The 57,671-nt window shown below is 68.4% G+C and carries 38 protein-coding genes and 7 tRNA genes (2 of these 45 only partly in view); 20 read left to right on the top strand and 25 right to left on the bottom strand.

Going from position 1 to position 57,671, the window contains the following annotated elements; all coding sequences use genetic code 11:
- The 3 genes from HMPREF9710_RS12320 to HMPREF9710_RS12310 all read right to left on the bottom strand — a co-directional run.
- Positions 1-406: the 5' end (the start) of a DUF349 domain-containing protein gene (locus tag HMPREF9710_RS12320; protein WP_005666785.1), read on the bottom strand. 2,276 nt of this gene lie to the left of the window's left edge; the window shows 406 of its 2,682 coding nt (coding positions 1-406); its start codon is at positions 404-406; its stop codon lies off the left edge, out of view.
- A 79-nt stretch (positions 407-485) separates the two neighbouring features.
- Positions 486-1,082, bottom strand: coding sequence for a hypothetical protein (locus HMPREF9710_RS12315; protein WP_005666783.1), 597 nt, complete (start codon positions 1,080-1,082; stop codon positions 486-488).
- A gap of 200 nt (positions 1,083-1,282) precedes the next feature.
- On the bottom strand, positions 1,283-2,515 hold the full coding sequence (locus tag HMPREF9710_RS12310) for a winged helix-turn-helix domain-containing protein (RefSeq protein WP_005666781.1): 1,233 nt from the start codon (positions 2,513-2,515) through the stop codon (positions 1,283-1,285).
- Between the two features lie 120 nt (positions 2,516-2,635).
- Here HMPREF9710_RS12310 and HMPREF9710_RS12305 point away from each other — a divergent pair, with 120 nt between their 5' ends.
- Complete coding sequence (locus HMPREF9710_RS12305) at positions 2,636-3,907, top strand: exonuclease SbcCD subunit D C-terminal domain-containing protein (protein ID WP_005666779.1); 1,272 nt, start codon at positions 2,636-2,638, stop codon at positions 3,905-3,907.
- Positions 3,904-7,653, top strand: a complete 3,750-nt coding sequence (locus HMPREF9710_RS12300; protein WP_005666778.1) for an AAA family ATPase — start codon at positions 3,904-3,906, stop codon at positions 7,651-7,653. Before HMPREF9710_RS12305 ends, HMPREF9710_RS12300 begins: the two co-directional genes overlap by 4 nt.
- Positions 7,654-7,666: 13 nt before the next feature.
- On the opposite strand, the gene HMPREF9710_RS12295 is transcribed toward HMPREF9710_RS12300, so the two are convergent.
- From HMPREF9710_RS12295 to HMPREF9710_RS12275, 5 genes are all read right to left on the bottom strand, one after another.
- Complete coding sequence (locus HMPREF9710_RS12295) at positions 7,667-9,457, bottom strand: IlvD/Edd family dehydratase (protein ID WP_005666776.1); 1,791 nt, start codon at positions 9,455-9,457, stop codon at positions 7,667-7,669.
- Between the two features lie 19 nt (positions 9,458-9,476).
- A complete protein-coding gene (locus tag HMPREF9710_RS12290; RefSeq protein ID WP_005666774.1) occupies positions 9,477-10,349 on the bottom strand; it encodes an SMP-30/gluconolactonase/LRE family protein in 873 nt (290 codons plus the stop codon).
- Positions 10,346-11,137 carry a D-xylose 1-dehydrogenase gene (gene xylB / locus HMPREF9710_RS12285; RefSeq protein WP_005666772.1) on the bottom strand — a complete coding sequence of 264 codons (792 nt, stop codon included), beginning with the start codon at positions 11,135-11,137 and terminating at the stop codon, positions 10,346-10,348. The genes HMPREF9710_RS12290 and xylB overlap by 4 nt, the downstream gene beginning before the upstream one ends.
- 23 nt (positions 11,138-11,160) lie before the next feature.
- Positions 11,161-12,345, bottom strand: coding sequence for a fumarylacetoacetate hydrolase family protein (locus HMPREF9710_RS12280; RefSeq protein WP_005666770.1), 1,185 nt, complete (start codon positions 12,343-12,345; stop codon positions 11,161-11,163).
- 161 nt (positions 12,346-12,506) lie between these two features.
- The gene (locus HMPREF9710_RS12275; protein ID WP_005666768.1) at positions 12,507-15,587 is read right to left on the bottom strand and encodes a TonB-dependent receptor; all 3,081 of its coding nucleotides are present in this window, start codon (positions 15,585-15,587) and stop codon (positions 12,507-12,509) included.
- 581 nt (positions 15,588-16,168) lie between these two features.
- On the opposite strand from HMPREF9710_RS12275, the gene HMPREF9710_RS12270 reads away from it, so the two are divergent.
- From HMPREF9710_RS12270 to HMPREF9710_RS12255, 4 genes are read left to right on the top strand one after another with little or no spacing between them, the layout of a single operon-like run.
- Positions 16,169-18,358: an alpha-glucuronidase family glycosyl hydrolase gene (locus tag HMPREF9710_RS12270; protein ID WP_005666764.1), complete on the top strand. Its 2,190-nt coding sequence runs from the start codon at positions 16,169-16,171 to the stop codon at positions 18,356-18,358.
- Between the two features lie 36 nt (positions 18,359-18,394).
- Positions 18,395-19,765, top strand: coding sequence for an enolase C-terminal domain-like protein (locus tag HMPREF9710_RS12265; RefSeq protein ID WP_005666762.1), 1,371 nt, complete (start codon positions 18,395-18,397; stop codon positions 19,763-19,765).
- Positions 19,762-21,066, top strand: a complete 1,305-nt coding sequence (locus HMPREF9710_RS12260; protein ID WP_005666760.1) for an MFS transporter — start codon at positions 19,762-19,764, stop codon at positions 21,064-21,066. The genes HMPREF9710_RS12265 and HMPREF9710_RS12260 overlap by 4 nt, the downstream gene beginning before the upstream one ends.
- The gene (locus HMPREF9710_RS12255) at positions 21,063-22,691 is read left to right on the top strand and encodes a glycoside hydrolase family 43 protein (protein ID WP_005666758.1); all 1,629 of its coding nucleotides are present in this window, start codon (positions 21,063-21,065) and stop codon (positions 22,689-22,691) included. The genes HMPREF9710_RS12260 and HMPREF9710_RS12255 overlap by 4 nt, the downstream gene beginning before the upstream one ends.
- Here the strand turns inward: HMPREF9710_RS12255 and HMPREF9710_RS12250 are convergent.
- On the bottom strand, positions 22,673-23,950 hold the full coding sequence (locus tag HMPREF9710_RS12250; RefSeq protein ID WP_005666755.1) for an SGNH/GDSL hydrolase family protein: 1,278 nt from the start codon (positions 23,948-23,950) through the stop codon (positions 22,673-22,675). The two genes, HMPREF9710_RS12255 and HMPREF9710_RS12250, sit on opposite strands and share 19 nt — an antisense overlap.
- A gap of 97 nt (positions 23,951-24,047) precedes the next feature.
- Positions 24,048-25,145, bottom strand: a complete 1,098-nt coding sequence (locus tag HMPREF9710_RS12245) for a LacI family DNA-binding transcriptional regulator (RefSeq protein ID WP_005666753.1) — start codon at positions 25,143-25,145, stop codon at positions 24,048-24,050.
- A gap of 288 nt (positions 25,146-25,433) precedes the next feature.
- On the opposite strand from HMPREF9710_RS12245, the gene HMPREF9710_RS12240 reads away from it, so the two are divergent.
- The 3 genes from HMPREF9710_RS12240 to HMPREF9710_RS12230 are packed head-to-tail and all read left to right on the top strand — an operon-like array spanning position 25,434 to position 29,165.
- A complete protein-coding gene (locus HMPREF9710_RS12240) occupies positions 25,434-26,921 on the top strand; it encodes an MFS transporter (protein ID WP_005666750.1) in 1,488 nt (495 codons plus the stop codon).
- A 31-nt stretch (positions 26,922-26,952) separates the two neighbouring features.
- Entirely contained in the window at positions 26,953-27,972 is a 1,020-nt protein-coding gene (locus HMPREF9710_RS12235) for a glycoside hydrolase family 43 protein (RefSeq protein WP_005666748.1), read from the top strand.
- A 38-nt stretch (positions 27,973-28,010) separates the two neighbouring features.
- A complete protein-coding gene (locus HMPREF9710_RS12230) occupies positions 28,011-29,165 on the top strand; it encodes an endo-1,4-beta-xylanase (RefSeq protein ID WP_005666746.1) in 1,155 nt (384 codons plus the stop codon).
- Positions 29,166-29,240: 75 nt separating this feature from the next.
- Here HMPREF9710_RS12230 and HMPREF9710_RS12225 read toward each other — a convergent pair whose 3' ends face one another.
- Positions 29,241-32,120 carry a glycosyl hydrolase 115 family protein gene (locus HMPREF9710_RS12225; protein WP_005666744.1) on the bottom strand — a complete coding sequence of 960 codons (2,880 nt, stop codon included), beginning with the start codon at positions 32,118-32,120 and terminating at the stop codon, positions 29,241-29,243.
- A gap of 189 nt (positions 32,121-32,309) precedes the next feature.
- Here HMPREF9710_RS12225 and HMPREF9710_RS12220 point away from each other — a divergent pair, with 189 nt between their 5' ends.
- The 7 genes from HMPREF9710_RS12220 to HMPREF9710_RS12190 all read left to right on the top strand — a co-directional run bounded on the left by HMPREF9710_RS12220 (position 32,310) and on the right by HMPREF9710_RS12190 (position 37,433).
- On the top strand, positions 32,310-32,519 hold the full coding sequence (locus tag HMPREF9710_RS12220) for a hypothetical protein (RefSeq protein ID WP_005666742.1): 210 nt from the start codon (positions 32,310-32,312) through the stop codon (positions 32,517-32,519).
- A 1-nt stretch (position 32,520) separates the two neighbouring features.
- Positions 32,521-33,660 carry a methyltransferase gene (locus tag HMPREF9710_RS12215; RefSeq protein ID WP_005666740.1) on the top strand — a complete coding sequence of 380 codons (1,140 nt, stop codon included), beginning with the start codon at positions 32,521-32,523 and terminating at the stop codon, positions 33,658-33,660.
- 68 nt (positions 33,661-33,728) lie between these two features.
- Positions 33,729-33,805 (top strand) — tRNA-Met (locus HMPREF9710_RS12210).
- Positions 33,806-33,877: 72 nt separating this feature from the next.
- A complete protein-coding gene (locus HMPREF9710_RS12205) occupies positions 33,878-34,135 on the top strand; it encodes a hypothetical protein (RefSeq protein ID WP_005666738.1) in 258 nt (85 codons plus the stop codon).
- 28 nt (positions 34,136-34,163) lie between these two features.
- Positions 34,164-35,573: an ATP-dependent RNA helicase DbpA gene (gene dbpA, locus HMPREF9710_RS12200; RefSeq protein WP_005666736.1), complete on the top strand. Its 1,410-nt coding sequence runs from the start codon at positions 34,164-34,166 to the stop codon at positions 35,571-35,573.
- Positions 35,574-35,706: 133 nt separating this feature from the next.
- Complete coding sequence (locus HMPREF9710_RS12195; RefSeq protein ID WP_005666734.1) at positions 35,707-36,945, top strand: serine/threonine-protein kinase; 1,239 nt, start codon at positions 35,707-35,709, stop codon at positions 36,943-36,945.
- The gene (locus tag HMPREF9710_RS12190; RefSeq protein WP_005666733.1) at positions 36,942-37,433 is read left to right on the top strand and encodes a TssQ family T6SS-associated lipoprotein; all 492 of its coding nucleotides are present in this window, start codon (positions 36,942-36,944) and stop codon (positions 37,431-37,433) included. The genes HMPREF9710_RS12195 and HMPREF9710_RS12190 overlap by 4 nt, the downstream gene beginning before the upstream one ends.
- Before the next feature lie 3 nt (positions 37,434-37,436).
- On the opposite strand, the gene HMPREF9710_RS12185 is transcribed toward HMPREF9710_RS12190, so the two are convergent.
- Positions 37,437-39,035 (bottom strand): amidase, encoded by a 1,599-nt coding sequence (locus HMPREF9710_RS12185; RefSeq protein WP_005666731.1) that lies wholly within the window; start codon positions 39,033-39,035, stop codon positions 37,437-37,439.
- A 172-nt stretch (positions 39,036-39,207) separates the two neighbouring features.
- Between HMPREF9710_RS12185 and ilvD the strand changes: the two genes are divergently transcribed.
- Positions 39,208-41,070 (top strand): dihydroxy-acid dehydratase, encoded by a 1,863-nt coding sequence (gene ilvD, locus HMPREF9710_RS12180; protein WP_005666729.1) that lies wholly within the window; start codon positions 39,208-39,210, stop codon positions 41,068-41,070.
- Positions 41,071-41,155: 85 nt separating this feature from the next.
- Here the strand turns inward: ilvD and HMPREF9710_RS12175 are convergent, their stop codons facing one another.
- Together HMPREF9710_RS12175 and earP are read right to left on the bottom strand one after the other, a co-directional pair.
- The gene (locus tag HMPREF9710_RS12175; protein WP_005666727.1) at positions 41,156-41,731 is read right to left on the bottom strand and encodes an elongation factor P; all 576 of its coding nucleotides are present in this window, start codon (positions 41,729-41,731) and stop codon (positions 41,156-41,158) included.
- A 107-nt stretch (positions 41,732-41,838) separates the two neighbouring features.
- Positions 41,839-43,014 carry an elongation factor P maturation arginine rhamnosyltransferase EarP gene (gene earP, locus HMPREF9710_RS12170; RefSeq protein ID WP_005666726.1) on the bottom strand — a complete coding sequence of 392 codons (1,176 nt, stop codon included), beginning with the start codon at positions 43,012-43,014 and terminating at the stop codon, positions 41,839-41,841.
- Positions 43,015-43,376: 362 nt separating this feature from the next.
- Between earP and HMPREF9710_RS27875 the strand changes: the two genes are divergently transcribed.
- The 3 genes from HMPREF9710_RS27875 (at position 43,377) to HMPREF9710_RS12155 (ending at position 46,570) form a co-directional block, all read left to right on the top strand.
- On the top strand, positions 43,377-44,288 hold the full coding sequence (locus tag HMPREF9710_RS27875) for a hypothetical protein (protein ID WP_005666725.1): 912 nt from the start codon (positions 43,377-43,379) through the stop codon (positions 44,286-44,288).
- A 110-nt stretch (positions 44,289-44,398) separates the two neighbouring features.
- Positions 44,399-44,653 carry a hypothetical protein gene (locus HMPREF9710_RS12160; protein ID WP_005666724.1) on the top strand — a complete coding sequence of 85 codons (255 nt, stop codon included), beginning with the start codon at positions 44,399-44,401 and terminating at the stop codon, positions 44,651-44,653.
- 24 nt (positions 44,654-44,677) lie between these two features.
- Positions 44,678-46,570 (top strand): S8 family serine peptidase, encoded by a 1,893-nt coding sequence (locus HMPREF9710_RS12155; RefSeq protein ID WP_005666722.1) that lies wholly within the window; start codon positions 44,678-44,680, stop codon positions 46,568-46,570.
- 122 nt (positions 46,571-46,692) lie between these two features.
- On the opposite strand, the gene HMPREF9710_RS12150 is transcribed toward HMPREF9710_RS12155, so the two are convergent.
- The 11 genes from HMPREF9710_RS12150 to apbC form a co-directional block, all read right to left on the bottom strand.
- Positions 46,693-46,768: transfer RNA gene (locus HMPREF9710_RS12150), tRNA-Glu, on the bottom strand.
- A 121-nt stretch (positions 46,769-46,889) separates the two neighbouring features.
- Positions 46,890-46,965, bottom strand: a tRNA-Glu gene (locus HMPREF9710_RS12145).
- Positions 46,966-47,041: 76 nt separating this feature from the next.
- A tRNA-Glu gene (locus tag HMPREF9710_RS12140) sits at positions 47,042-47,117 on the bottom strand.
- Positions 47,118-47,157: 40 nt separating this feature from the next.
- Positions 47,158-47,233 (bottom strand) — tRNA-Ala (locus HMPREF9710_RS12135).
- A gap of 87 nt (positions 47,234-47,320) precedes the next feature.
- Positions 47,321-47,396, bottom strand: a tRNA-Glu gene (locus HMPREF9710_RS12130).
- A gap of 56 nt (positions 47,397-47,452) precedes the next feature.
- Positions 47,453-47,528 (bottom strand) — tRNA-Ala (locus HMPREF9710_RS12125).
- 234 nt (positions 47,529-47,762) lie between these two features.
- Positions 47,763-49,154 (bottom strand): glutamate--tRNA ligase, encoded by a 1,392-nt coding sequence (gene gltX / locus HMPREF9710_RS12120; protein ID WP_005666720.1) that lies wholly within the window; start codon positions 49,152-49,154, stop codon positions 47,763-47,765.
- A 63-nt stretch (positions 49,155-49,217) separates the two neighbouring features.
- Positions 49,218-52,859 (bottom strand): AMP-binding protein, encoded by a 3,642-nt coding sequence (locus tag HMPREF9710_RS12115; RefSeq protein ID WP_005666718.1) that lies wholly within the window; start codon positions 52,857-52,859, stop codon positions 49,218-49,220.
- Positions 52,852-54,225 carry an aminotransferase class I/II-fold pyridoxal phosphate-dependent enzyme gene (locus tag HMPREF9710_RS12110; protein ID WP_005666716.1) on the bottom strand — a complete coding sequence of 458 codons (1,374 nt, stop codon included), beginning with the start codon at positions 54,223-54,225 and terminating at the stop codon, positions 52,852-52,854. The genes HMPREF9710_RS12115 and HMPREF9710_RS12110 overlap by 8 nt, the downstream gene beginning before the upstream one ends.
- Positions 54,215-56,803: a bifunctional diguanylate cyclase/phosphodiesterase gene (locus HMPREF9710_RS26575; RefSeq protein ID WP_005666713.1), complete on the bottom strand. Its 2,589-nt coding sequence runs from the start codon at positions 56,801-56,803 to the stop codon at positions 54,215-54,217. The genes HMPREF9710_RS12110 and HMPREF9710_RS26575 overlap by 11 nt, the downstream gene beginning before the upstream one ends.
- A 223-nt stretch (positions 56,804-57,026) precedes the next feature.
- Positions 57,027-57,671, bottom strand: partial view of an iron-sulfur cluster carrier protein ApbC gene (gene apbC, locus HMPREF9710_RS12100; RefSeq protein WP_005666710.1) — the 3' portion only. It continues 444 nt past the right edge of the window; only the last 645 of its 1,089 coding nucleotides appear in the window; its start codon lies off the right edge, out of view — the gene reads right to left on this strand; the stop codon is at positions 57,027-57,029.

The raw sequence follows: 57,671 nt of genomic DNA, 5'->3' as shown, positions 1-57,671 counted from the left end.
CGTGGTGGCGGATCGCGTCCAGCCTGCCCTGCACCAGCTTGGCGACGCGGCGGTCGACGTTGCGCATCGCCGCATGCACGCGCTCGAGGTGCTCGCGCCCGTGGACCAGTTCGGCCGCGGCGAGACGCAGTTCGGAGAATTCGGATTGGAGGATGAAATCGACGGCGGCCGCTTCGTCGGCGCCCAGCCCCTTGAGCCGTTCGGCCTGGCGCGCGCGGGCATCGGCGAGCGCCGCACGTGCAGCCTGCGCATCAGGGGCCGGCGCGGACGGCGCGCTGCCCGACTTGCCGGCGCCGGCCTTGGCGCCGGCCGTCGCGGAAGCCTTCGCCGCGGCAGGCCTGGCCTCCGGCTTGTCGCCGGACGTGGCCGATTTCCCGCCCTGCCGCTTGAATAGGAATTCGAACATGATGAAATCGCACTTCCAAAACTCCCATCATAGCAAAGAACCCCGGTATCGTTCGGCATGTCCGGCCCGGCGACGCTTCTCAGTTTACCAGCGGCAAGGCGTGCTTTTGCCTCGGAGAAAGCTCAGATGGCGGCAAGGCCCGCATCACGCCGATGTCGGCGCCGCGCCCGTCGCCACGGCTTTCACCCCGGCTTTCGCTCTGGTGCGCATCGTGCGCCAGCATCTGGTTGGCGATGGCGAACCAGACCTCGCCCGGGATCGTGGTGCGCGCCATCGGCAGCAGTTCGCGCTCTTCGCGCTCGAGCCGTTCGAGCAGCAGCTGGCAGCAGCGTTCGAGCGCCGCCAGGCAGCCGGGATCGCCGAGGACAGCGGCGGCCTGCGCCGCCTGGCGCGCGTCGAGCGCCTGCCGGCTCAACCCATCCAGCTCGGCCACCAGGCGGGCGGCGTCCTCGCCGCAGCGGCGCAGCGCCGGCAGCACGAACTTGTCGAGCTTGCGCCAGTGACAGGCATCGCAGACCTGGCGCAGCGCATCGCACGCCTGTTGGTACTGGCGCATCGCGGGCGGTTCGCCCCACCAGGCGCAAGGTCGCCAGCGTTCGAGCAACGCCTGCACCTCGATCCGCGCGCGGGCCTGCTCGACGGACAAGGCGACCAGCGTATAGGTTGATGTCAGCATGGTGTCTCCTCTCAATTTGCTCCTCCGGCGCGCGTGGAAAATCCACGCCTGGGGCGGTCGGGGATGCTTTATAGGGGTAGCCGGCAGTGGTTTGCGTTCCTGGCTTGTCATGCGCCGGCCGACAGGAACTTCGTAGTGTAGAGAGAAGAAGGTCAGTAGGTTTGACATTGCTCAAACCCGATTTCACAATGCGAGCGAGGTCAGTCGGGGTGAATTTCCTCTACAACATGCCCTTCCAACATGTTACCGAAAGCGGCCGGGTCGCTGCCTGCCACCGCGATCCGTGGGCAGCCGTGCCAGCCGGCGCAGCGGGCCACGGCCCCGGCGACGTCGCGCGCCAGGCCGGCGCTCGGGCGCACGCCGGGCTCCAGCGCCACGCTGCGCAGTTCGAACACGCCCTGCTTGCGGTGCGCCTTGGCGTCGATGCGGCCGACCAGGGCGCCGCGGCGCAGGATCGGCAGGGTGAAATAGCCGTAGCGGCGCTTGGCCGCCGGGGTGTAGCACTCGAGCCGGTAGTCGAAGCCGAACAGCTCGAGCGCGCGGCGGCGGTCCCACACCACCGGGTCGAACGGCGACAGCAAGGTGGTCAGGCTCGAGGCCAACGCGCCGTCCGCCGCCTGGCGCGCCAGCCCCAGGTGCTCGGGGTGGATGTAGACCGGGTCGCGCCAGCCCTCGACCCGGGCCGCGACCAGCAAGCCCTCGTGGGCCAGCCGCGCCGGATCGACGTGCGGCCGGCGCGTGCGGTGGTAGTCCGGGATCCACGCCGCCCGCGCCAGGCCGAGCGCGTGCACGGTGCGCAGCGCGAATTCGCGCCGCACCGTGTCCAGCGCCGGCATCCGGTCGTCGTGCCAGGTCGGATGGACGCGCTCGGCCAGGTCGTACACGCGCTGGAAGTTGTGGCGGCGCGCGATCATCAGGGCGCCGGCCGTGAACAGGACCTCGAGCGAGCGCTTCTCGGGCTTCCACTCCCACCAGCCGCCCGACTTGCCGTCCTGGCGCGCGAAGTCGGCGGCCCGCACCGGCCCGCCGGCGCGGATATGCTCGACCAGCCGCGCCACCTCGTCGGCGCGCTCGCGCATCCAGCGCGCCGAATACTTCCAGCCCATCGCCTCCGGATCCAGCATGCGGTGCCGGTACAGGCCATAGTCCTCGATCGGCAGGAAGCAGGCTTCGTGGGCCCAGTATTCGAACAGGTGACCTTCGGCCAGCAGCTCGTCGAGCCAGGCCGGATCGTAGTCGCCCAGCCGGCTCCACAGCACCAGGTAGGGACTGCGCGCGACCACGCTGATGGTGTCGATCTGCAGCATGCGCATGCGCCGGATCGCGGCCAGCACGTCGTCCTTGCCGGCGCGGCGGCGGCGCGCCGTCGCCAGTCCCTGGGCCGCCAGGTGCAGTGCGCGCGCGGCGCCGATCGACAAGGTCAGTTCGCTCATCCAACCATTCTGACCGTTTGGGCAACATTGCGTCAACCGTCCCGGCATTCTCCAGCAGACGAGCGCTCGGCTGCGTTATAGTAGGCGCCGATTTGTCGATCCACCTTTCTCGAGTCTCTCATGCGGCTGCTGCACACCTCCGACTGGCACCTCGGCCAGACCCTGCACAATCACGACCGGACCTACGAACACCAGTGCTTCCTCGACTGGCTCGCCGACACGCTGGTGCAAGAGCGCATCGACGTGCTCCTGATCGCGGGCGACATCTTCGACACCGCCAATCCGTCCTCGAGCGCCCAGCGCCAGCTGTACCGCTTCCTGCAGCAGGCGCGCGCCCGCGTGCCGCACCTGCAGGTGGTGGTCATCGCCGGCAACCACGATTCGCCGGGCCGGCTGGAGGCGCCGACGCCGCTGCTCGAAGCCCATGGCACGATCGTGGTCGGCAACGTCCTGCGCCGCGGCGACGGCGAGATCGACCTGGAGCGCCTGCTGGTGCCGCTGCGCGACCGCGACGGCCAGACCGCGGCCTGGTGCCTGGCCGTGCCCTTCCTGCGTCCCGGCGACCTGCCGCGCCTGCGCGCGGCCGAAGGCGTCGACCCGGCCGAGGCCGCGCCAAACGACCCCTATCTGCACGGCGCCGCCCTGCTCTACCGCCAGGCGCATGCGCTGGCGCGCGAACGGGCCGCCGCGGGCCAGGCCATCGTCGCCATGGGCCACTGCCATATGGCGAAAAGCCAGCCGTCCGAAGACTCCGAGCGCCGCATCGTGATCGGCGGCAGCGAAGCCCTGCCGGTCAGCATGTTCGACGATAGCATCGCCTATGCGGCGCTGGGCCACCTGCACCTGGCCCAGCGCGTCGGCGGCCTCGAACACGTGCGCTATTGCGGCAGCCCGCTGCCGCTGTCGTTCTCCGAGGTCGGCTACCGGCACCAGGTGCTGCGCATCGATCTCGACGGCGCCAGGGCCGCCGCAGTCGAACCGTTGTACGTGCCGCGTCCGGTGCAGCTGCTGCGCGTGCCGGCCCTGCCTGCCCCGCTCGAAGCAGCGCTGGCGGCGCTGGAGGCATTGGCACTGGACCCGGATCTGCCGCAGCAGGCCTGGCCCTATCTCGAAGTGCGGGTGCTGCTGGACGGCCCCGAGCCGGGCCTGCGCGCCCGCATCGAGGCGGTCCTGGCGGGCAAGCCCGTGAAGCTGGCCAAGATCGAGCCGACGCGCAAGCTGGTCGCAGCAAGCGACGAGGCCGAAGCGCTGAGCCTGGACCAGTTGGCGCAGCTGCAGCCGGACGATATCTTCCGCCGCCTGTGGCGGCAAAAATATGGCGATGAGGCGCCGCCGGAACAGATCGAATCGTTCGCCGAACTGTTCCACGCCGTGGAAGGAGAGGCGCGATGAAGATCCTTCGCATCAGCGGCAAGAACCTGGCTTCGCTGGCGGGCGAATTCGCGGTCGACTTCGAATCCGGACCGCTGGCCAGCAGCGGCCTGTTCGCCATCAGCGGCCCCACCGGCGCCGGAAAAAGCACCCTGCTTGACGCCCTGTGCCTGGCGCTGTACGACGCCACCCCGCGCATGCTCAAGCGCGCCGGCAGCCAGTTGCCGGACGTGGGCGGCGACACCGTCTCGGCGCTCGATCCGCGCACCCTGCTGCGGCGCGGCGCGGCCGAGGCCTGGGCCGAAGTCGACTTCGTCGGCAGCGACGACGGACGCTACCGCGCGCGCTGGAGCGTGCGCCGCTCTTACAACAAGCCGGGCGGCGCGCTGCAGCCGGCCAAGATGAGCCTGCACCGCCTGCCGGAACTCGCGCCGATCGGCGGCACCAAGACCGAAGTGGCGGCGGAGATCGTGCAGCGCATCGGCCTGTCGTTCGAGCAGTTCACACGCGCCGTGCTGCTGGCCCAGAACGAGTTCTCGGCATTCTTGAAGACCGACGAGAACGAACGCGGCGAGCTGCTCGAGACCCTGACCGGCACCACGGTCTACAGCGAGATCTCGCGCCGCGCCTTCGAGCGCTACAAGCTCGAACAGCAGCGCACCCAGGCGCTGCAGGCCAAGCTGGCCAATGTGGCGCCGCTGGCGCCAGGCGAACGCGCCCAACTCGACCTCGAGCGCGGCGCCGCCGACGCCGCGCGTGAGGCGCTCGACAGCCGCCACGCCCTGCTGGAACAGCAGCTGCGCTGGCACCAGGAGCTCGACAAGCTCGGGCGCGCCCAGGCCCAGGCCGAGGAAGCGCTGGCCGCCGCCAACAGCGAGCGCGCCGCGGCCGCCGAACGGCGCCAGCGCCTGGCCACGCTGGAAGCGGTGCAGCCGGCACGGCCGCTGGCGACCGAGGTCCAGCGCCTGGAAACCGAACGGCGCCAGGCACATTCTTCGGTCGCGAAGCTCGAAGCCGAGCTGGCGGCGGCGCTCGAAGCGCGCCGCGTGAGCAATGCCGACGTCGACGCCGCCATCGCGCGCCTCGACGCCTTCGAAGAGCAGCTGCGCGCCGCCGCCCCGCAACTCGACCAGGCCAAGGCCCTGGATGCGGCGCTCGAGACGCTCGCTCCCGGCCATGCCCAGGCCAAGACTGCGCTGGAAGCGGCGCGCCAGCAGGCCCGCGAGGCGCGGGTCCGGCATGGGGCGAAATCCGAAGAACTCGCGCGCGCGCGTGGCCTTGTGGAGGCCGCCGCCGCTTGGCTGGCGGCGCAGTCGCGGCACGAAGCCGTGGCCACCGCTTGGGCGCAATGGGAACGCCTGCTGCGCCAGGCCGGCCAGGCGCAAGCCGCCCTCTCTTCCGGCGCAGCGGCGCTGACGGCCACCCGCACGGCGGCCGACCAGGCGCTCGGACGCGACGCCCAGGCGGCCGGCGCGCTGGCGCAGGCCATCGAACGTCTCGACCTGCTGGAGGCGAACCGGCGCGCGGCGATGGCGGCGCTCGGGGAGTTCGACGCCGAGGCGATCGGCGCCGAGCGCCAGCAGCTGGAAGGACGCCGCGAACGGCTGGCGGCGGCCGAACGCGCCTGGCTCGACCTGTCGGCGGCGCGCGACACGCTGGCCGGACTCGCGCGCGAAGCGGACCGCGCCGCGACCGCCGCGGCAGGCGCCGAACGCGCCCTGCAGGAGGCGCGCGCCGCCGCGCCGGCACTGGAAGCGGCGATGGCGCAGGCCGAACGCTCGCTGAGCGCCGCCGAACTGGCGTGCGCCGCCAATGTGGAGCAACTGCGCGCGAACCTGGTGGACGACGACCCCTGCCCCGTGTGCGGCGCCCTCGACCACCCCTACGCCCACCAGGATGCGACGCTGAAGGCGATGCTGACGGGCCTGCGGGCCGAGGTCGACGGCTGCCGCCTGCGCGTGCGCGAGAATGGCGCGCTGCAGGCGGCCCATGGCGCCGCCCTCGCCGCCGCCCAGGAACGGCTTGCGGCGCTTGCCCAGGACCGCGCGGCGATCGATCTCCAGATCGCCGGCCTGCTTGATGCCTGGGATGCCGATCCGCTGGCGGCCGAGGCGCCGGGCGAACAGGAACGCGGCGACTGGTTCGGCGCTCAACGCGGCGCCTTGCGCGACGCCCTCGATGCGCTGGCGCGACGCGAACAGGCCCTGCGCGCCGCCGCCAGCGCACGCGACGCGGCCCAGCGCGACGTCGACGGCGCGCAGTCGGTGCTGGCGCGGCTGCGCGGCAATGCCGAGGCCGAGCGCGAAACGGCGACCCGCCTGCAGAGCGAACTGAAAACGCTGGACGCCGGCCAGCAGGCGGCAACCACGCAACTGGACGCCCTGCTGGCCGAACTAGACCCCGCCATGGCCGCCGCCCACGGCGACGGCTGGCAGACGGCCTGGCGCCACGATCCCGTCGCCTGGAGCCAGGCCCGCGCCGCCGAAGCCGCCGGGTGGCGCGAGCAGACCGAGGCCCAGGCGCGCGGCGCCGCCGCGAGCGCGACCCTCGAAGTCGAGGCGAACGCGCTCCAGGCGCGCATCGCCGAAATCGACGCGGCCGGCGCCCGGCTGGCCTTCGAGTTCGAGCGCATCGACGGCGAATTGGGCGCGAAACGCGCAGCGCGCGCCGCCTTGTGGCAAGGGCGCGCGGCGGCCGAAGTCGAACGCGAACTGACCACCGCCGTGAGCGCGGCGCGCGCGCAGGTAGCGGCGCGCCAGCAAGCCGCCAATGAGGCGGCGCAGGCCGAGACCCGGGCCCGCACCGCGCAGGCCCAGCTCATCGAGCGCATCGCGGAACTCGACGGGGCTGGCGCCACGGCCAGCGCGCAACTGGCCGAATGGCTGGAAGACTACCGGCGCCAGGCCGACGGCCTGGACGACATCGGGGACACCGACGAACTGGCGCGCCTGCTGCAGGTCGGCGCCGCCTGGCTGGCGCAGGAGCGCAGCGCCCTGAACGCCATCGAGACCGGGGTCGCCAATGCCACCGTGGTCCTGTCCGAACGGCGCGCCCAGCGTGCGGCGCATCTCGAGTCGGCGCCGCGGGAAGGCCAACCGTTCGAGGCGGTCAAGGCCACCTTCGACGCGCTGGTCGTCGAACGCCAGGCGTCGATCGAAGCGGCGACCGCGTTGCGCCTGCGTGCGCTGCAGGACGACGAGCGACGGCGCCAGGCCGAATCGAGCCTGGCCGAGATCGAGCGCCAGCAGGCGCTCGAGCAGCGCTGGGGCAAGCTGTCGGAGCTGATCGGCTCCAGCGACGGCAAGAAGTTCCGCAACTACGCCCAGCAATTCACGCTCGACGTGCTGCTCGGCTATGCCAACGAGCACCTGAAGCAGCTGGCCCGGCGCTACCGCCTGGAGCGCGTCAGCTACCAGGGCATGCCGTCGCTGGCGCTGATGGTGCGCGACCAGGACATGGGCGGCGAAGTGCGCTCGGTGAACTCGCTGTCGGGCGGCGAATCGTTCCTGGTGTCGCTGGCGCTGGCGCTGGGCCTGGCCTCGCTGTCCTCGAACCGGGTGCGGGTCGAATCGCTGTTCATCGACGAGGGCTTCGGCAGCCTCGACAGCGAAACGCTGGGGGTGGCGATGGACGCCCTGGACGCGCTGCAATCGATGGGCCGCAAGGTCGGCGTGATCTCGCACGTGCAGGAGATGACCGAGCGGATCGCGACCAAGGTGCTGGTGCGACCCGCCGGTGGAGGCAGCAGCGCGGTCGTGGTGGAGTGACCGCGCGGTTGGATCAGTGGTTGTGGCGCGGCATGTCGTGCCCCACGCCGCGATACGGCAGGGCGAGCTCCATGCACGCGCCCTTGTGCAGCTGGCCCACCGTGGCGCGGTAGATCTCCTGCCACGGGGTCTGGCTGGCGGGGATCGGCGGCGGCGCGTCGCTCCGGCGCGCTTCCAGGTCCTCGTCCGACAGCAGCACGTCGCAGCGGCCGTGGTTCAGGTCGACCCGGATCACGTCACCCGTGCGCAGCAGCGCCAGGTTGCCGCCGGCCGCGCTCTCGGGCGAGGCGTTCAGGATCGACGGGCTGTCCGAGGTGCCCGACTGGCGGCCGTCGCCCAGGGTCGGCAGGTTGTTGATGCCTTCCTTGATCAGGTGATCGGGCGGCTGCATATTGACCACCTCGGCCGAACCGGGCCAGCCGACCGGGCCCGCGCCGCGGATCACCAGCATCGTGTACTCGTCGATGCCCAGGCTCGGATCGTTGATCCGGTGATGATAGTCGTCCGAGCCGTCGAATACGACCACTTTGCACTCGAAGCAGTTCTCGTGCCCCGGATTGGCGAGATAACGCGCGCGGAAGGCCGGCGAGATCACGCTGGTCTTCATGATCGCGAAGTCGAACAGATTGCCCTTCAGGACCAGGAAGCCCGCCGTTTCCTTGAGCGGCTCGGCGAACGGCTTGATCATCTCGCGGTCGTCGGTCTCGCGGTCGTAGATGTTCTCGGCCATGGTCTTGCCGGTGACGGTCGGGCGTGTCGACCGCAGCTTGCCCGCCTGCTCCAGCTCCCACATCACGGCCGGCACGCCGCCGGCGCGGTGGAAGCGCTCGCCCAGGTATTTGCCGGCCGGCTGCATGTTCAGCAGCAGCGGCACGTCGTAGCCGTATTCCATCCAGTCCTCGGGCGTGATCTCCACGCCCGCATGGCGCGCCATGGCCACGATGTGCGGCTGGGCGTTGCTCGAGCCGCCGATCGCGGCGTTGACCACGATCGCGTCGAGGAAGGCCTCGCGCGTCATGATCTGCGAGGGGCGCACGTCGTCCTTCGCCAGTTCGACGATGCGGCGGCCGGTTTCATAGGCCATCTGGCCGCGCTCGCGGTAAGGCGCGGGGATCGCCGAGCAGCCGGTGAGCGACATGCCCAGCGCCTCGGCCACGGCATTCATGGTCGAGGCAGTGCCCATGGTGTTGCAGTGCCCGGCGGATGGCGCCGACGCGGTGGCGATGTCGACGAACTTCTTTTCGTCGATGGCGCCGGCCGCCAGCTGGCGGCGCGCCTTCCAGATGGCGGCGCCGGAGCCCACCAGCTCACCCTCGAACCAGCCGTCGAGCATCGGCCCGCCCGACAGCACGATGGCCGGAATGTCGACCGTGGCCGCGGCCATCAGCTGGGCCGGCACGGTCTTGTCGCAGCCGGTGGTGAGCACCACGGCGTCGATCGGATAGCCGTGCAGGATTTCGACCAGGCCGAGATAGGCCAGGTTGCGGTCCAGGGCCGCGGTCGGACGGCGGCAGTTCTCGAAGATCGGATGCAGCGGGAATTCCATCGGGATGCCGCCGGCGTCGCGGATGCCGTCGCGCACCCGCTTGACGGTCTCCAGGTGGATGCGGTTGCACGGCGTGATGTCGCTGCCGCTCTGGGCGATGCCGATGATCGGTTTGCCGCAGCGCAGCTCCTCGGGCGTGATCCCGTAGTTCATGAAGCGCTCGAGGTAGAGCGCGGTCATGTCGATGCGCTCGGGATTGTCGAACCAGTCCTGGGACCGGTAGCGACGCTTGGCGCTGTTATTCACGTTGTTGCTCATTGTGTCGGATATTCCATGGTTAATCCTGCAGCCGCAACGCATGCTGCGGCAGTCCCGGCACGTCGGCGCGGAAGGTGAACAGCCCGCCCGCGAGTGGCTGCGCGTCGAGCTGGGCGGCCGACAGGCCCTTGCGCGCGGTCGTGGCATACACGGTGCGCAGGTCGTCGCCGCCGAAGGCGAGCTTGGTGATGTTGGCGCACGGGAAGCGCACTTCGCCCACCTTGCGTCCCTGCGGGTCGAAGCGGTCGATGCGCCAGCCGCCGAAGGTGGCCACCCACAGGCAGCCCTCGGCATCGACCGCCATCCCGTCCGGATAGCCGCCGTCGGCCAGCTCGGCGAACAGGCGCTTGCGCGCGACCAGGCCGTCCTGGCCCAGGTCGAAGGCGTAGATGCGCCTGGCCAGCGTGTCGGTGTGGTACAGCGTGCGCCCATCGGGGCTGATGGCCGGGCCGTTGGTGATCACGTAGCCGTCGTCCACGCGGCTCGCCGCGCGTCCGTCGAAGCGGTACAGGGCGCCGCTGGCCTGGTCTTCGGCGTCGTCCATCGAGCCGAACCACAAGCTGCCGGCGGCGTCGACGTGGCCGTCGTTGAAGCGGTTGCCCGGCTGGTCGGCCTCGACCTTCAGCAAGGGGGTGAACTCGCCGCTCGCCTCGTGGAAGCGGTACAGGCCATCCTCCAGCGCACAGACGAAACCACCGCCCGCGACCGGCACCACGAAACTCACCTGCCCCGGCGCGTCCCAGCTGCGTTTTTCGCCATTGCCGGCGCCATAGCAATGCAGGCGCCGGCCCTTGATGTCGACGAACCACACCTGGCCCGCCGCGCCATGCCACAGCGCGCCTTCGCCAAGCGTGGCGCCCACCTCCCACAGGCAGTGCGGCGCGTTGTTCATGCGCCGTACCAGCCCGCGTCGACGAAGTATTCGCGGCCGCTGCAGCGACGCGCATTGTTCGAGGCCAGGAACAGCGACAGCGCCGCCACGTCCTGCATCTCCACGCGCTCCTGCAGGCACTGGCCGTTCAGGATGCGCGCTTCCTCGTGCGGCGTGTGCCACAGCGCTTCCTGGCGCGGGGTGCGCACCGCGCCCGGCACCACGGCCACGGTGCGGATGCCGTGCGGCCCGAGCTCGCGCGCCATCGCGCGCGTCATGCCCTCGACGCCGGCCTTGGCCGTCATGTACAGGGCCAGCTCGGTATGCGGCAGGTGCCACGAAATCGAGCCGAAATTCTGGATCACGCCGTGGCCCTGCTCCCGCATGCCGGGAATGACGGCCTGGGAACAGAAGAACTGGTGGCGCAGGTTGACGTTCATCCGGCTTTCCCAGTAGGCCGGGGTGACGTCGCCGATGCTGTGACGGTCATCGTTGGCCGCGTTGTTGAGCAGGATGTCGACCGCGCCGGCGTCCTGCACGATGCCGTCGAAGGCGCGCTTGAGCGCATCGAGGTCGGTCAGGTCGCAATGGACGAAGCGCGGTGCGTGGGTCGCGCCGTCCAGCGACTCGGCCAGGGCGCGTCCTGCGCCCTCGGCGATGTCGAGGAACCAGACCCGGGCGCCCTGCCCGACGAAGGCGGTGACCAGCTCGGCGCCGATGCCGCTGCCGCCGCCGGTGATGACGACACGCTTGCCGTTCAGGTCCGGATAAGTTGCGTATACAAAGGCTGGTTGTGTAGTGTCAGACATGGGTTTTTCGTAGTAGGACTGTTTTATTCCTGGACCAGCAAGCCGCGCTGCGCCAGGTTGGCGTACAGCGCGCGCACGCCGAAGGTCCAGGGCGTGATCGCGTCGCTGCGTTGCACGGTGTTGACCAGGGTGCCGAGCGATGGGGTCGAGATGCCGACCTTGTCGCCCAGGTGGTGGGTAAAGCCGCCGCCTTCGGCGTCGCGGTCCTTGATCGGCGAGAACATCGTGCCGAGGAACAGCATGAAGCCGTCCGGGTACTGGTGGTGCGCGCCGCAGGTCTGGGCCACCAGGTCGAGCGGGTCGCGGCTGATCTCGCGCATGCGGCTGCTGCCTTCCAGGATGAAGCCGTCGTCCACGCCTTCGATCAGCATGTTCACCTCGCACGCGCGCAGGGTGTCGAGCGAATAGGTGTCGTCGAACAGGCGGATGAAGGGGCCGATGGCGCAGGAAGCGTTGTTGTCCTTGGCCTTGCCCAGCAACAGGGCGCTGCGGCCTTCGATGTCGCGCAGGTTGACGTCGTTGCCCAGGGTGGCGCCGACGATCTCGGCGCGGCTGTTCACCGCCAGCACGATCTCGGGTTCGGGATTGTTCCAGTGCGAGGTCGGATGCAGGCCGATGTCGGCGCCGTGGCCCACCGCCGACATCGGCTGCGACTTGGTGAAGACTTCGGCGTCCGGGCCGATGCCCACTTCCATGTACTGCGACCACAGGCCGCGCGCCGACAGTTCGGTCTTCAGGCGCTGCGCGGCCTCCGAGCCCGGCACGATGTCCGACAGGTCGGTGCCGATCGTCGCATGCAGCTGCGCGCGCAGCGCCTCGGCGCGCGACGGGTCGCCCTTGGCCTGCTCTTCGATCACGCGTTCCAGCAGGCTGACGGCAAACGTCACGCCGGCGGCCTTGATCGCCTGCAGGTCGCATGGCGCCAGCAGGCGCATGCCGTTGGCGCCGGCCTCGCAGCGCAGCGCGGCGTCCATCAGCGCGCGCACCTCGCCAAGGTCTTCGCCCTCGGCGCCGCCCGCGATGGCCAGCAGGTCGCGGCGTTCGAACAGGTCGGCCACGGTCGGCGCATGGCGGGTGATGTCGACCAGGCGGCCGCCGCGCACGGCGACCACGGCTGGACCTTCGTTGGCGCCGGTGCGCCAGACCCGGCCGACCAGCAGCGCGCGGTCGAGGTCATCGGGAAGCGGATTGGCTTGGATGGTAGTCATGGGTTCCTCGATTGCTGGTGCCGCCCTCGGGGCGGCAGTATGGGGTTCGGGGTGAAGCCTTCGGACATGATTCTAACATTAATGTTAACGCAATCATCACCTCCTCCTCAGGCCTGCCGAGGGACGGCAGGCCCGGGAAGGGCGGGTCAGGCAGCGTTGGGTCAGAACTCGCCGCGCACACCCAGCTGGAAGGTGCGGCCCGGGTCATAGAACCCGAACTGCGCGCTCTCGAACTGGAAGTACGAGTCCCGCTTGGCCTTGTTGATGTTGACGACATCGAAGGTGACGGTCGGCCAGCCCTCACGATCGAACACCCGCTCCAGATCCACGCTCGACGAGAAGTCGGCCTGTTTGTACGCGCGGCCATACAGGGCGGCCGCCGCGATGCCGTTCTGGCCGCCGCTGGCCGCCTGGCTGCCTTCGCGGTAGGTGTGCGAGAACCGGGCCATGAAGCCGTGGTTCTCGTAGTAGATGCCGAAGTTGTTGCTCTTGCGCGGCACGTTCAGCGCCACGAAGCCGTTGGTGCCCTCGCCGCTGGCCGACTGGTTGATCAGGGTCGCGGTTTCGCTGAAGCCGAAGCCCTTGATCGGCAAGAACCTGTCGAGTGGCTGGACCCAGCCGATTTCCAGGCCGCGAATCCGCAGGATGCCGCCGGCATTGCGTTCCTGGCTCATCACCACGGTCGCCGCGCCCGGGCCGCCGCGCGCGTCGATCGCCGCCTGCGCGTTCGGGATCAGGTTGTTATAGGTGACGCCATACTGCTCCAGCGCGCTGAACGGCAAGGTACGGTTCTCGATCACCGTGAAGCCCTTGAGCTTCTTCTGGAACACGGTCAGGCTCACATAGCCTTCGCCGCCGGTGTACCAGTCGACGCCGAAGTCCAGGTTCTTCGAGATGTAGGGCTGCAGTTCGGGGCTGCCGATCGTGCCGACGTCGGCCGACACCGAGCTGAAGTTGATGCCGGGACGCAGCGAGTTCGGATTGGCGCGCGTCATGCTCTTCGATGCCGCGGCGCGCACGATGACGTTGTTGGCGACCGTCAGGGCGGCGGTGCCGGATGGCAGCGTGTTGTTGTAGGTGTTGTTCACATACTGCCACTCGGTCGCGTTCGGGTACTTGGCGCCATTCAGCGTCAGGTTGGCGTTGCGTGGATCGCTGAACGAATTCAGGGAGCCGACCTCCTGCTTGGTGCGCACATACCGCACGCCGGCGTTATACCGGAACGGCATGTTGGCGAGCAGGGTCGACCCGTTGATCTCGGTATAGAAGCCCGAGGTCTTCTCGCGCATGTAGCCCGCGCTCGCCCCGGTCGACGAACTGGTCGAATCCGGCGCCGTCGAGTTGTAGTAATCGTAGTTCGAATCCTTCCTGAAACGGTCCCAGTCGACGACCAGGCGGCCGTATTCGCCAGGCACCAGGTAGCTTGCCAGCTTGTCGGCCGGGATCAGCGAGCCCTGGTAGACCAGCTGGTCGGTGCGTCCCGCGGTGTAGCCGGTGCCGAAGCCGGGATAGAGCGCCGCTGCGCTCGCGCCAGGCGTGTTGGCGCCGTCGCAGGCCGGCGCGCCGTTGGGGCCTTGCAGGAACACGCTTGGATTGTTGCCGCACACCGCGGCCTGCCAGGCGGCCGAGTTGTCCTGGCCGCGGATGCGGCGGTCGATGTCGTCGTAGGCGTAGCCGAGCTTCAGGTTCAGCTTGTTGTCGCCCCAGGTCAGGTCGGTATGGAAGCCCTTGGTGCTGGTTTCGCGCAGCTCGTTCTGGATATTGACGCGGCCACCTGCCCAGCCAAGATTCGCCGGGTTGTTCACATCGTTGTTGAACGTGATGCTGGGCACCCCGCCATTGGTGGCGTCATAGCTGGCCACCAGTCCGCTGCCCGCCGCGGTGATCGGCATGACGGTCGGCGCTTCGTGCGTGAAGTCCGACTCCGTCGCGTTGGCCTGCGCCTCGAGCTTCAGGGTTGGCGCGATCTGCCACGTCATCCCCGGGTTGATGCCCTTGAGCGTGGTCTTGTCGCGGCGCGGGCCGTACTCGATGAAGTAGCGCGCATTGGCGAAGGTGCCGCCCGTCGCCGTGCAACCGGCGCTGCAATCGGCGCGGTCCACGGTCATATTGAGCGGAATGGCGAACTCGTTGCGCATGGCCCAGGTGTAGCCGATGCGCTGCATGTCGTCGTCCTTTTCGCTGTACAGCGTGTCGACGTAGAAGTGCAGGTTTTCGGTAGGACGATACTCGGCGCTGATGATGGCCGAGGCCTTGTCGCGGTCGCCGTAGTATTCCATGTAGCGGCCGAGGCGCGGGACCAGCGCGTTGTCGATCGCGGTGATGCTGGTGCCCGGGTTGTTGGCCTCCAGGAAGCCCTGGTTGATCGGCGTGCCGGGAACGAGGCCCGCGCCCGCGCCGACGGGCACGGTGCCGGGAATCGTCCAGTTGCCGCCGCCGGTATTGTTACGCGAAGGCAGGCCGTTCTGCGCAGCCGACAGGTTGGCATTGGTCAGGCCGACCGTCTCGTAGCCGGTGGTGCGCGCTTTCTGGCGGTTGTAGTAGACGCCGCCGAGGATACCGAACTTGTCGCCCCAGGTCTTGCTCGCCAGGATCGAGCCGCGCCCGCCGACGTCGTTCGCGATTTCCTGCTTCTGCGCGCTCGCGTTGTACACGACGTAGGCGCCTTCCTTGTCGAACGGCCGCGCGCTGCGCAGGTTGACGACGCCGGCGGCGCCGCCCTCGAGCTGCGAGGCATTCGGGCTCTTGCTGACCGTTAGCTTGGTGAACAGCTCGGTCGGCAGCAGGTCGAGGTCGATCTCGCGGTTGGTGCTGGCGCCGTCGATCGGTCCGGACGACGCCACGGCGATCTGCGCATTGTTCAGCAGGACCTTGGTGAAGCTGGAGCCCAGGCCGCGGATCTGGACGTTCATGCCTTCGCCCGTGACGTCGCGCGAAATCTGGACGCCGGGAATGCGGCTGAGCGATTCCGCGATGTTCTTGTCCGGGAATTTACCCATGTCTTCCGAACTGATGGTGTCCTGGAAGCCGACGGCTTCCTTCTTGTCGCGCGCCGACGCCAGCAGGCTGCCGCGGTAGCCGGTCACCTTGACGACGTTCACATTGGCTTGCGCATTGGCGTCGGTGGTGGTGGCGGTGGTGTCCTGCGCGTACGCCTGGTGAACCAGGCCCGCCATGACGGTCAGGCCGAGCGCCCACTGGCGCCGGCGAGCTACACCCTGCTGCTTAGCATTACGAGTCATTCAATGTCTCCTGATGGTTTTTTTACTTCTATTTACTTCTTGGCAAGCAACCTTTTACGGTTGTCTTATGGGTAGGCAAAACTGCCTTGTCGCGGCACACAGGGCTTTCTTCCCTGGCGCGCTAGCGGCAGGTCACGCCCTTCGACACGAAGGAATGCGCAGGGCGCGGGGTCGGCGAGTCCGGCCACGCGACTGGAATGGATGAGTGATTGGTGCGGCCGCCAGAAGGCATGGCCGGACGTGCGGTGACGTCTCGCTGTTGCATGCTTATCTCCTCGTTATTTTTCTACTTCAAGCACATGTTACGAACATCTCTATTAACACGAATGTTATCGCAACCATCGCAGTCTACTGGTCAAAAATAATGATTGTCAACAAAATATTCCGAACGTGGCGAAAGCGCGGATGTTAGGCCTATCAAGCGCGCCTGGCGACCCGGGTGCTGACGCGCCGGCTGCCGCCTCCGCACCGTGGACGGCGCAACAAAATGCTTTCAAATCGAAAAGGTTCGCGCTAACATTCCCGCAGCCGGATGATACAAAACAAACATTCCGGGTCTATAAAAACATGGAGACAAGCGAATGCACCGACTCTTCGGGCGGCTCTGGGCCGCGTTTCTTCTCGGCATGCTGTTATGCATCCCGACCCATGCCGCCGCAGAGGATGGCTATCAACTGTGGTTGCGCTATCAACCCCTCCCCGCCGCCCAGCGCGCGCACGTCGCCGACGCGATCCTGACCCTCGGCGCCGACAGCCCGACCAGGGGCGCGGCGCGCGCCGAGCTGCAACGTGGCCTGCGGGGACTGCTGGGCAAGGAGCCTGGCGTCGTCGACAGAGCGCGCCTCGATACCATCGTGCTGGCGCGCGGCGTCGACCTGCCGGCCGGCCTGGATGCCGTATCCGCCGTGCGCGAGCAGTTGCGCAAGCTCGGCGACGAAGGCTACCTGGTGCGGCGCGCCAGGCTGGATGGCGTCGCCGTCACCCTGGTTGCGGCCAATACCGACATCGGCCTGCTGTACGGCAGCTTCGCCTGGCTGCGCCAGCTGCAGACGGGCGCCCGCGCTGACCAGATCGCGCTGGCCTCCAGCCCCACCCTGCCCCTGCGCGTGCTGAACCACTGGGACAACCTCGATCGCAGCGTGGAGCGCGGCTATGCCGGCGAGTCGATCTGGAACTGGTGGGAACTCCCGCACATCGTCGATCCGCGCTATACCGACTATGCGCGCGCCAATGCCTCGCTGGGCATCAACGGCGCCGTCCTGAACAACGTGAACTCCAAGGCCGAGGTGCTCGGCGCGCCCTTCATCGCCAAGGCCGCCGCCATCGCCGACGTGCTGCGCCCCTACGGCATCCGGGTCTACCTGTCGGTGCGCTGGTCGACGCCGCTCGAGATGAAGCAGACGAAGACGGCCGATCCGCTCGACCCCGAAGTCGCCGCCTGGTGGAAGAACAAGGCCGACGAGATCTACCGCACCATTCCCGATTTCGGCGGCTTCCTGGTCAAGGCCAATTCGGAAGGCCAGCCGGGGCCGCAGGACTATCGCCGCCACCACGCCGACGGCGCCAACATGCTGGCGCGCGCCGTGGCCCCGCACAAAGGCATCGTGATGTGGCGCGCCTTCGTGTACGCCTCGCCCGAGGAATCGAAGGCGGGCAAGCTGCATGACCGCGCGGTCGAGGCCTATGACCAGTTCCTGCCGCTGGACGGCAAGTTCGACGACAACGTGCTGGTGCAGGTGAAGAACGGCGCGATCGACTTCCAGCCGCGCGAGCCGGCCCACCCGATGTTCGGCGCCATGCCGAAGACGCCGCTGATCATGGAATTCCAGATCACCAAGGAGTACCTGGGCTTCGCCACCCACCTGGCCTATCTTGGCCCGATGTTCCAGGAGACGCTGGAATTCGATACCCGCATTGGTGGACGCAAGCTGACGGTGGCCGACACCATCCAGGGCAAGCAGGGCCGCGTCGGCGGCAAGGTAGGTGGAATTGCAGGCGTCGCCAACATCGGCAGCAGCCGCAGCTGGAGCGGTTCGATCTTCGACCAGGCCAACTGGTATGTGTATGGCCGCATGGCCTGGGACCAGGGCCTCGACAGCCGCGTCATCGCGCGCGAGTGGGCGGCCCAGACCTTCAGCCCGGACGCACGCCTGCTGGACCCGGTCGTGAACATCATGATGCGCTCGCGCGAAGCGGTGGTCGACTACATGACGCCGCTTGGCCTGAACCACGTGATGGGCAGCAGCCACCACCATGGTCCGGCGCCCTGGGTCGACAACCTCGAACGCGCCGACTGGAACCCGATCTATTACCACCGCGCCGGCCGCGACGGCATCGGCTTCGACCGCACCGCGAAGGGCAGCAATGCCGTGGCCCAGTATGCGCCCGAGGTGGCGCGCCGCTTCGCCGATCCGAAAACGACGCCGCCCGAACTGCTGCTCTGGTTCCACCGCCTGCCATGGGATTACCGGATGCCGTCCGGCCGCACCCTGTGGGAAGAGCTGGTGGCGCACTACGACCACGGCGTGGCCGAAGCCGCCGCGATGCAGGCCGAGTGGCAACGCCTGAAACCCTTCGTCGACGCCCAGCGCTTCGCCGATACCGCGCAGCGCCTGGCCCAGCAGCACGTCGAGGCGCAATGGTGGCGCGACGCCAGCCTCGCCTATTTCCAGGACGTGTCCGGGCTGCCGTTGCCGGCCGGCGTGCGCAAGCCAGCGCACTCGCTCGACCACTACAAGTCGATCCGCTTCCCGTATGCCCCGGGGATCTGAACGATCCCGCCTGCCCCATTCACTCCTGGAGATGAGATGAACCCGATTCAACGCGCCGCCACCCCGACCATCGTGGAAATGCGGGTGATCCCGGTCGCCGGCCGCGACAGCATGCTGCTCAACCTGTGCGGCGCCCATGCGCCCTACTTCACCCGCATCCTGGTGCTGTTGAAGGACAGCGCCGGCCGCACCGGCATGGGCGAGGTGCCCGGCTCGAACGGCATCCTGCAGGCCCTGCAAAAGCTGGTGCCGCTGGTCGAGGGCACCGAGATAGCCCACCACCGCCGCACCCTGAACCGGCTGCGCGCCGCCATCTCGGGCGTCAGCCACCAGGTCACGTCCAGCGCCGAAGCGGCGGTGATGAAGCAGCCGCACGAGATCAACCTGCGTCTCGAGAACGTGGTGACGGCGGTGGAAGCGGCCCTGCTCGACCTGCTCGGCCAGTTCATGGGCCTGCCGTTGTGCGAGCTGCTGGGCGACGGCCAGCAGCGCAGCCATGTGCCGATGCTGGCCTATCTGTTCTATATCGGCGACCGTGGCCGCACCGACCTCGGTTACGACGATGACGCCGGCCGCGACGGCTGGTACCGGGTCCGCAACCAGGAAGCGCTCAGCGCCGAATCGATCGGCGACATGGCCGCGGCGGCGGTCGAGCAGTATGGCTTCAGGGACTTCAAGCTCAAGGGCGGCGTGATGCGCGCCGAGGAAGAGATGGAAGCCGTCGCCGCGATCAAGCGCCGCTTCCCCGACGCCGGCGTGACGCTCGACCCCAACGGCGCCTGGTCGCTGCGGGAGGCGATCGACGCCTGCCGCGGCCAGGGCCACCTGCTGGCCTATGCCGAAGACCCGTGCGGCCCCGAGGGCGGCTATTCGGGGCGCGAGATCATGGCCGAGTTCAAGCGTGCTACGGGCATCCGCACCGCCACCAATATGGTCGCCACCGACTGGCGCCAGATGGCCCATTCGCACCTGCTGGGCGCGGTCGACATCCCGCTGGCCGACCCGCACTTCTGGACCATGCAGGGTTCGGTGCGCCTGGCGCAGCTATGCCACGACTGGGGCCTGACCTGGGGCTCGCACTCGAACAACCACTTCGACGTGTCGCTGGCGATGTTCACCCATTGCGCGGCGGCGGCACCGGGCACGATCACGGCGATCGACACCCACTGGATCTGGCAGGAAGGCCGCGAGCGGCTGACCACGGAACCATTGAAGATCGTGGGCGGCCAGGTGGCGGTGCCGGACCGTCCGGGCCTGGGCATCGAGCCGGACATGGAGCAGATCAACCGGGCCCATGAACTCTACAAGAAGGTGGCCGGCGGCGCGCGCGACGATGCGATGGCGATGCGCTACCTGGTGCCGGGATGGACCTACGATCCGAAGCGCCCCAGCATGGTCAATCCATGATCGCAGCAATCCTTGGCCGGACCCGCGGCGGCGCCATCCGCGGCCTGCGCTGGTGGATGATCGGCCTGATCATGCTGGGCGCGGTGGTCAACTACCTGACCCGCAGCTCGCTGGCCGTGGCCGCCCCCACCCTGCTGGCGGAGCTGGAGATCACGGCCAGGGAGTATTCGTACATCACGGCCGCCTTCCAGGGCGCGATCATGCTGCAGCCGCTGTGCGGCTACGTGCTCGACGTGATCGGCCTCAAGTACGGCTTCGCGATCTTCGCCACCGCCTGGTCGCTGATCTGCATGGCGCACGGCATGGCCACCAACTGGCAGACCCTGGCCGTGCTGCGCGGCCTGCTCGGCTTCGCGGAAGGCTCGGCCAACCCGGCCGGGATGAAGGCGGTGTCCGAATGGTTCCCGGCCAAGGAGCGCGGCCTGGCGGGCGGCGTGTTCAATATCGGCGCCTCGTTCGGCTCGATGCTGGCCCCGCCGCTGGTGGTGTGGGCCATCCTGCACTACAACTGGCAATCGGCCTTCGTGATCACCGGCGCGCTGGGCCTGGTGTGGGTGTGCGCCTGGCTGCTGCTGTACGACGCGCCGAAGCGCCACCGCCGCCTGTCCGAGGCCGAGGCGGCGCACATCGCCGCCGGCCAGGAAGACCACCTGGCCGGCGACGGCACCAAGCCCTCGGTGCTCAGCATCCTCAAACAACGCAATTTCTGGGGCATCGCCCTGCCGCGCTTCCTGGCCGATCCGGCCTGGGGCACGCTGGCGTTCTGGGTGCCGCTGTACCTGACCACGGTGCGCGGCTTCGAGCTGAAGGACATCGCCATGTTCGCCTGGCTGCCCTTCCTCGCGGCCGACCTGGGCTGCATGTTCGGTCCGGTGGTGGTGCTGGCCCTGCAAAAGCGCGGGATACGCCTGATCAATGCCCGGCGCGGCGCGTTCACCCTCGGCGCCATCATGATGATGGGCGTGGCCTTCGTCGGCTACGTCGACGATGCCTATGCCGCGATCGCCCTGCTCAGCCTTGCGGGCTTTGCCCACCAGACGCTGTCGGTCACCGTCATCACCATGTCGTCCGACCTGTTCCGGCGCAACGAGGTGGCCACCGTGGCCGGCATGTGCGGCACCTTCGGCAACCTGGGCCTGCTCATCTTCTCGCTGCTGATCGGCACCCTGCTGGCCAGCGTCGGCTACACGCCCTTCTTCGTCAGCCTGGCGGTGCTCGACCTGGTCGCGGCGGTGCTGCTGTGGACCCTGGTACGGGATCCCACCTTCGAGCCCCAACCCATTTCGATGCAAAAACCATGATCCACAACCCGATCCTGCGCGGATTCAATCCCGACCCGTCCATCGTGCGGGTCGGCGACGACTACTACATCGCGACCTCCACCTTCGAGTGGTACCCGGGGGTGCAGATCCACCACTCGCGCGACCTGGTCAACTGGCGCCTGGCCGGCCGGCCGCTGACCCGCGCCAGCCAGCTCGACATGCGCGGCGCGCCCGATTCCTGCGGCGTGTGGGCGCCGTGCCTGACCTATGCCGATGGCCTGTTCTGGCTGATCTACACCGACGTCAAGCGTTATGGCCGCACTTCGACCGGCGGCGCCGGCGGCAGCGCCTCGCTGCGCGATTTTCATAACTACCTGGTCACCAGCCCGAGCATCGACGGCCCGTGGTCCGATCCGGTCCACCTGAACAGCAGCGGCTTCGATCCGTCGCTGTTCCATGACGACGACGGGCGCAAGTACGTATTGAACCAGCTATGGGACCACCGCCCCGGCGGCAAGCGCTTCGCCGGCATCGTGCTGCAGGAATATTCGGTCGAGGAGCGGCGCCTGGTTGGAAGCCGCAGCAATATCTTCGCCGGGACCGAACACGGCCTGACCGAAGCGCCGCACCTGTACCGCCGCAACGGTTATTACTACCTGCTCACCGCCGAAGGCGGCACCGGCTGGAACCATGGCGTGACGATGGCGCGCTCGCGCGACTTGCGCGGACCGTACGAGCTGCATCCGGACGTGAACGTCCTGACCACCCGTGCGCGGCCCGACGCCGCGCTGCAGCGCGCGGGGCACGCCGACCTGGTCGACACGCCGGACGGCCGCACGTATATGGTCTACCTGTGCGGCCGTCCGCTGCGCAACCGTGGCGCCTGCACCCTGGGACGCGAGACCGCGATCCAGCAAGTGGTGTGGGGCGACGATGGCTGGCTGCGCACGCTCGATGGCGAGGGCATGCCGCAGCTGGACGTGCCGGCGCCCGGCCTGCCCGAACACCGTTTCGACGCCGCGCCCGAACGAAGCGACTTCGACGCCTTGGTGCTGCCGATCGATTTCCAGTGGCTGCGCACGCCATATCCGGAAGAACTGTTCAGCCTTACGGCGCGGCCCGGCCACCTGCGCCTGTACGGACGCGAGAGCCTGGGCAGCACCTTCCGCCAGGCGCTGGTCGCGCGCCGGCAGCAGGCCCACTGCTTCAGCGCGTCCACTCTGGTCGAGTTCGAGCCGGAACACTTCCAGCAGCAGGCGGGCCTGGTCTGCTACTACGGCGCTGCTAAATTCCACTACCTGTACATCACGCACGACGACGAGATCGGCAAGCACCTGCGCGTGATGAGCAGCCTGCCCAACCACCTGCAGGCGGACAGCTTCACCGCGCCGCTCGCCCTGCCCGCCGGCGTGCCGGTCGAACTGCGGGTCGAGGTGGACGAGGAGCGCCTGCTGTTCGGCTATCGCGTCGACGACGGCCCCTGGCAGTGGCTACCGCAGCAGTTCGACGCCAGCATCCTGTCGGACGAGGCCAGCGCGCCCGGCCAGCCCAACTTCACCGGCGCCTTCGTCGGCATGGCCTGCCAGGACATGGCCGGCACCGCGCTGTATGCCGACTTCGATTATTTCGAATACCGCGAGCGGCCCTACCGCAGCCGGCTGTAGGCGCAATTGTCGAACTGCTGCAGCGGCACCGCCGCTGCCAGCGCGGCATAGCCGGCGTGCGACGGATGCAGGCCGTCGCCGCTGTCGTAGGCCCTGGCCAGGTAGGACGGCCGCGCGGGGTCGCGCAGCACCCCGTCGAAATCGACCACGCCGTCGAAGGCCTTCTCGCTCCTCACCCAGTCGTTGACCGCCTGGCGCAGCGCCTCGTTGTGCTGCGCCGGCGCATAGTAGTCGCTGCCCATGAAGGGCGTGATGGTCGCGCCGATCACGCAGATCCCCTTGGCGTGGGCGCGCGCGATCATCTGCAAATGGGCCTGCTTGAAGTCGCCCAGCATCGCCTCGATCGCCTGCGGCGTGTCCTCTTTCGAGCGGCGCAGCACCCCGATGTCGTTGACGCCGATGAAAACGACCGCATGGCTCACGCCATTCCTGGCCAGGACGTCGCGCTCGAAACGCGTGACGAGGCTAGGGCCCAGGCCTTCGCGCAGCAGGCGGCCGCCGCCGATGCCGGCATTGATCACGGCGAGCTGTCGCTTGCCGTCCTGCGCGATGCGCCGCACCAGGTGATCGGTCCAGCGGTTGTTGGCGTCCGTCGTGGCGCCATAGCCGTCGGTGATCGAATCGCCGATCACGACCACGGCCCGCGCGGGCGGCGCGGCGCTGACTTCGACGTCGGCCAGCTGGTGCCAGCGCGTGACAGTCTTGGCGTCCGGAAGACTCGCGGCCATGGTCTGGCGGCCCGGGGCCAGGTAAGTCGTGGTACGCGCGCCGGCATGGCCGGTCTGCTGCCCGGCCGCATTCGCCAGGTGCATAGTGACCGCGATATCGAGGCCGCTCGCCGCCGCCAGGTCGACCGGATCGCTGAGATACTCGGCGCCCGCCGGTATGCGCACCGAGGTACTGCCGTTGAAGCGCAGGCCCTGGAGCGAACCCGCCACCACCTCGGACGAACCCGGCCGCACCGCGCGCGCGATGCTGGCCTCGTTCACCACCAGCATCTCGCTGCCGTAGGCATTGCTGATCCGGACCCGCACCTGGCTGCCGCCCAGCGACAGGCGCACGATCTGGCGCACGGTGCCGTCCTTCCACAGCTCGGCCGGCATGGCTTCGGCCTGGCCGTACGGCATCTGGGACGTCCCCCAGCTGGCCACCCAGTGACGGGCCCCGCTATCGTTGGCAGACGGTGGGAATGCGCAGGCGCCCAGGCCGAAGGCGGCCAGGACGGCGATGGCCAGGCGGCCAGGGCGAGTAGTAATCAATATGGTCTCCGGTGATGGCATGACCTGCAAAAGGCAGGACTACCAAATCTGTAACGCAAATGATAGCGCAATCAGTCCGGATAGTTGAATCAAACTTTCAGGCGACGATGCGCACCGGCGGCCGGATCCGCGGCGCCGCGTCGGACTGGCGCCGCACCAGCGTGAAATCGGTCTTGATATGTTCGGGACCCGCGGCCAGGCCGGTGCGCTCGTTCGTCACGCGCCGGACGATGCACTCGATCGCCGCTTCGGCCATGTCCATGGTCGGCTGGCGCACGGTGGTGAGCGCCGGCCAGATCGTGGTCGACAGCGCGGTGTCGTCGAAGCCGACCACCGTGATGTCGCCCGGCACGTCGAGCCCCAGGCGATGGGCCACCGCGACCGTGGCGGCGGCCATGTCGTCGTTGCTGGCGAAGATCGCCGTCGGGCGGTCCGGCAGCGCCAGCAGGATCTCGGCGGCGTCGAGCCCCGAGCGGTAGTTGAACATCCCCTGCGCCACCAGCTCGGGCGCGGGGTCGGCGCCGAATTCCTCGATGGCGGCCTGGTAGCCTTGCAGCCGGGCGCTGCTCGCCGACTGGTAGGGATGCCCGCCGATGAAGCCGATCCGCTGGTGACCCAGTTCGATCAGGTGGCGCGTCATCTCGTAGGCGGCCTGGCGATCGTCGATGCCGATCGCACTTGCCCGCGCATCGGGCTGGCCGCAGGCGATCAGGGCCAGCGGAATGCCGGCGTCGACGATGCGCGCCACGATCTCGGCATTGTCGACCAGCGGCGGCGGCAGGATGATGCCATCCATCTGGTTATCGATGAGGCGCTGGGTCTGCTCGGCGATCTGTTCGCCGTCGGCGCACTTCTCGACCAGCAGCTGCACGTTGTTCAGGCTGACCTTGTTCAGCAATCCCAGCAAGACCTCGGTGAGATAGGCGCCGCTGCGCACGCTGGGCATGCTGTACAGGAAACCGATGCGGATCGGCCGCGATCCGGCCAGCAGCCGCGCCTCGGGGTGCGGCGCGTAGTTCAGGGCCGCGGCGGCGGCCGTCACTTTCTTGCGCGTGCTGGCGCGCACGGTCGCCTTGCCGCTCATGACCCGCGACACCGTCATCGGCGACACCCCGGCAAGCTTCGCCACGTCGGCCATATTGGGGCCGCGCTTGAGTTCCGCTGGGTTGACGAGTCCGATCGTGGAAGTAGGCATGCGGAGAACCCCTGGAAGACCTTGCGATGTTTGCGCGAACTTTACTGTTCTTATTCTAACACGCAGCACCGTATTTACCGCCACTTCCGCGCTTATATCTGGTATGCGGCCAGGCAATAAAGCGGTTGACGGGCGTTAGCATCTCATCCACAATCGAAAACAATGATTGCGCTAACTTTTTGCGAGGTTGGCGTGATACATGCGTGGCCCGACCGTCATGAACGCGCTTGCCGCGTGCCTGACAGTTGAGGGCCGCAATTGCTTTTCAACATATAGATTGGCAAGACAATGACTACAACTATCAAGGCGCAGCCGACGCTGGAGACAACTGAAAAAATCGGCTATGCACTGGGCGATCTGGCGGCCAACCTGATCTTCCAGACCCTGCTCACCTTCCTCGCTTTCTTCTATACCGACGTCTATCAGATCTCACCCAACGCCGCGGCGAGCATCATCTTCATCGGCGGCCTGGTCGGCGCCTGCTTCAACCCGCTGATGGGCATCATCGCCGACCGCACTTCCACCCGCTGGGGCAAGTTCCGTCCCTGGATCCTGTGGACCTCGGTGCCGTTCGGCCTGGTGGCGATCCTCGCCTTCAGCACGCCCGACCTGGGCGAGCGCGGCAAGTACATCTACGCGCTGCTGACCTACATCCTCTTGATGCTGGTGTACTCGGCCAACAACCTGCCCTATTCCGCCCTGAGCGGCGTGCTGACCGGCAGCATGGCCGACCGCAACAGCCTGTCGTCGTATCGCTTCGTCGCGGTGCTGGTCGCGCAGCTGGTGATCCAGGTGCTGCTGCTGCCGCTGGTGCTGATCCTGGGCGCGGGCGACAAGGTGGCCGGCTTCCAGACCGTGATGATGTTCTTCGCGGTGGCCGGCACCGTCTGCTTCCTGATCACCTTCTTCACCACCCGCGAACGCATCGTGCCCGCGCCAAGCCAGCGCTCGAGCATCAGGCAGGACGTGGCCGACCTGCTGCGCAACCGCCCTTGGGTGGTGATGCTGGTGCTGACCATCCTGGTGTTCATCACCTTGTCGCTCAAGGGCGGCATGTACATCTTCTACTTCCGCAACTACCTGGAGGAGGCGGCGCTGGCGGCTTTTCTGAGCGACGTCGGCTTCCTGGGCTTCATCGACGGCCTCAACGCGGTACTCACCGGCATGGGCCTGACCGCCTTCCACTGGCCGGAAGACGCCGCCACCTCGGGCTTTTCCCTGTTCAACGCGGTCGGCATCATCCTGATGATCGTCGGGATCGGCTTCTCGAAGCCGCTGGCCGACCGCTTCGGCAAGCGCGACGTGTTCGGCGCCGCGCTGCTGCTGGCAGCGATCTTCCGCCTCAGCTACTACTGGATCGGCCCGGGCTCGATCGGCCTGGTGTTCGGCGCCCAGATCCTGTACGGCTTCTTCTACGGCATCACGATCCCATTGCTGTGGGCGATGATCGCCGACGTCGCCGACTACTCGGAATGGAAGAACAACCGCCGCGCCACCGCCCTGCTGTTCTCGGCCATGATCTTCGGCCTCAAGGCGGGCCTCTCCATCGGCGGAGCGCTGGTGGCGGCCCTGCTGTCGGCCTATGGCTACGACGCCGCCCTGGCCGTCCAGCCGGGCCAGGTGGCCGATGGCGTGCGCCTGTCGGTCAGCGTGTACGCCGCCATCCCCTTCCTGCTGGCCGTGTGCTGCCTCGCGGCCTACGACATCCGCAAAACCACCGAGCTGCAGATCGAGCGCGAACTCGGCGAACGCCGCGCACTCGCCGCCCAGCAATGATTTTCATCTGAACCCGAACCAGACCATAGCCATGCCTGAAATCATCGACAAAGACCGCGTGCAAGCCTTGACAGAGCGCGCCATCTCCCAGCCGCTGCTCGAGCACATCTACATCGCCGATCCGTCGGCCCACGTGTTCGACGGCCGCATCTACATCTACTCGTCGCACGACATCGAGGCCGGCGTGCCGTTCAACGACGACGGCGCCCATTTCGCGATGGAGGACTATCACGTCGTCTCGATGGACCACCCGGGCGCCGAAGCGGTCGACCACGGCGTGGCCCTGCACGTGCGCGACGTGCCATGGGCGGCGCGCCAGATGTGGGCGCCCGACTGCGCGCGCAAGGACGGCAAGTATTACCTGTACTTCCCGGCCAAGCGGCCCGACGGCATCTTCCAGATCGGCGTCGCGGTCAGCGACAGTCCTGTCGGCCCGTTCACGGCGCAACCGCAGCCGATCGCCGGCAGCTATTCGATCGACCCGGCCGTGTTCGGCGACGACGACGGCGAGTTCTATCTCTATTTCGGCGGCATCTGGGGCGGCCAGCTGCAGAAGTACCGCGACAACCTCTACAGCCCTGACCATGAAGAACCGGTGGCGCACGAGCCGGCCCTGCAGCCGCGCGTGGCGCGCCTGCGCGGCGACATGCTGGAGCTGAGCGAAGAGCCGCGCGCCGTGCGCATCCTCGACGCCGATGGCAAGGAGCTGCTGGCCGGCGACCACGATCGCCGCTTCTTCGAGGCCCCGTGGCTGCACAAGCACGACGGCAAGTACTACTTCTCTTATTCGACCGGCGACACCCACCTGCTGTGCTACGCAATCGGCGACAGCCCCTACGGCCCCTTCACCTACGCGGGCCAGATCATGACCCCGGTGATCGGCTGGACCACGCACCACTCGATCTGCGAGTTCGAAGGCCGCTCGTATCTGTTCTATCACGACAGCAGCCTTTCCGGCGGCGTCACCCACCTGCGTTCGGTGAAGGTGACCGAGCTGCATTACGACGACGACGGCAAGATCGTCACCATCTCGCCCTATCGCCAGGCGTGAGCGGATACCGACAAACACGATAAAGGAGACACCACCCGATGACATCGCGACGCGATACCCTGAAACTGATTGGCACGGCGGCCGGCGCCATGCTCACCCCTCACGTACTGGCCGCGCAGGACGCCGGGCCCGCCCTCAAGGACCTGGCCAAGGCCAAGGGCATGCGCTTCGGTAATGCCATGGGCATGCTGGAAGACCAGGACACCCGCAAGAGTTTCCGCGACCCGGCCTACCGCGCCCTGATGGCGCGCGAGTGCAATATGATCGTCGCCGAGAACGAGACCAAGTGGCAGGCCCTGCAGCCGAAACCGGGCCCCTATCAATGGGGACCGGCCGACGAGATGTTCGCCTGGGCGCGCAAGGAGGGCATGGCGGTGCGCGGCCACACCTTGATCTGGCAGGACCCGAAATGGCTGCCCGCCTGGGTCAATGCGCTGGACCTGAAGTCCAAGCCGGTCGGCCACGCCGAGGCGATCCTGCGCGAGCACATCAAGACCGTCTGCACGCACATGGGGCAGGACGTCATCAGCCACGACGTCGTCAACGAGGCGGTGTCGCCGAAGGACGGCAGCTTGATCCAGAACGTGTTCACCAGGCGCATGGGCGCGGTCGAGCAGATCGAATTCGCCTTCCGCCAGGCCCACGAGCACGCGCCGAAGGCGCAGCTGGTATATAACGACTTCATGGGCCCCGGCCTGGGCGACGACGCCAAGCACCGCGCCGGCGTGCTGAAACTGCTGGCGGAACTGAAAAAACGCGGCGCCCCGATCCACGCCCTCGGCCTGCAAAGCCATATCAGCGCCGGCGACATGATGTCCGGCCCCGCCAACGCGGCGGTGCTGCGCGAATGGCGCAAGTTCCTGGACGAGGTCACGGGCATGGGCCTGGACCTCCTGATCACCGAGTTCGACGTCAACGACAAGGCCTTCCCGGCCGATGTCGCCAAGCGCGACGCGGCCACTGCGGCGCTGGCGCGCGACTATCTCGACGTGACCCTGAGCTATCCGACCTGCCGCGATTTCCTGTTGTGGGGCATGGCGGACCACGTGAACTGGCTGCAGGTATGGGCCGATGCGAAGCGCCCGGACGGCCTGGCGCAGCGTCCGACGCCTTACGACAGCCAGTTGCGCGCCAAGCCGATGCGCGAGGCGATCGCCGCTTCGCTGCGCGCGATGCCGATGCGTAAAGCCTGATCCTTCGGCTTCACCACGTCAAAAAGGGCAGTCCGCGTCATGCGGACTGCCCTTTTCAGTTAACCACGCCAGTGCTTACAGGCGCGGGCTCTGCGGCGGGCCCAGGTAGCTCGGCTTCAGGCCGCCCGCATCGATCACCAGCTTCTGCACCACCAGGCCCGGATCGAGCGCCCAGAACTTGAGCACATGCCTGCCCGGCTTGGCCAGCTGGTGTTCGGTCGTGAACACCGCGGCGCCATCCGACACGATCTTTTCCCAGAACTTTTCCGACTCGTCGGCATGCACGTTGACGATCCGCGGCGCCTCGTCGTCGATCGACACGGCGTAGCGGAAGCTGGCGCCCGGCTGGAACTTGAGGGTCGGCGCCAGCGTCACCTGCACTGCCACCTTCCCGCTGCTGGTCGTGTTGACGTCGTACTCGAGACGCATGCCCTGCTTCAGGTCCAGCGCCGGCGCGGTGACCGGCAAGGTCGTCACGCCGGAATCGGTGCGGCCGTGGCCCGGGATCTTCAGCCAGCTGCGGCCTTGCGGCGCCAGCGCACGCGCATAGTTGGCGGCCTCGATCGACACCACGCCGCCGGTCTCGACGAAGCCCCTGGCGTCCTTCGGCAAGGCCGGGCGGCTCAGCGGCACGTTGACCGGCACCCGGGCATCGTTCGGACCGACGATGGTGAGCACGGCGCTCTGCGCATTGGCCGGCACCTTGGCCCAATCCACCTTGACGGTCACGCGCTGCTCGCCCGTCACCCTGCCCTTCGCCTGGCTCGGCACCACCCACGGCTGGTTCGACTCGATACGGTAGTCGAACGGCGCGCTGCCTCGGTTGAAGATATCGAGGTAGTGCGACTGCTTCGACAGCGGGTCGAACGCCGGCAAGTCCAGGGCTTTGAGACCATAGGCGCCCCAGGCTTTGACACCGCCCTCGACCGCCACTGACATATTGGAACCGGCCGGCACGTCGATGCGATGCACCGCCGGCAGCACGTTGGCGCGCGGCTGTTCCCAGTTGACGTAGCCGAAGCGGGTCTGCGACATCAGGTGGTTCCACTTGCCGCCCTGGAGCGCATGGTACTGGCGCGCCAGTTCGACGTCGTTCTTGTACAGCGCCTGCACGCGCTCGGCCATGTCGTTGGTGGTGGCGCGGAACTGGGTGGCGTAATGGTGGTTCAGGCCGGCCGCCACATACAGCTGGTTCATATTGCTGGACGCCGCGACCGGATACTGCACCAGCTGGAAGAAGGCGTCACGCTGCTCGGGGCGCAGCCTGGCCGCCACCTTGCTCGCGCGCTCGGCCAGCGCCGCGTAGTCGCGCGCGATGCGGCCGGCTTCGTCGTAGTGCAGCACGCTATAAGTGCCCGGCTCGAGCTGCTCGGGCTTGCGGCGGCCATTGAAGCGCGTGTAACCCTCGACCAGCTCGGCGATTTCCACCGCGTGCTCGGCGCCGAACTCGCGCGTGGCCCACAGGCGCAGGTACTCCGGCAGGCGCTCGGCCGGCCAGGCCGCGGGATTCCAGGCATAGGTCAGGAAGAACTCGATCGGCACTTCCATGGGCTTGAGGTCGCCGACGTTGACGATCCACATGCGCTTGGCGTCATACTGCCAGGCCAGGTGCATCTGTTCCCAGATCTTCGGGATCGGCGTCACGTTCAGCCATTTATACGAACGCGGGCCGCCCACGTAGTCGAAGTGGTAGTAGACGCCGGCCCCGCCCGGACGCGCGCGCTCTTCCGGCGTCGGCAGGCGGCGGATATTGGCCCAGTTGTCGTCGCACCAGAGCAGCAGCACGTCGTCCGGCACGCGCATGCCCTTCTCGTAATAGCCCTGCACTTCCTTGTACAGCGCCCACACCTGCGGCACCTCGCTTGCCGGCTTGCCGGTATCTTGCTCGATCAGCGCGCGCTGGTCGCGCACGATCTTCTGCAGCAGGTCGACGTTGTCTTCCTCGGACATCGGCTCGTCGCCGTCGCCGCGCATGCCCAGGGTGATCACGCGGTCCTGGCCGTGCGAGTTGCGCAAGCCCTGCTTCCAGAACGCCTGCAGCACGCCGGCGTTCTTGCCGTAGTCCCACGGCCCCTTGCCGAAGCGGGCCCACTCGTCGTGCGCGCGCATCATCGGCTCATGGTGCGAGGTGCCCATGATGATGCCCATCTCGTGGGCCAGGCGGCCGTTTTCCGGATCGTCGGCATAGAAGGCCGTGGGCGGCCACATCGCCGGCCACAGGTAGTTGCCGCGCATGCGCAGGATCAGCTCGAACACCTTCTCATAAAAGCGGTGGTTGAAGCCGCCGTATTTTTCCTTGGCCCAGTTGGTCAGCGCGGGCGCCTCGTCGTTCAGGAAGATGCCGCGGTACTGCACCACGGGGGCGTCGCTCACCTTGGTATCGAGCGCGACGGCCAGCGTCGCCCGGCGCGCCGGAACCACGTCGGCCCACCACTTCCACGGCGAGACGCCGATCTGCTCCGACAGGGTGTAGACGCCGAAGATGGCGCCGCGCCGGTCGCTGCCGGCCACCACCAGCGCGCGCGCCACGCCCGGCATCGGGTTGGCGACGGCCTGGATCAGGAAACCTTCCCATTTGCCGCGGATGGCGGCGGCGTCGATCTTGCCCTCGGCGGCGAGGCGGTCGACCAGGGCGCTTTGGCCGAGGGTGCCGACGATGACCACGTTATCCAGCGCGCTGCCGGGATTGTTAGTGAGGACGGGTTTGGCGCCGGACACCAGCGCGATGTCGCCCTGCAGGTCGGCGACGGCGCGCCGTACGCCCGCATCGTCGTTGGGATCGACCAGCAAGGGCGCGGTGCGGCCCTGGTCCGCCAGCACCACGGCTTGTGCGTTCGCGTCGAAGCGGACGAACTGGCGCTCGCCCAGCGCCCAGGCCGAGGGCGCGGCCAGCACCGCGCATAGTGCCGTCAGTGGCGCGAGGACGCGCCTGAACAGCTTCATTGTCAGTGTCATGAGCTAACCTTGTCTCCAGTTTATTATGTGCATCGCGGTTTGTAATAACAATCTATAACATTCAGTGTTAGCGCGATCATTCGAGTATAGGTTTGGCGATTCTTTCTTGTCAATTCCTGCCTCGCCACCGGGGACGGCCTGGCGACGGGTGTAAAATGCCGCTCTTTCCATTTACACCGTCACCCAACCATGAAGCCCGCCCGCATCCTGACCTTCAAGTGCGCCAAGTGCACCAAGCCGGTCAAAGTCTTCCTCCAGAAAGTGTCCGCCTGCTCGCACATCCAGCCCTACCAGGGCATCTGCGACTGCGGCGAAGTCAAGCGCCACGCGACCGGCAGCCCGGACGCGGTGAAGTCCTATCTCGAGTCGACCGACGGCAACTGGCACCACCATCACTGATATGACGACGCGCATCGAATGGGAGGAAAGCGGCGAGACGCGCTCGGCGCTGTGGCGCTCCGAGAGCGGCTGGCCGGCGCCCAGGAAGGTGGTGCTGGCCGACGACACCATGAGCGCCGACGCCGCCTACCGCCTCGCGCTGGACGGCACTGCCCTGCTCTGGCGCGGCGACTTCCAGAATGCGCGCCAGCTGCTGCAGGCGCTGGTGCGCCGCATCGAGCACAAGGGCGAACGCGGCCGCCGCGCCAAGCCCAGGGCGCCGGCCACGCCGACGGAAGCCTTCCACCGCCACCGCCTGAGCCAGCTCCAGCGCGCGCGCACATTGGCGATGCTATTGATCCCGTTCGAGGCCGACCACGGCATCCCGCTCCGGCGCGCGCCGGATGCGCGCCTGGCCTGCCTGGAAGCCTATGGCCCGGCCGACGAACCCTATATGGCTTCGCTGCGCGAGCTGCTGGGCGTGATCGGCGCCCACGAGTGGCGCCGCAAGGGCGTCATGATTCCCGCGCTCGACGACCGCATCCACCCCTGGTATGGCGTGTTTTCGCCGGTGCGCGGCGAATACGTCGAGCTGGTGGCGCAGGCGCCGCTGCCCCCTGGCGCGAAAACGGCGTTCGACATCGGCGCCGGCACCGGCGTGCTGTCCGCCGTGCTGGCGCGGCGCGGCCTGCGGGTGGTCGCCACCGACATGGACGCGCGCGCCCTCGGCTGCGCGCGCGAGAACGTCTCGCGCCTCGGCCTGGCCACGCAGGTCGAGGTGGTCCAGGCCGACCTGTTCCCGCAAGGCCGCGCGCCGCTGGTGGTCTGCAATCCGCCCTGGCTGCCCGGCAAGCCGAGTTCGGCGATCGAATACGCGATCTACGATCCCGACAGCCGCATGCTGCGCGGCTTCCTGGGCGGACTGAACGCGCACCTGGAACCCGGCGGCGAAGGCTGGCTGATCATGTCGGATTTCGCCGAACACCTGGGCCTGCGCAGCCGCGAGCAACTGCTGGGCTGGATCGCGGACGCGGGGCTGGAAGTCGCCGCGCGCCACGATACGCGCCCGGTGCACGCGCGTGCGAACGATCCGGATGATCCGCTGCATGCGGCGCGATCGAAGGAAGTCACGTCGCTGTGGCGCCTGCGCAGCGCCGGCTGAGCTGCGGGGCCGTTTGGCAGACCCGCATTGCAAATACCGGTTGAAGGCGCTATACTATCGTTCTCAGACGCGGGGTGGAGCAGTCTGGCAGCTCGTCGGGCTCATAACCCGAAGGTCACAGGTTCAAATCCTGTCCCCGCAACCAAATTCAATACGAAGCCCGACTCAACGAGCCGGGCTTTTGTTTTCTGCGGCAGAAAAATGCAGAGGGCAGAGGATGAGAGACAAGAAAGACAACGCAACGTTCGACCTGCCGGGCTTCGAGCCGGCCGCGCCGCTCGTTCCGCTGGCTGGCTCCAATCCCGAGCAACAATCGACGCCCAAACGCACCGGTCCTCGTCCGCGCCGCATCGCGCTCAAGCAAGAGCAGCTTCACCTGCTCGAAGAAACCGACACCACCGGCCTGCCCGTCTGGAAGCGCGACGACAAACTCGACCTGACCGGCCTGCCGGTCTGGGCGCCCGATCCCGAATAGCCCGGCCCTGCCGGCTGGAGGCTTAGCCATGCAATCCGACTCGTTCACCTCGCTGTCCCTCGAACCGCGTTTCCTCGCCAACCTGGCCACGCTCGGCTACCACCACATGACGCAAGTGCAGGCCGAGACCCTGCCGTCGGTGCTGGCGGGACGCGACCTGATCGCCCAGGCCAAGACCGGCAGCGGCAAGACCGCGGCCTTCGGCATCGGCATCCTGAACAAGCTCAATCCGGCCTGGTTCGCGGTGCAGGGCCTGGTGCTGTGCCCGACGCGCGAACTGGCCGACCAGGTCGCGGGCGAATTGCGGCGGCTGGCGCGCGGCGTCGGCAACGTCAAGATCCTGACCCTGACCGGCGGCGTGTCGATGCGTCCGCAGATCGCCTCGCTCGAGCATGGCGCCCACATCGTGGTCGGCACCCCGGGCCGCATCCGCGACCACCTCGGCCGCGCCACGCTCGACCTATCGAAGGTGCAGACCCTGGTGCTCGACGAAGCCGACCGCATGACCGACATGGGTTTCTACGACGAGATCGCGGGCATCGTCTCGGCCACGCCGGTCCATCGCCAGACCCTGCTGTTCTCGGCCACCTACCCGGACGACATCCGCTTCGCCACCGCCGGTTTTCTGCGCGATCCGCTCGAAGTGAAGGTCGAGGGCCAGCACAGCCTGGAGGCGATCGACCAGCGCTTCTACGAAATCGGCTTCGAAGGCCGCGAGGAAGCGGTCGGCCGCCTGCTTAAGGCGCAGCGTCCGGTGTCGGCCCTCGCCTTCTGCAATACCAAGGCGCGCTGCCGCGAACTGGCCGACAGCCTGCAGGCCCAGGGCTTCTCGGCGCTGGCGCTGTACGGCGAACTGGAACAGCAGGAACGCGACGAGATCCTGGTGCTGTTCAGTAACCGCAGCTGCTCGGTGCTGGTGGCCACCGACGTCGCCGCGCGCGGCCTCGACATCGCCGACCTCGACACCGTGATCAACGTCGACGTCTCGCGCGACCCCGAGGTCCACGTGCACCGGGTCGGCCGCACCGGCCGCGCCGGCGCGAGCGGCATGGCGCACACGCTGGTGGCGCCGAACGAAAAGAAATGGGTGCGCCTGATCGAGGAGTATCAACACCAGGAAGCGATCTGGGAAAGCCTCGACGCCCTGGGCGAACACCAGGAACCGGCCGCGCCGGCGCCGATGGTCACCCTGTGCGTGGCCGGCGGCAAGAAGGCCAAGCTGCGCCCGGGCGACCTGCTGGGCGCTCTCACGGGCGACGCCGGCCTGACGCGCGAACAGGTCGGCAAGATCAGCATCGGCGAGTTCAGCAGCTATGTGGCACTGGAACGCAGCGTGGCGGCGGCCGCGGTCGCACGCCTGGGCGAAGGCGCCGCGCCCGGCCCCGGCTTCGGCGCCATCAAGGGGCGCTGGTTCAAGATGCGCTTCGTGGAAGTCTGAAGCGCCGCCCCGCCCTGCATTTGTAACTGGCGCGCACGGTTGAGCGGGGCAGCGCCATTCCCGGCGCAAATCTGGCATCATTTGCAACAAATAAACATTCACCGGACGCCGTTCCCGCGTCCGCCACGATGCCATGATGAGTCCCGACACCGCAACACAGCAGCTCGACGGCCGTACCGTCCGCGAAATCGTCGAGCACAACCACGAGATGGTCAGCGAAGCCTGGTGCCGCCGTATCGTGCGCCAGGTGCTGCAATCGCTCGAGGTGCAATACGGCATGCGCATGCCGCACCGCGTGATCACGCCCGACACCCTGCTCATCCTCGATTCGGGCGATCCCATGCTGTTGCCCAGCTCGGACGAAGAACCGGATCCCGACGCGCTGCCCGAGATCGAGGCGCGCGACGTGCACGACCTGGCGGCCGTGGTCCACTACGCCGTCACGCTCGACCTCGCGCCGACCACGCCGCTGCGCGGCCGCCCGCTCGGCGAGTACAGCGAGTCCTTCATCGAGGCCATCGACCGCTGCCTGGCGCCCGACCCGGCCGCGCGGCCGCGCACCATCGAACAGATGCGCGAACTGCTGGGCATCGTGGTGCTCGCGCCACCACCGCCACCACCGTTCGACGACGCCGCGCCGCTGCCGCCCGGTGAAGACGAGGCCGCGCCGGCGCCGCCGGCAGCGCCTGCCGTGGAGCCCGTCGTGGAGCAAACCATCGCGCCCGCGCCCTCTTTCGTGCCACCTCCTGCGCCACCTCCTGCGCCCGTCCATGTGCCCCGGACGCGCTCCGCGCCCGATCCGGCCGCGTCCCCTGCCGCCACCCAACGCCCGCGGCGCTGGCTGCTCATCGGCATCGTCGCGCTGGTCGTCGTCGGGGCCCTGCTCGCCCTGTTCGCGCTGCTGCGCCAGGCCGATTCCAGCGATGCGCTGGCCCTGACCGTGCCGCCCGCCCTCGAAGCCCCCTACAACGCTTCCGAGGCGCCGCTGGTGACGCTGCCCCAGGCGCCCGAGGCCCGGCTGGAAGGCCCGGTGATCGACGAAACGGCGTCCGGCGCGCCGCTCGCCCCGCCGCCCGCGCCCGACGCGGCGGTGCCGCCCACCGCGGTCCAGCTGGCGCCCAAGGGCACGCCGCCCGAGGCGGCGGTCGCCGGCACCACGTATACCCTGGCGGTCAAGCCCTGGGGCACGATCGTCGTCGACGGCGTCGAGCGCGGCGCCAGCCCGCCGCTCAGGCGCATCACGCTGCCGCCGGGCGAGCATACGATCCGCATCGTCAACCCGAGCTTCCCGGAACACACCGTCACCGTGCACTCGGTGGAAGGCCAGGCGGGCACGATCGAACTTGATTTCACCGAGGAGAGAGCACAGTGAGCATCGTCACCATGAGCCGGACCGCCGCGCTGGCCGCGCTGGCGCTGACCGCAGCCACGTTGGCGGGCTGCGCCCAGCTCGGCCCCATGTTCGGCGGCCAGGAGAAAGCACGGCCGCATCCCCGCGCCGACGGGGGCAAGCCGCGCGCCCAGCGCGCGCAGCAGGCGAACCGGCCCGCCACGCCGGCGTCCAGGCGCGACGACGTCGCGCTGCGCGAAGGCATCGCCCTGTATGACAAGGGCGACTACGACGGCGCGATCCGGCGCCTGAACGGCGGCGACATGAACGGCGCCGGCCAGCGCGAGCGGCTGACCGCCCTCAAATACACCGCCTTCAGCTATTGCGTGACGGGCCGCCAGGCGCTGTGCCGCCAGACGTTCGACCGCGCCTTCAAGCTCGACCCTTCCTTCGATCTCGGTCCCGGCGAGCATGGGCACCCGCAATGGGGCCCCGTGTTCGCGCAGGCGCAGCAGGCGGCCAAGCGCTAGGCGTCATACCCTGATGTGCGCTGCATAGGTCGGCGCGCGACGGCGCCGGCCGGCCTGTTCGTAGGCATAGGCCATGGCGATCAGCGCCGGCTCGCTCCAGGCCTTGCCGACGAAGGACAGGCCGACCGGCAGCCCGTGCAGCAGGCCGGCCGGCACCGTGACGTGCGGATAGCCGGCCACCGCCGCCGGCGACGAAAAGCTGGCGCCGTAATGGTCGCCGTTGATGTAGTCGGTGAGCCAGGCCGGTCCGCCGGTCGGCGCCACCAGGGCGTCGAGCTTGCGGTCGCGCAGCACCTGCTCCAGTCCCTTGTCGCGCGCATAGCGCCGGTTGTTGGCCAGCGCCTTCACGTAGTCGCGCGCCTCCAGGCCGCCCTTCGACTGGGCCGCGATCAGGTGTTCCTGGCCGAAGTGCGGCATCTCGCGCCTGGCGTTGCGCAGGTTGAACTCGATGATGTCGGCCATGGTCTTGACCGGCGCGTGCGGCGCATAGGCCGCCAGCCAGGCCTCGAGGTCGGGCCGGAATTCGTGCAGCAGCACCGTCAGCTCGGTCTCGCCGTACTTGTCGCTGTTGGGGATCGTGACGTCTTCCAGGATCGCGCCCTGCTCGCGCAGCAGGCTCAGCTCTTTCTCGATCAGCGCGTTCACGCCGTCGTTGGCGCCGAAGAAGTCGCGCGCCACGCCCAGGCGCTTGCCGCGCAGGCCGTCCTTGCGCAGGAAGCTCGCATAGTTGACGCGCGGCGCCTTGGCGGTGACGCCGTCTTGCGGATCGGGACCGGCCAGCGCGCCCAGCAGGAAGGCGGCGTCGGCCACGCTGCGCGTCATCGGGCCGGCCGTGTCCTGCGAGTGCGCGATCGGGATGATGCCGGCGCGGCTGACCAGGCCCAGCGTCGGCTTGATGCCGACGATGCCGCAGCTGGAACTGGGCGAGACGATCGAGCCGTCGGTCTCGGTGCCCACCGCCAGCGTGGCCAGGCTGGCCGCCATCGCCGCCGCCGAGCCGGAACTGGAACCGCTGGTGTTGCGGTCGAGCGCATACGGGTTGCGGGTCTGGCCGCCGCGCGCGCTCCAGCCGCTGGTCGAGCGCACCGAGCGCATGTTCGCCCATTCCGACAGATTGGTCTTGCCGAGGATGACGGCCCCGGCAGTGCGCAGCCGCGCGACCAGGTGGGCGTCGCGCGCGGCGCGCACGCCGTCCAGCGCCAGCGATCCGGCGGTGGTGCACATCTTGTCGCCGGTGGCGATATTGTCCTTCAGGAGCACCGGGATGCCGTGCAGCGGGCCGCGCAGCTTGCCGGCCTTGCGCTCTCGGTCGCGCTCGCGGGCGATGGCGAGGGCATCGGGGTTCAGCTCGATCACCGAACGCAGGCGCGGGCCGGCGCGGTCGACGGCCTCGATGCGGGCCAGGTAACGCGTGGCGAGGCCGTGCGCCGTCAGCTTGCCGGCGCGCATGGCCTGCTGCTGGCGCTGCACGCCGGCTTCGAGCATCGGATCGGGTGCGAATTTCGACGCGGGCGGCTTGTGCGCGGGCGCCGCCAGTGTCACGCCAGATGTTCCCGCCGCCGCGGCCGCCAAACCCAGTCGTACAAAATCCCTGCGCTCCATGCCCCGCCACTCCATGTATAACAAAGCAATAGCATAGCAGCATGATGGCCGGGTTCGCAGGGTTGTGTGATACGCAGAACCACTTACAGCCTAGACGATCATATATTGGACAAATCCAGCTCCACCCTTCACCCTGATGCCATCATTGTTTTTTGCATCGCAGGAGCACCCCATGCCGACTTACCGTTCTCGCACCACCACCCAGGGCCGCAATATGGCCGGAGCCCGCGCCCTGTGGCGCGCCACCGGCATGAAGGACGGCGACTTCGAGAAGCCGATCATCGCCGTCGTCAATTCCTTCACCCAGTTCGTGCCCGGCCATGTGCACCTGAAAGACCTGGGCCAGCTGGTCGCGCGCGAGATCGAAGCGGCCGGCGGCGTGGCCAAGGAATTCAACACCATCGCGGTCGACGACGGCATCGCCATGGGCCATGGCGGCATGCTGTACTCGCTGCCCTCGCGCGACCTGATCGCCGACTCGGTCGAGTACATGGTCAATGCCCACTGCGCCGACGCCATGGTGTGCATCTCGAACTGCGACAAGATCACGCCCGGAATGCTGATGGCGGCGATGCGCCTGAACATCCCGACCGTGTTCGTCTCGGGCGGCCCGATGGAAGCCGGCAAGGTGGTCAAGGTCGTCAACAACGACCGCAAGGTGATCAAGCTCGACCTGATCGACGCCATGATCAAGGCCGGCGACGCCAGCGTGTCCGACGCCGAGGTGGCGGAAGTGGAACGTTCGGCCTGCCCGACCTGCGGCTCGTGTTCCGGCATGTTCACCGCCAACTCGATGAACTGCCTCACCGAGGCGCTCGGGCTGTCCTTGCCGGGCAACGGCACCATCGTCGCCACCCATGCCGACCGCAAGGAGCTGTTCCTGCGCGCCGGGCGCCTGATCGTGGAACTGGCGAAACGCCATTACGAGGGCGACGATTATTCGGTGCTGCCGCGCTCGATCGCCACCAAGGCCGCGTTCGAGAACGCGATGGCGCTCGACGTCTCGATGGGCGGCTCGACCAATACCGTGCTGCACCTGCTGGCCGCCGCGCACGAGGCGCAAGTCGAGTTCACGATGGCCGACATCGACCGCATCTCGCGCCAGGTGCCCTGCCTGTGCAAGGTCGCGCCGATGACCGATAAATTCCACATCGAGGACGTCCATCGCGCCGGCGGCATCACCGCGATCCTGGGCGAACTGGCGCGCGCGGGCCTGCTCGACACCTCGCTGCCGACCGTGCACAGCCCCAGCATCGGCGCCGCGATCGAGAAATACGACATCAAGCGCAGCGACGATCCCGACGTGCACCGCTGGTTCCGCGCGGCGCCGGGCGGCGTGCCGACCCAGGTGGCGTTCTCGCAATCGGAGCGCTACGAACAGAACGACCTCGACCGCACCAGCGGCTGCATCCGCGACCGCGCGCACGCCTACTCGCAGGACGGCGGCCTGGCGGTCCTGTACGGCAACATCGCGGAGAAGGGCTGCATCGTCAAAACCGCCGGCGTGGACGAAAGCATCCTGAAGTTCTCGGGCAAGGCGCGCGTGTTCGAGAGCCAGGACGCGGCGGTGGAAGCGATCCTGGGCGACACGGTGCATGCGGGCGACGTGGTCATCATCCGCTACGAAGGCCCGAAAGGCGGACCGGGCATGCAGGAGATGCTGTACCCGACCTCGTACATCAAGTCGAAGGGCCTGGGCAAGGCCTGCGCGCTGTTCACCGACGGACGCTTCTCGGGCGGCTCGTCGGGCCTGGTGATCGGCCACGCCTCGCCGGAAGCGGCGGAAGGCGGCGCCATCGGGCTGGTGGAAGAAGGCGACCTGATCGACATCGACATCCCGGCGCGCACGATCGACCTGCGCGTGACGGCCGAAGAGCTGGCGCACCGGCGCGCGGCGATGGAGGCGCGCGGCCAGGATGCGTGGCAACCGGTCGACCGCGAGCGCTACGTGTCGCAGGCGCTGCAGGCGTATGCGGCGCTGACGACCTCGGCCGACCGCGGCGCGGTGCGCGACCTGTCGCAGCTGCGGCGTTGAGGGCGGCAGGCCAGCGCGCGTCGCTGGCCCGCATGGACGAAAAAAAACGCTGCCGAGGCAGCGTTTTTTCTTGACCAGCCGGTGCTTAGTTACGCACGACTTTCTTGTACTCGTTGGTACGGGTGTCGATTTCGATCGTGTCGTCCTGGCTCACGAACAGCGGCACCATGATGGTGTGCTGGTGGGCTTCGATCGCGTTCTCCAACTTGGCTTCCTTCAGGACGTTGCCCGAGGTGTTGCCCTTGACGGCTGGCTCCGAGTACACGATCTGGCGTGCGATGATGGTCGGCAGTTCGACCGAGATGGCCTTGCCGTCGTAGAACACGGCTTCGCATTCCATACCGTCTTTCAGGTAGTGCAGCGCGTCGCCCAGGTTCTCTTCTTCGATTTCGTACTGGTTGTACTCTTCGTCCATGAAGACGTACAGCGGGTCGGCGAAGTACGAGTAGGTGACCGGCTTCTTGTCCAGCACGACCACGTCGAACTTGTCGTCGCCGCGGAACACGTTTTCCAGCGGAGCGTTGGTCAGAAGATTCTTCATCTTCCACTTGTAGGTGAAGCCGGTGCGGCTCGAGCCGTTGACGTCGGAACGCAGCACGATGAATGGCTTCTCATCAACCATGATGATGTTACCAACACGAATTTCTTTTGCGGGTTTCATAGGTATTTTACGTAAAAAGATAGTTGCATTAAATCATCGCGGGCTGGTGACTGAGCGCCTCGGAACCTGCGTTTGATCGTCGGAATCCGTTAGAAACTAACCGGGCATTATACTCGGTTTTCAGGTGCCTGCCCCAGCTCGCGCACGAAATCGAGCAGCTTCGTCGCCAAATCGCCATGGGCGGTGACCTGGTCGCGCCAGGCTTCGGCCTGCTGCGCGATACGCGGCAGCTCGGCTTCCAGCGCGGCCCAGGCGCCCCGCCAGTCGACGACCTCGCGCGCCCCGTTCCAGCCGAGCATGAAAGCGTCCAGCGCCGGCAGCGCCGGCGCATAGGCCTGCAAGAAGGCGCGCAGCTTCTTGTGGTGCAGCTGCTCGTCCTGCGGGTAGATGTGCCAGACGAAGGGGCGCCCCGCCCACTGGGCGCGCACCCAGGAATCCTCGCCGCGCACGAAGTTCAGGTCGCAGGACCACAGCAGCAGGTCGTAGTCGTCCTGCGGCACGAAGGGCAGCACTTTCACCGTCAGGGCGCCGCGGGTGGCGCCCGCGCCGGCCACCGCCGCGCCGCCGAGGAAAGCCTCGACCTGAGCCCGCGCCACGCCTTCCGGCACCAGGCACAGCGTCGGCTGCGCCGCCTCGCGCCAGGCCCCGAACATGCCGTCCACCGGCGCCTCGGGATAGCAGAACAGCGACACCTTGCGCCGGGCCGCCTCCCCTGCTCCCACCCCGAAGCGCGCCAGGAAGGCGGCGGCCTGGGCCGGATCGCGCTGGAAGGCGCGGCGGCGCGCGTCGAGGCCGGCCTCGCACAGCAGGCCGCCGGTGCGCTCGTTAAAGCCGGGGAAGTAGAAGTGCTTGGTCAGCTTCAGCCGTGGATGCATCGACGGCAGCCGGTGGCAGCCCTCGACCCACTCCTCGGCCGTCAAGCCTTCGTAGTTGATCCATACCGGACGCGGCGTGCGCGCCGCCATCGCCTCGACCCAGGCCGGCGGCAGCTCGCAGCCGAAGAACTCGATCACGACGTCGGGGATGTCGCCGACGCCATACAGGCCGTCCTGGCCGCGCCAGTGGCGTACGGCGACGCCCTGCACCGCCTGCGCCGCGGCGCCCGGATCGACTTGCGGACAGATGCGGCGAAAGCTCGCCAGGTCGTCCACCCACAGCGTGACCGCCACCCCGTGCTCGTGGCGCAACTGGCGCGCCAGGCGCCAGCAGATGCCGATGTCGCCGTAATTGTCGACGACCTTGCAAAAGATGGCCAGCGACGGCGCGGAAGAATTCTGGAACATGGGTAAACAGTGTGCCCGTCAGGCCGCGGTGGCAGGGGCCGCCATTCTAACGCCATCCGACGAAATATCCATGAGCACAGTGCAATCCGCGAAGAAACTGGGGTGTTTCTGGCGCGCGTCTGCGTTATCGCAATGACCAAAACCGAAGTGCGCCTCGATCTCCAGGAGGCAAAAACTTCGCTATCGACGCCCGGTCGAACGCCTACCTGCAGGGAAGGCGGCCTCGATGGCAGCCTTTCCTGCCCTTCGCCTCGCTCCATCGGTATTGCGGTGGCGCGAACAATGTGAACACGGCCGACCGTGGCGAGCGCCAACCCGCTTTCTGCCCGCCGCGATACGGCCGACTACCTGGAGGAGTTACCATGAACGAGTATCAACAAGCAGGCTACCCACAACAATTCGGACCACAGCAGTTTGCACCGCAATCGCTGGGCAGCATGTTCGGCGCGCCACTGGGCGGCCTGATCGGCCGCGGCATCGGCGGCCTGTTCAACAATTCCGGCCTGGGCGGCCGCATCGGCGAGACGGCCGGCGGCTTCCTGGGTCGCTTTTCGCCGTTGTCGGCCGATCCGTCGGGCGGCCTCGGCGCGCAACTGGACCCGCAACAACTGCAAGAACTGCAGCAGCTCCAGCAATTGCAGCAGATGCAGCAGATGCAACAGCAGCAAGGCCAGTTGACCCCGCAAGGCGGCTTCTTCGGCAACCTGATCAGCACGATCGGCAAGCCGGCCGGCTCCCTCATCGGCAACCTGACCGGCAACCGCACCCTGGGGAACATCATCAGCGAAGGCTCCAGCTTCGGGCGCTATGTGCCGTTCGGGGCTGACGCCCAAGGCCAGCAACAAGGCCAGCAAGCGTCGTCGCCACTGGTCCAGCTGCAGCAGCTGCAAGTGCTGCAACAGCAACTGCAGCAAACGCTGCAGCAAGTCCAGCAGCAGCAAGCGGTGCTGCAACAGCAAGTCGCCCAGCAAGGCGGCCAGCAAGGTGGCCAGATCGCCCCGCAAGGCTGGCTCAGCAATGCCATCACCCAATACGCGCGTCCGGTCGGCGGCTTCATCGGCGAGCAGCTCGGCAACCAGGGCCTGGGCGCCGCGATCGGCAACGTCGCCAGCCAGCTGGGCCGCTACGTGCCGCTCGGGGTCGATCCCTACAGCCAGCAACAGTTCGGCCAGCAGCAGTTCGGCCAGCAACCGCTGGGGCAGCAGTTCGGTGGCCAGCAAATGCCGTATGGCGGCCAGCAGATGCCTTACGGCGGCCAGCAAACCGTGCACTGAACCCGGCGCCGAACGCTTGATGCGCAACGCATAACGCTTATTGCCTAACGATGTGCGCCGGTCTGCCGCGGGCATGCGCCAGCGGCAGACCGGCATTCAGGAGCCTCTCCATGCCGGCATCCCTGCCTCCTACGCTCGGCCGCTACATTGTGCGCGCCGCCAACGATGACAACGCGCTCGCGACGTTTCTCGCGACCCTTGGCGCCGAACCAGGCGTGCAATTGGTCGACATTATCGGCCCCTCTTCCGGGCCGCCGCACACGGCCGTCGTCGAGACCGACGCGCCGACCGCCGAACGGCTGCGGCAACAGACTCTCCACCAGTTAACGATCGAACCGGACCAGCCGCTCTCGCTCTCCGACTGAGCGGCCCCGGGCAAAGGACATCCCATGCCAAAACATACGAAAGGCTCCGCCGGCGAAGCCCAGGAGACGCCCAACCCGACTCCTGACGGCGCAGGAGCCAAACGCACCACGGCGGGCGCCATCAATGGCGCCACGGCCATCGCACGCGGCCGACCGGTCGCCGAGCGCAAGAAAAAATACCTGGTCGCGCCACGCGCGGCGCTCACCGGCGCCTTCGGCGCCAGCAGCTGGGTCGCGCCGCTGGGCCTGTCGGCCGTCCAGCAGGCCCTGCATGCCCTGCCCGACATCGACGTGGTCGACACCATCACCACCCGCGGCGGCATGGCGCCGGCCGGCTTCGGCCCGGCCGCCATGGGCGAACCGGCCGACGGCGTGGTGGTGGCGCGCATGACCGACCAGAAGGCGGGCGAACTGCTCCAGCGCGGCCAGGGCCAGCTGCTGGTCGAGCGCGACCAGCACCTGGAACTGCTCGACCCCATGCTGCGCCGCCCCGACCTCGTCAGTTCGCTGACGCCCTACCAGGGACCGCAGGCCGAGCTGCTGCTCGCCGTGGTCGGCAAGGACGGCGCCCCGCTGCCCGATGTCGAAGTCTCGCTGTTCGGCGGAGCACTGCCGAGCTCCGCGGTAACCGGCCCCGACGGGGTGGCCCATCTGCGCCTGTATGGCGAAGACGCGCACACGATCAGCGGCCTGTACGTCAAGCCGCGCACCGATTACTGGAGCCTCTACCAGCGCGACCCCGACCTGAGCCTGGACGAACCGAACGTCGTCATGCTGCGCCCGCTGGCCGATTGGGCGGCGCTGAGGGGCTTGCCGCAGCAGAGCGCCATGGGCTGGGGCGCCCGCGCCATGCGTCTCGACCAGGTGCCCCAGCAGTTCCGCGGCCGCGGCATCAAGATCGCCGTCATCGACTCCGGCGCCGCCACCACGCATGGCAACCTCAACCAGATCCATGCCGGCTTCGACGTCGTCAACAAGAATGTCGACCGCTCCACCTGGAACGTCGATACGCTCGGGCACGGCTCGCACTGCGCCGGGGTGATCGCCGCCGCCGATCCGGCCTGGGGCATACGCGGCTTCGCGCCCGAGGCCGAGATCCACGTCTGCAAGCTGTTCCCCGGCGGCCAGGTCAGCCAGTTGATCGACGCACTCGAGTACTGCATCGAACAGGGGATCGACGTCGTCAACATGAGCCTGGGCGGCGGATCGCCGTCCGAAGCGCTGGAGCGGCAAATCGTGCGCGCCAAGCAGGCCGGCGTCGCCTGCATCGCCGCAGCCGGCAACTCGGCCGCGGCCGTCCAGTACCCGGCGTCGTCGCCGCATGTGCTGGCGGTGGCGGCGATCGGCAAGATCGGCGAATTCCCGCCCGATAGCTACCATGCCGAAACCATCGGCCCGGACAGCGATATGCAGGGTTACTTTACGGCCAAGTTCAGCTGCTTCGGGCCGCAGGTCGACGTCTGCGCGCCAGGCGTGGCCGTGGTGTCGTCGGTTCCCCCCAATAACTTCGCGGCCTGGGACGGCACCTCGATGGCGGCGCCCCACGTCACCGGCCTTGCCGCCCTGGTGCTGGCGCACCGTCCCGAGTTCCAGTCGATGTCGCTGCCGCGCTCGCCAGAACGGGTCGAGCGCCTGTTCCAGGTCTTGCGGATGAGCGCGCGCCCCGTGACCCTCAGCGACCCGACCAGGATAGGTTATGGCTTGCCGGACGCGCTGGTGGCGCTGGGCCTGCCTGTGGCGCAACCGGGCATGGCGTGGCAGAGTGCGGCCGCCGGCTTCGGCATTCCCGCCGGGATGTTCGGGGCGCCGCCAGGCGATGGCGCACGCCTGGGGCTGGGAGCGCCCGGCCTCGGCGCCGCGGGCCAGGCGGGAGCGATGCAATATCCATTCGGAGCAGTGCGGCTGGCGGGGTGGTGACGCCGCCCAGACGCTGAGGGCCGTCGGGAAGGCGGCCCCGGGACGGCATCCACATCACCGCACGCAGGCCACAAAAGAAAAACCGGAGCCCCGCTGTCGCGGCCGGCTCCGGCTTTCTGTATTGGCGTCCCCACGGGGATTCGAACCCCGGTACTCACCGTGAAAGGGTGATGTCCTAGGCCTCTAGACGATGGGGACCTAAAACTGTATTGCTGCTACTCTACTACCACGCCGCCCATGCGGGCGCACTTCTGCCGGCACAATAGAAAAACCGGAGCACCTCTCCGCGCATGCGCGTTGGTCTACTCCGGTTTTAAGCTGGCGTCCCCACGGGGATTCGAACCCCGGTACTCACCGTGAAAGGGTGATGTCCTAGGCCTCTAGACGATGGGGACCTAAAACTGCACAAAACTTAAACTACCGACTACCTTTACCGCGCGCCGCCGCTGGCGCGGCGCACTGCCAAATTCTTGGCGTCCCCACGGGGATTCGAACCCCGGTACTCACCGTGAAAGGGTGATGTCCTAGGCCTCTAGACGATAGGGACCCTAGTAACTTCCGATACTGCGAACTGCTGTTTTCCATCGTGGTGGAGGTAAGCGGGATCGAACCGCTGACCTCTTGCATGCCATGCAAGCGCTCTCCCAGCTGAGCTATACCCCCTACGAGAAAACAACATTTTACTACACTGTTACTGCTTCGACTAGTGCCGCTTGCGCTGCCTTCGTCCGGTCATTCTTGCCAGTTGCCTGGCGTCCCCACGGGGATTCGAACCCCGGTACTCACCGTGAAAGGGTGATGTCCTAGGCCTCTAGACGATAGGGACCGGGAACAACCGCTTACTGCTTTTACTGCTCTACTACCTTACTGCCACTTCAGAGTTGGTGGAGGTAAGCGGGATCGAACCGCTGACCTCTTGCATGCCATGCAAGCGCTCTCCCAGCTGAGCTATACCCCCGCAGCGCTGAAGTGCGAGCATTATATAGGACGACCTTGCATTTCGCAAAGTCCGTTTTTAGCGTTTGTGTTCGGCGCCATTCAAGGTCTTTTCTTGCGGTGGGTCGGCGGGTCTTTCCGCCGACGCGGTGATCGCTATCGGCGCCGCTATCGCGCCGGATGATCTCGCTGCCAACCATCACCGCGTGGACGGGGAACCCGTCCACCCTACAGTGCGTCCCGGACACGCGATGTATTACAAGCCCTTCTGCACGCGCGCCAGCACGACGTCACGCCCGAACAGTTCCAGCACCGCATCGATCGCCGGCGTCTGCAGCTGGCCCGTCAACAGCAGGCGCAGCGGCATGGCCAGTTGCGGCATCTTGAGGCTGTGGGCGGCCAGCACTTCCTTGAGCATGGCCGCCAGCGCCGCCTTGTTCCAGTCCACGGTGGCAGAGCGCTCTGCAAAAGTGCCCAGCGCGGCGCGCACGGCGTCGGTCAGGTGCAGGGCCAGCAATTCAGGATCCGGCTGCGGATCGCGGTAGAACAACATCGCCGCATCGGCCAGCTCGTTGATCGTGTTGACGCGCTCCTTCATCAGGCCCAGCACGGTCGGCAGCGCCGGGGCGCCATCGAAGCGCGCGCCGTCGCGCTCCAGCTTCGGCAGCGCCAGCTGCGCCAGGCGCTCGTTATCGGTCTGCTTGATATAGTGGTTGTTCAGCCAGCCCAGCTTTTCGGGGTTGAACTGGGCCGCCGATGCGGTCAGGTGTTCCAGGTTGAACCACTCGGTGAACTGCTGCATCGAGAAGATCTCGTCGTCGCCGTGGCTCCAGCCCAGGCGCGCCAGGTAGTTCAGCATTGCTTCCGGCAGATAGCCCTGCTCCGGATATTCCATCACGCTCACCGCGCCGTGGCGCTTGGACAGCTTCTGGCCGTCGGCGCCCAGGATCATCGGCAGGTGGCCGTACTGCGGCAGCTCGGCGCCGAGCGCGCGCAGGATGTTGATCTGGCGCGGGGTGTTGTTGACGTGGTCGTCGCCGCGCAGCACGTGGGTGATCTTCATGTCCCAGTCGTCGACCGCGACGCAGAAGTTATAGGTCGGCGTGCCGTCCGGACGCGCGATGACCAGGTCGTCCAGCTCCTTGTTGCCGATCGTGATCGGCCCTTTGACCACGTCCGTCCAGGTCACTTCGCCGTCGAGCGGGTTCTTGAAGCGCACCACCGGCTTGACGCCTTCAGGCACGGCGGGCAGGGTCTTGCCCGGCTCCGGACGCCAGGTGCCGTCGTAGCGCGGCTTTTCGCCGGCCGCGCGCATGCGCTCGCGCATCGCCTCGACTTCTTCCGGCGAGCAGTAGCACAGATAGGCGGTGCCGGCGTCCAGCATGCCCTTGACCACCTCGCGATAGCGGTCCATGCGCTGCATCTGGTAGAACGGGCCTTCGTCGTGCTCCAGGCCCAGCCACTTCATGCCGTCCAGGATCGCCTGCACCGCTTCCGGCGTCGACCGTTCGAGGTCGGTGTCCTCGATGCGCAGGATGAAGGTGCCGCCGAAGTGGCGGGCATAGGCCCAGGAATACAGCGCGGTGCGCGCGCCGCCCAGGTGGAGGTAGCCGGTCGGGCTGGGAGCGAATCGGGTGCGAACGGTCATGGCAGAAAGCAATCAGGTAAAAGAGCGTATTTTACCCCGTCGCCCTGCGCGCGGCTGCATCGGTCAGCCGCCCGCCGCCCCTTCCTGCGCCGTCCCCGCCGCCCGCCTGGCGTCGAGATAGGCGGCCAGCTGCGCCACCGTCTGGTATTCATACAACAGCTCGGCATTGATCGTCATCCCGGTCTGGCGCTCGAGCTCCAGGGCCACCGGCATCGCCGACAGCGAATCCAGTCCCACCTCGGCGAAGGGCTGGTCGTCGCCCAGCGTCTCGACGCCGCCATCCAGCCCGTACAGCAGGCAGCGCCGCACCAGCGCCCGGGTGTCCTCCAGGCCGGCCGGCGCCGGCGCCTCCATTTTCGCCGGCGCGGGAACGGACGCGCGCGTGGCCGCCTCCCCGGCGCCGGGCGCCCAGCCGGGTTCCAGCAGCGGATCGCGCTCACGGCCCTCCCCCGCCGCCTCCTGGTCCGGCGTGCCGATCGCGTCGGCATAGGCGTCGATGCGCGCCGCCAGGGTCGCCGGCGCCGCCGGCGCGCCATGCTTGAGCTGCGCCCGCAACGCCGACCAGCGGCGCCGCGCCCAGGGGGCCGCCGGGCCGTCGCCGCAGGCTGCCACCAGCAGGGTCCAGGCGCACAGTTCGCCGGCCGCATAGCCCGGGCAGGTCGCGCCGGCCTCCAGCAGCGCCGCGCGCGCCTGCTGCGCCACGTCCGCCCCGTCCAGCACGTCGGCGGCGAACGCCAGGCAGCCGCCGTCCAGCGCGCCGGCGCCCAGGTGCACGTACAGCGCCTCGGTCGGCCCTTCCAGGATGCGCATCACGCGCGCGTCGCGCATCAGGAGCGGCGCCAGGCTCGGCTCCAGGTAGCCGCGCCCGCCCAGCAGCTGCATCAGCATGTCGGCCGCCTCCCACAGCAGCTCCGAGGCCACGCACTTGCAGGCCATGCAGGCTTCCTGCGGCAGGCCGCCGCGGGCGCCCTGGGCCCCATGAGCGCCGCCCCGATCGTCGTAGGCGCCGAGCGCGCGCACCAGCGCCTCGAGCGCGTCGATCGCGCTTGTCAGGCCGTCCAGCCGCGCCAGGGTCACCGGATGCTCGAGCAGGCGCCCGCCCGCCACCTCGCGCCGGCTGGCGTAGCGCAGCATCAGCTGGGCGCAGCGCTTCATGCCGCCCACGCACAGCGCGCCGATGCCGAGCCGGGCGAAGGCCATCGCGTCGCGCGCCACCTCCATGCCGGCGCCTGGCTGGCCCAGCACGTGGGTGTCGGGCACGAACACGTCGTCGAAGCGCAGCGCGTTCTGGACCATGGCGCGCATGCCCATGGTCAGCGCCTCGGCGTCCTGGCGCAGGCCCGGCGCGTCGTCCGGCAGCAGCAGCGCGACCGTTCCCAGCGCCATCCCCTGCTCGTCCAGCGCGCGCGCCACCACCGTGATCCAGCCGGCCCAGTTGGCCAGGCCGATCAGGTGCTTGTCGCCATTCAGGCGCCAGCCCCCTGGGCAGCGCTGGGCGCGGGTGCGCATCGCCAGCGGATTGGCGCCCGCCGCCGGCTCGGTCAGCGCGAACGCGGCCAGCTGGCGCCCGCCGGCCAGGTGCGGCGCCACCGCCGCGCGCAGGCGCTCGGGCGCGAAGCGCAGCACCGGCCGCAGCCCCAGGCCGTTGTGCACCCCGACCGCCGTCGCCAGGGTCAGGTCGATCGCGGCCAGCTGCTCCATCAGGCGCAGCAGGTCGCCGGTCGCCAGCGCCTTGCCGCCCAGGGCGAGCGGCGCCTGCATGCCGAGAAAGCCGTGATTGCCCAGGTCGAGCAGGACGTGCGGCGGCATCGTGCGGCGCTCATCCATCAGGCGCGAGTCGAGCCGGCGCGGCGCCCAGCGCCGCAGCCAGTCGCGCATCTCGCCCGCCGTGCGCCGGCTCTGCTCGGCGGCGCTCGGGTCGCGCCCGTCGCTGCTGCGACGGCGCGGATGCAGTTCGCGCTCCGGATACCGCGCCGCGTACACCACGTCCAGTTCCTCGCGCGCGGCCAGCGCGCGACACAGCGCGCGCTGCACCTTGCCGCTGCTGGTGCGCGGGAAGGATCCGGGCCGCACCAGCGCCAGCAGTTCGACCGTGGTGCCGAAGCGGCTGGCCACCGCGCTGCGGATGCGTCCGACCAGCGCGTCGAGCTGGGCCAGGCTGGCGGCGTCGCCGCGCCCGCGCCGGGCGATGCGCACCAGGCGGCGGTCGGCTTCGAGCACGATCGCCAGCCGTTCCTGGCCGCCGTCGTCGACGCCGAACACCGCGCAGCGGTTCGGCTCCAGGAAACCGGCCACCTCTTCCACCAGCATCTCGACGTCCTGCGGATAGATATTGCGGCCATTGACGATCACCAGGTCCTTCAGGCGCCCGGTGATGTACAGCTCGCCGTCGCGCACAAAGCCCAGGTCGCCGGTGCGCAGCCAGGGTCCGGCGCCGTCCGCCAGCCTGGCCTCGAAAGCGGCCTGCGCCACGAAAGGCGCGTTGCGGTAGCCGCGCGCCACCGCGGGTCCGGCCAGCCAGATCTCGCCGACCCGGCCAGGGCCCGCCGGACGGCAGCTGTCCGGATCGACCGCCAGCAGGTCCACGCCCGGCGCCGGCGGGCCGCAGCTCACCAGTTCGCGCGCATCGGGGTCGCTGCGGTCGGCCTCGCGCACCTGGCCCGCCTCGAGCCGCGACTGGCTGAGGGCGAAGGTGCGCGGCGCCTGCCCGCGCGGACCGCCCGCCGCCAGCAGGGTGTGCTCGGCCAGGCCGTAGCAGGGGAAAATCGCGCCGGGCCGCAAGCCGCACTCGGCGAAGGCCGCGAACAGGCGGCGCACGGTGGCCGCGCGCACCGGCTCGGCGCCGTTGTAGGCCACCGTCAGGCAGGACAGGTCGAGCCGGGCCTTGTCTTCCTGCGTGGCGCGGCGCGCGCACAGGTCCCAGGCGAAATCGGGCGCGCCGGCGCAGGTGGCGCGGTAGGCATGGATCGCCTCCAGCCAGCGCTGCGGCTGGCGCAGGAAGGTCGCGGGCGCCATCAGGACCGAGCGAAAGCCCACGCTGACCGGCGTGACGATGCTGCCCACCAGGCCCATGTCGTGGAACGGCGGCAACCAGCTCACCATGACGCTGTCGGCGTCGAAGCCGAAAGCGGCGCGGATCATGGCGACGTTGGCCGCCAGGCTGGCATGTCCCACCTCGACGCCGCGCGGCGCCATGGTGGAGCCGGAGGTGTACTGGATGAAGGCCAGCGCATCGGGCCCAGCCAGGGGCAACTGCGTCGGCGCTCCTTGCAGCGTATCGGTGCACAGCAGGCGCGTACGCCCGCCATCCATCACGAAGGCCAGCCCGGGCGCGGCCTCGCGCAGGGCCAGCGCCAGCGCCGGATCGGCGTCGACCAGCAACGCGCGCAGATGCCGCTCGCCGCCGTTGCGGCGCGGCAGCGGGGCCGGCACCGCCACCAGGCCGGCGCGCAGGCAGGCGAAGAACGCGGTCACGAAGGCCAGGCCGGGCGGATACAGCAGCAACGCCCGTTCGCCCGGCGCGGCCTCGCGCGCCAGCACCCCGGCCAGCGCCTCGACGCGCGCGGCCAGCTCGCCATTGCTGAGGGATTCCTCGCGCCCGTCCTCGCGCAGGAAGGTGAAGGCGACGTGGTCGGGCGCGCTGCGCGCATGGCGTTCCAGCTGGCGCAGGACGAAAGCCGCCTGCAGCGGCTCGCTCTCAGCCACGATAGCGCTCCTGGTAGGCCTCGCGCGGCGACTTGCCGACGAAGGCGCCGGCGCCGGCGCGGCCGCAGGCATTGGCGACCAGGCTGGCGCCGCGGCGCAGCTGGGCCGGCGTGTGCTGGGCCATCAGCTGCAGCCGCAGCCGCGCCGCGCCGAGCGGCACGCCGGGAAACTCGACCGGGTTGACGAACACCGAATCGCGCGCCAGCAGCATGCCGGCCACGCGCGCCGCGCTTTCCAGGCCGGTCCACACCGGCACGATCGGCGACGGCTCGCCCAGGCAATGCAGGCCGGAACAGGCCAGCAGCGCGCGCAGCTCGACCGCGTTGCGCAACAGGTCCGCGCGCAGCCCGTCGCCCTCGCTCGAGGCGACGATGCGCAGGCTTTCCAACGCCACCGCCGCCTGCATCGGCGACAGCGCGTTCGAGAACATGTGCGGCCCGGCGTACAGCTGCAACTGGCGCCGCGCCCCCTGGCTGGCGCAGGCGACGAAGCCGCCGTTGGTGGCGAAGGTCTTGGAAAAGCTGCCCATCACGATGTCGATCCGTCCCTGCATGCGCTGGCTGGCCACCACCCCGCCGCCGCCCGGGCCCAGCGCGCCCAGGTCGTGCGCCACGTCGACCAGCAGGGTCGCGCCGTATTCGCGGCACAGGTGCTGCAGCAATGGCAGGTCGGGGCTGTCCGCGTCCATGCTGAACAGGCCCTCGGTCACCACCAGGATGCCATTGACCGCGTCCAGCGCGCGGATCCGCGCCAGCAGCTCGCGCACGTGGTCGCAGTCGAGGTGGCGGTGCACCAGCACGTTGCGGGTGGCGCAGGCCGCGCCCTGGCGCAGCGAGGCGTGGGCCAGGGCGTCGATCACCACGTGGTCGAACGAGTGCACCAGGGCCGTGATCACGCCGAAGGCCGCCGCCCAGCCGGTCGGGAACAGCACCAGCTGGTCCAGGCCCAGCAGCTCGCCGAGCGCGCTTTCCAGCGCCTGCGAATGGCGGGTATTGCCCAGCAAGACGGCCGAGCCGGCGCTGTGCGGCCCGGCGTCGTGCAGCGCGCGCCGCGCCGCCTCGTGCACCGCCGGATGGGCGGCCAGCGACAGGTAGTCCTGGGACGCGAAATTGATGCCGCGCGCGGGCGAGGCGCCATCGTCGGCCACGCTCGCCAGCGGACCGGGCGCGCCGATCAGCACCCTGCCGTAGGGCCAGACGCCGTGGCGGGCGCGCAGCTGCACCCAGGCGTCGAGCGCGCCGCCGCGGCGCAGCAGGTCACGCCCGCGCGGCTGGGCGTACTGGGCGACGTTGCCGTCCAGGGCGCCGGAAGCGCCGAGGGCCGCCGGGTCGCGCACCGGGTCGAAGGGAATCGATTCATTCTGCACGGCGTCCTCCAGCTACGGATTCAAGAATGCGGGTTGGCGCGAGCGTGCCGTCGGCGCACTCGCGCTGCTGGCGCCCCAGCAGCGCCGCCACCAGCCCGGGCGCCAGCGGTCGGTCGAACAGGTAACCCTGGGCGGCGTCGACGCCCATCGCGCACAGGTCGCCCAGCTGCTCCGTCGTCTCGACCGACTCGGCGATCACGGAAAGGCCAAGGCGGTGCGCCATCGCCACGATGCTGTCGGCGACGGCGTAGGCGCGCGCGCGGCCGCTGGCGGCGCCCAGGCGGCGCACGAACAGGCCATCCATCTTGAGGATGTCCACCGGCAGCTCGCACAGGTAGTTCAGGCTCGAATAGCCGGTGCCGAAATCGTCGATCGAGACCAGCACGCCGGCGCGCCGCAACTGGCTCACCACGGCGCAGTTGGCCGCCAGGTCCTCGATCAGGATACCTTCGGTGATCTCGAGATCGAGGCAGGCGGGCGGCATTCCGGTCTCGGCCAGGATGGCCAGCATGCGCCCGGCCAGGCCCGGCTCGCGCAGCTGGCGCGCCGACAGGTTGACCGCGGTTTTTATCTCCGGCAGGCCGGCGGCGTGCCAGGCGCGGTTCTGCAGGCAGGCGCAGCGCAGCACCCACTCGCCGATCGGGACGATCATCCCGGTCTCCTCGGCCAGCGGGATGAAGCGGCCCGGGTCGATCCGGCCGTACACCGGATGCTGCCAGCGCACCAGCGCCTCGACCCCGATCACGCGCCGCTCGCGCAGCTCGACCTGCGGCTGGTATTCGATGAACAGCTGGCCCTGGGCCAGGGCGTCGCGCAAGCCGTTCTTCAGCGCCAGGCGCTCGCTCTGCGGCGGCGCCAGCGCGCCGGCGGCGGCGCCGGCGCTGCCCGCATAGAAGCGCACGATGTTCTGGCCCCAGCCCTTGGCGCTGCGCATCGCGATGTCGGCGCGCTTGAGCAGCGCGTCGACGTCGCAGTCCGGCGCCGGATAGAGGGCGATCCCGACCGCCAGCGTCACGTAGCAATCGCGTCCCGCGACCGTCAGCGGCGCCGTGAAGCGGTCGAGGATCTTGTCGGCCACCAGCTGGGCGTCGGCCTGGCTGCCCAGGTCTTCCAGCAGCGCCACGAATTCGTCGCCGCCCCAGCGCGCCACCGTGTCGCAGTCGCGCAGGCAGCGCCGGATCGCGCCGCCGGCCTGGTGCAGCAGGATGTCGCCGGCCTCGTAGCCGAGCGCGTCGTTGACTTCCTTGAAGCGGTTGATGTTCAGCAGCAGCAGCGCCACCAGGCGGCCGTTGCGGCGCGCGCGGTCCATCGCATGGCGCAGGCGGTCGCGCAGCAGGCGCCGGTTCAGGAGGCCCGTCAGCTGGTCGCGCTGGAAGCCGTCGGCGCCGTCCAGCGGCGCACGGGCGTCGGTGACCGGCGCGCCCAGGCTTTTCGCCACTTCGGCCGGCCCATCCTCGCCATGGCACAGCACCCGGTTGCGGCCGCCCGACTTGGCCAGGTACAGGGCCTGGTCGGCGCGCACGATGGTTTGCGCCACCTTCTCGCCCAGCCGGTACTCGGCCACGCCGGCCGACACCGTCAGCGTGATGGTGCGCTCCGCGTCAAGGCAGCGCAGGCCTTCGACCGCGCCGCGCACCCGTTCGGCCAGCGCGATCGCGCTCGCGGCCGGCGTCTCGGGCAGCATCAGCAGGAACTCTTCTCCGCCATAGCGCCCGAAGGCGTCGAGCGCGCGCAGCTGCTCCTGCACCGTGCGGGCGAAGTCGCGCAGCACGGCGTCGCCGGCCGCGTGGCCATAGGTGTCGTTGATGCGCTTGAAGAAATCGATGTCGAACAGGCACAGGCAGAACTCGCTGCCATTGCGGTCGGCGCGCTCCTTTTCCTTTTCCACGAGGTCGAGCAGGAAGCGGCGGTTATGGATGCCGGTCAGCTCATCGCGGATCGCCAGCTCGTTGATCGTGGCCAGGGCCTGGCGCAGGCGCGAAAAGCCGTCGTTCTTGGTCAGCTCGAACAGCAGCACGAACACCAGCACCACGACGTACAGGCCGAGGTCGCACACCAGGTGCAGCAGCGGCATGTCGGTCCGCGGCGTCAGCGGCTGGGCCAGGCCGTTGGCCTCCAGCAGGTAGATCAGGGTGGCGCTGGCGCAACTCATGGCCAGCCAGAAACCGGCGCACCGCTTCCCACCCAGGAACATGGCCACCACCGGCCCCGTGATCAGCCAGCTGACGGTGGGCGAGACGATGCCGCCCAGGTGCCAGCTGAGCCAGCTGAAATTGAAGAACAGCGCGCACAGGAACACTTCGCGCGCCGCCACCGCGCTGCCGGTCAGGCGCAACACCGGCGGCGCCGACAGCATCACCGCGCAGCACAGCAGGATCTCGACCGCGGCCGTCTCCAGGCCCAGCAGCCAGTAGGCGAGCGCGTACAGCGGCCCGGCGGTGCCGGCCATTACCGCCGCATTCACCACGTTGCCGGCGCGTGCCGCCTGGGCCGCGTCCTGCTGCAGCGCGGCGGGGATGAAGCGGTGCGCGACGCCCAGGTAGCGCCCGCTCCACCGCTGTGTGCTGTCGTCGTCCATGTGATTCCCAATACCCGTTTGCACACCCGTGCGGTGGTCGCTCAAGGTCAGAGTGTAGGTAGGGAATTTCCTAACGACTTTATTTTCAAACAGATAGTTAGCAGGAAAATGCTGACCGATCGGCGCAGTTTCGGGATGCGAAATGAATGACGCGCGCCAACAACAAGGTGCTGGCGCGCGTCGGCGGGAGGGAGTGGAGCGGGGCTTGGCGCCCCGACTCGCGTCAGTCGTTCTTGACGACGATGCTCGGGAACTTGCTGCTCATGTCCTTTGCCTTTTCGGCGATCTTGACCGCGACCTTGCGCGCGATCTGCTTGTAGACGGCAGCGACCTGGCCCTCCGGATCGGCGACCACGGTCGGACGGCCGGCGTCGGCCTGTTCGCGGATCGCCATGGTCAGCGGCAGCGCGCCCAGGAAATCGATGCCGAAGTCGGCGCACATCTTTTCGCCGCCGCCATGGCCGAAGATCGCTTCGGTGTGGCCGCAGTTGGAGCAGGTGTGGGTGCTCATGTTCTCGACCACGCCCAGGATCGGGATGCCGACCTTCTCGAACATCTTGAGGCCCTTGCGCGCGTCGAGCAGGGCGATGTCTTGCGGGGTGGTGACGATGACGGCGCCGGTGACCGGCACTTTCTGCGACAGCGTCAGCTGGATGTCGCCGGTGCCCGGCGGCATGTCGACGATCAGGTAGTCCAGGTCGCGCCAGTTGGTTTGCTCGAGCAACTGCTGCAGGGCGCCGCTGGCCATCGGGCCGCGCCATACCATCGGCTCGTCCGGATCGATCATGAAGCCGACCGACGACACCTGGATGCCGTGGTTCTCGAGCGGCTCCATGCTCTTGTTGTCGTGGCTGACCGGACGGCCGGA

It is taken from the genome of Massilia timonae CCUG 45783, assembly GCF_000315425.1.
In the GTDB taxonomy this organism is placed as follows: domain Bacteria; phylum Pseudomonadota; class Gammaproteobacteria; order Burkholderiales; family Burkholderiaceae_D; genus Telluria; species Telluria timonae.
The sequence above is the reverse complement of the archived record's forward strand: the minus strand, read 5'-3'. Positions and strand labels throughout refer to the sequence as shown.

What these genes read in the sequence shown, in the direction of transcription:
- HMPREF9710_RS12315 (WP_005666783.1), bottom strand. Translation starts at nt 1,082, where the DNA reads ATGCTGACATCAACCTATACGCTGGTCGCCTTGTCCGTCGAGCAGGCC.
- HMPREF9710_RS12310 (WP_005666781.1), bottom strand. Translation starts at nt 2,515, where the DNA reads ATGAGCGAACTGACCTTGTCGATCGGCGCCGCGCGCGCACTGCACCTG.
- HMPREF9710_RS12305 (WP_005666779.1), top strand. Translation starts at nt 2,636, where the DNA reads ATGCGGCTGCTGCACACCTCCGACTGGCACCTCGGCCAGACCCTGCAC.
- HMPREF9710_RS12300 (WP_005666778.1), top strand. Translation starts at nt 3,904, where the DNA reads ATGAAGATCCTTCGCATCAGCGGCAAGAACCTGGCTTCGCTGGCGGGC.
- HMPREF9710_RS12295 (WP_005666776.1), bottom strand. Translation starts at nt 9,457, where the DNA reads ATGAGCAACAACGTGAATAACAGCGCCAAGCGTCGCTACCGGTCCCAG.
- HMPREF9710_RS12290 (WP_005666774.1), bottom strand. Translation starts at nt 10,349, where the DNA reads ATGAACAACGCGCCGCACTGCCTGTGGGAGGTGGGCGCCACGCTTGGC.
- xylB (WP_005666772.1), bottom strand. Translation starts at nt 11,137, where the DNA reads ATGTCTGACACTACACAACCAGCCTTTGTATACGCAACTTATCCGGAC.
- HMPREF9710_RS12280 (WP_005666770.1), bottom strand. Translation starts at nt 12,345, where the DNA reads ATGACTACCATCCAAGCCAATCCGCTTCCCGATGACCTCGACCGCGCG.
- HMPREF9710_RS12275 (WP_005666768.1), bottom strand. Translation starts at nt 15,587, where the DNA reads ATGACTCGTAATGCTAAGCAGCAGGGTGTAGCTCGCCGGCGCCAGTGG.
- HMPREF9710_RS12270 (WP_005666764.1), top strand. Translation starts at nt 16,169, where the DNA reads ATGCACCGACTCTTCGGGCGGCTCTGGGCCGCGTTTCTTCTCGGCATG.
- HMPREF9710_RS12265 (WP_005666762.1), top strand. Translation starts at nt 18,395, where the DNA reads ATGAACCCGATTCAACGCGCCGCCACCCCGACCATCGTGGAAATGCGG.
- HMPREF9710_RS12260 (WP_005666760.1), top strand. Translation starts at nt 19,762, where the DNA reads ATGATCGCAGCAATCCTTGGCCGGACCCGCGGCGGCGCCATCCGCGGC.
- HMPREF9710_RS12255 (WP_005666758.1), top strand. Translation starts at nt 21,063, where the DNA reads ATGATCCACAACCCGATCCTGCGCGGATTCAATCCCGACCCGTCCATC.
- HMPREF9710_RS12245 (WP_005666753.1), bottom strand. Translation starts at nt 25,145, where the DNA reads ATGCCTACTTCCACGATCGGACTCGTCAACCCAGCGGAACTCAAGCGC.
- HMPREF9710_RS12240 (WP_005666750.1), top strand. Translation starts at nt 25,434, where the DNA reads ATGACTACAACTATCAAGGCGCAGCCGACGCTGGAGACAACTGAAAAA.
- HMPREF9710_RS12235 (WP_005666748.1), top strand. Translation starts at nt 26,953, where the DNA reads ATGCCTGAAATCATCGACAAAGACCGCGTGCAAGCCTTGACAGAGCGC.
- HMPREF9710_RS12230 (WP_005666746.1), top strand. Translation starts at nt 28,011, where the DNA reads ATGACATCGCGACGCGATACCCTGAAACTGATTGGCACGGCGGCCGGC.
- HMPREF9710_RS12225 (WP_005666744.1), bottom strand. Translation starts at nt 32,120, where the DNA reads ATGACACTGACAATGAAGCTGTTCAGGCGCGTCCTCGCGCCACTGACG.
- HMPREF9710_RS12220 (WP_005666742.1), top strand. Translation starts at nt 32,310, where the DNA reads ATGAAGCCCGCCCGCATCCTGACCTTCAAGTGCGCCAAGTGCACCAAG.
- HMPREF9710_RS12215 (WP_005666740.1), top strand. Translation starts at nt 32,521, where the DNA reads ATGACGACGCGCATCGAATGGGAGGAAAGCGGCGAGACGCGCTCGGCG.
- HMPREF9710_RS12205 (WP_005666738.1), top strand. Translation starts at nt 33,878, where the DNA reads ATGAGAGACAAGAAAGACAACGCAACGTTCGACCTGCCGGGCTTCGAG.
- dbpA (WP_005666736.1), top strand. Translation starts at nt 34,164, where the DNA reads ATGCAATCCGACTCGTTCACCTCGCTGTCCCTCGAACCGCGTTTCCTC.
- HMPREF9710_RS12195 (WP_005666734.1), top strand. Translation starts at nt 35,707, where the DNA reads ATGATGAGTCCCGACACCGCAACACAGCAGCTCGACGGCCGTACCGTC.
- HMPREF9710_RS12185 (WP_005666731.1), bottom strand. Translation starts at nt 39,035, where the DNA reads ATGGAGCGCAGGGATTTTGTACGACTGGGTTTGGCGGCCGCGGCGGCG.
- ilvD (WP_005666729.1), top strand. Translation starts at nt 39,208, where the DNA reads ATGCCGACTTACCGTTCTCGCACCACCACCCAGGGCCGCAATATGGCC.
- HMPREF9710_RS12175 (WP_005666727.1), bottom strand. Translation starts at nt 41,731, where the DNA reads ATGAAACCCGCAAAAGAAATTCGTGTTGGTAACATCATCATGGTTGAT.
- earP (WP_005666726.1), bottom strand. Translation starts at nt 43,014, where the DNA reads ATGTTCCAGAATTCTTCCGCGCCGTCGCTGGCCATCTTTTGCAAGGTC.
- HMPREF9710_RS27875 (WP_005666725.1), top strand. Translation starts at nt 43,377, where the DNA reads ATGAACGAGTATCAACAAGCAGGCTACCCACAACAATTCGGACCACAG.
- HMPREF9710_RS12160 (WP_005666724.1), top strand. Translation starts at nt 44,399, where the DNA reads ATGCCGGCATCCCTGCCTCCTACGCTCGGCCGCTACATTGTGCGCGCC.
- HMPREF9710_RS12155 (WP_005666722.1), top strand. Translation starts at nt 44,678, where the DNA reads ATGCCAAAACATACGAAAGGCTCCGCCGGCGAAGCCCAGGAGACGCCC.
- gltX (WP_005666720.1), bottom strand. Translation starts at nt 49,154, where the DNA reads ATGACCGTTCGCACCCGATTCGCTCCCAGCCCGACCGGCTACCTCCAC.
- HMPREF9710_RS26575 (WP_005666713.1), bottom strand. Translation starts at nt 56,803, where the DNA reads ATGGACGACGACAGCACACAGCGGTGGAGCGGGCGCTACCTGGGCGTC.